The 56621-nt window shown below is 59.9% G+C and carries 57 protein-coding genes, 1 tRNA gene and 1 pseudogene (2 of these 59 only partly in view); 28 read left to right on the plus strand and 31 right to left on the minus strand.

Annotated elements, in window-relative coordinates:
* The 4 genes and pseudogenes from EN804_RS02990 to EN804_RS03010 form a co-directional block, all read right to left on the minus strand.
* Positions 1–458: the 5' portion of a hypothetical protein gene (locus tag EN804_RS02990; protein WP_135918669.1), read on the minus strand. 40 nt of this gene lie to the left of the window's left edge; the window shows 458 of its 498 coding nt (coding positions 1–458); its start codon is at positions 456–458; its stop codon lies off the left edge, out of view.
* 12 nt (positions 459–470) lie between these two features.
* Positions 471–733 (minus strand): annotated as a pseudogene (locus tag EN804_RS02995) (hypothetical protein).
* A gap of 291 nt (positions 734–1024) precedes the next feature.
* Positions 1025–1603 (minus strand): ATP-dependent Clp protease proteolytic subunit, encoded by a 579-nt coding sequence (locus EN804_RS03005; RefSeq protein WP_189524429.1) that lies wholly within the window; start codon positions 1601–1603, stop codon positions 1025–1027.
* Positions 1604–1677: 74 nt separating this feature from the next.
* The gene (locus tag EN804_RS03010) at positions 1678–2181 is read right to left on the minus strand and encodes a ferritin-like domain-containing protein (RefSeq protein WP_189524430.1); all 504 of its coding nucleotides are present in this window, start codon (positions 2179–2181) and stop codon (positions 1678–1680) included.
* Positions 2182–2367: 186 nt separating this feature from the next.
* Here EN804_RS03010 and EN804_RS03015 point away from each other — a divergent pair, with 186 nt between their 5' ends.
* Positions 2368–2679 (plus strand): hypothetical protein, encoded by a 312-nt coding sequence (locus EN804_RS03015; protein WP_127280082.1) that lies wholly within the window; start codon positions 2368–2370, stop codon positions 2677–2679.
* Between the two features lie 20 nt (positions 2680–2699).
* On the opposite strand, the gene EN804_RS03020 is transcribed toward EN804_RS03015, so the two are convergent.
* Together EN804_RS03020 and EN804_RS03025 are read right to left on the minus strand one after the other, a co-directional pair.
* Positions 2700–3035, minus strand: a complete 336-nt coding sequence (locus EN804_RS03020) for a low affinity iron permease family protein (protein ID WP_348630714.1) — start codon at positions 3033–3035, stop codon at positions 2700–2702.
* Positions 3036–3120: 85 nt separating this feature from the next.
* Positions 3121–3630 (minus strand): pyridoxamine 5'-phosphate oxidase family protein, encoded by a 510-nt coding sequence (locus EN804_RS03025; protein ID WP_127280084.1) that lies wholly within the window; start codon positions 3628–3630, stop codon positions 3121–3123.
* A 178-nt stretch (positions 3631–3808) separates the two neighbouring features.
* On the opposite strand from EN804_RS03025, the gene EN804_RS03030 reads away from it, so the two are divergent.
* The 4 genes from EN804_RS03030 (at position 3809) to EN804_RS03045 (ending at position 6600) form a co-directional block, all read left to right on the plus strand.
* Positions 3809–5152, plus strand: a complete 1344-nt coding sequence (locus tag EN804_RS03030; protein WP_246693349.1) for a phospholipase D-like domain-containing protein — start codon at positions 3809–3811, stop codon at positions 5150–5152.
* Between the two features lie 438 nt (positions 5153–5590).
* Positions 5591–6139 (plus strand): alpha/beta fold hydrolase, encoded by a 549-nt coding sequence (locus tag EN804_RS03035; RefSeq protein WP_348642024.1) that lies wholly within the window; start codon positions 5591–5593, stop codon positions 6137–6139.
* A complete protein-coding gene (locus tag EN804_RS03040; RefSeq protein ID WP_245464497.1) occupies positions 6136–6432 on the plus strand; it encodes a tyrosine-type recombinase/integrase in 297 nt (98 codons plus the stop codon). The genes EN804_RS03035 and EN804_RS03040 overlap by 4 nt, the downstream gene beginning before the upstream one ends.
* Positions 6433–6514: 82 nt before the next feature.
* A tRNA-Leu gene (locus EN804_RS03045) sits at positions 6515–6600 on the plus strand.
* A 63-nt stretch (positions 6601–6663) separates the two neighbouring features.
* Here EN804_RS03045 and EN804_RS03050 read toward each other — a convergent pair.
* The gene (locus EN804_RS03050; RefSeq protein WP_127869508.1) at positions 6664–6951 is read right to left on the minus strand and encodes a PilZ domain-containing protein; all 288 of its coding nucleotides are present in this window, start codon (positions 6949–6951) and stop codon (positions 6664–6666) included.
* A 211-nt stretch (positions 6952–7162) separates the two neighbouring features.
* On the opposite strand from EN804_RS03050, the gene EN804_RS03055 reads away from it, so the two are divergent.
* Positions 7163–7702, plus strand: a complete 540-nt coding sequence (locus EN804_RS03055) for a J domain-containing protein (RefSeq protein ID WP_127280345.1) — start codon at positions 7163–7165, stop codon at positions 7700–7702.
* Positions 7703–7724: 22 nt separating this feature from the next.
* Here the strand turns inward: EN804_RS03055 and EN804_RS03060 are convergent, their stop codons facing one another.
* On the minus strand, positions 7725–8303 hold the full coding sequence (locus tag EN804_RS03060; protein WP_135918671.1) for an NUDIX domain-containing protein: 579 nt from the start codon (positions 8301–8303) through the stop codon (positions 7725–7727).
* A gap of 158 nt (positions 8304–8461) precedes the next feature.
* Here EN804_RS03060 and EN804_RS03065 point away from each other — a divergent pair, with 158 nt between their 5' ends.
* From EN804_RS03065 to EN804_RS03075, 3 genes are all read left to right on the plus strand, one after another.
* On the plus strand, positions 8462–9565 hold the full coding sequence (locus tag EN804_RS03065; protein WP_135918672.1) for an NADH:flavin oxidoreductase/NADH oxidase: 1104 nt from the start codon (positions 8462–8464) through the stop codon (positions 9563–9565).
* Between the two features lie 349 nt (positions 9566–9914).
* Positions 9915–10193 (plus strand): DUF982 domain-containing protein, encoded by a 279-nt coding sequence (locus EN804_RS03070; RefSeq protein WP_127280167.1) that lies wholly within the window; start codon positions 9915–9917, stop codon positions 10191–10193.
* A 28-nt stretch (positions 10194–10221) separates the two neighbouring features.
* Positions 10222–10461, plus strand: a complete 240-nt coding sequence (locus EN804_RS03075) for a DUF2188 domain-containing protein (RefSeq protein ID WP_015318080.1) — start codon at positions 10222–10224, stop codon at positions 10459–10461.
* Between the two features lie 72 nt (positions 10462–10533).
* Here EN804_RS03075 and EN804_RS03080 read toward each other — a convergent pair whose 3' ends face one another.
* Complete coding sequence (locus EN804_RS03080; RefSeq protein ID WP_246693350.1) at positions 10534–10890, minus strand: hypothetical protein; 357 nt, start codon at positions 10888–10890, stop codon at positions 10534–10536.
* A complete protein-coding gene (locus EN804_RS03085) occupies positions 10874–11881 on the minus strand; it encodes an alpha/beta hydrolase (protein ID WP_246693351.1) in 1008 nt (335 codons plus the stop codon). Before EN804_RS03085 ends, EN804_RS03080 begins: the two co-directional genes overlap by 17 nt.
* Before the next feature lie 257 nt (positions 11882–12138).
* Between EN804_RS03085 and EN804_RS03090 the strand changes: the two genes are divergently transcribed.
* The 8 genes from EN804_RS03090 (at position 12139) to EN804_RS03125 (ending at position 21882) form a co-directional block, all read left to right on the plus strand.
* Positions 12139–12882, plus strand: a complete 744-nt coding sequence (locus tag EN804_RS03090) for a competence/damage-inducible protein A (protein WP_127869514.1) — start codon at positions 12139–12141, stop codon at positions 12880–12882.
* Positions 12883–12963: 81 nt separating this feature from the next.
* Complete coding sequence (locus EN804_RS03095) at positions 12964–13797, plus strand: universal stress protein (RefSeq protein WP_127280163.1); 834 nt, start codon at positions 12964–12966, stop codon at positions 13795–13797.
* A gap of 116 nt (positions 13798–13913) precedes the next feature.
* Complete coding sequence (gene gpt, locus EN804_RS03100; protein WP_127280162.1) at positions 13914–14414, plus strand: xanthine phosphoribosyltransferase; 501 nt, start codon at positions 13914–13916, stop codon at positions 14412–14414.
* A gap of 212 nt (positions 14415–14626) precedes the next feature.
* A complete protein-coding gene (locus tag EN804_RS03105; protein ID WP_127869515.1) occupies positions 14627–15115 on the plus strand; it encodes an NUDIX hydrolase in 489 nt (162 codons plus the stop codon).
* A 119-nt stretch (positions 15116–15234) separates the two neighbouring features.
* Positions 15235–15546, plus strand: coding sequence for a PilZ domain-containing protein (locus EN804_RS03110; protein WP_127276099.1), 312 nt, complete (start codon positions 15235–15237; stop codon positions 15544–15546).
* 673 nt (positions 15547–16219) lie between these two features.
* Complete coding sequence (locus tag EN804_RS03115) at positions 16220–19999, plus strand: vitamin B12-dependent ribonucleotide reductase (RefSeq protein ID WP_127869516.1); 3780 nt, start codon at positions 16220–16222, stop codon at positions 19997–19999.
* 297 nt (positions 20000–20296) lie between these two features.
* Positions 20297–21163 carry a hypothetical protein gene (locus EN804_RS03120; RefSeq protein ID WP_135900551.1) on the plus strand — a complete coding sequence of 289 codons (867 nt, stop codon included), beginning with the start codon at positions 20297–20299 and terminating at the stop codon, positions 21161–21163.
* Positions 21160–21882 (plus strand): hypothetical protein, encoded by a 723-nt coding sequence (locus tag EN804_RS03125; protein WP_135900552.1) that lies wholly within the window; start codon positions 21160–21162, stop codon positions 21880–21882. The genes EN804_RS03120 and EN804_RS03125 overlap by 4 nt, the downstream gene beginning before the upstream one ends.
* A 151-nt stretch (positions 21883–22033) precedes the next feature.
* Here the strand turns inward: EN804_RS03125 and EN804_RS03130 are convergent, their stop codons facing one another.
* Positions 22034–22510, minus strand: coding sequence for a hypothetical protein (locus EN804_RS03130; protein WP_135900553.1), 477 nt, complete (start codon positions 22508–22510; stop codon positions 22034–22036).
* Positions 22511–22714: 204 nt separating this feature from the next.
* On the opposite strand from EN804_RS03130, the gene EN804_RS03135 reads away from it, so the two are divergent.
* The gene (locus EN804_RS03135; protein WP_135900554.1) at positions 22715–23155 is read left to right on the plus strand and encodes a MucR family transcriptional regulator; all 441 of its coding nucleotides are present in this window, start codon (positions 22715–22717) and stop codon (positions 23153–23155) included.
* Between the two features lie 33 nt (positions 23156–23188).
* On the plus strand, positions 23189–23719 hold the full coding sequence (locus tag EN804_RS03140; RefSeq protein ID WP_135900555.1) for a hypothetical protein: 531 nt from the start codon (positions 23189–23191) through the stop codon (positions 23717–23719).
* Between the two features lie 117 nt (positions 23720–23836).
* On the opposite strand, the gene EN804_RS03145 is transcribed toward EN804_RS03140, so the two are convergent.
* The 4 genes from EN804_RS03145 to EN804_RS03160 are packed head-to-tail and all read right to left on the minus strand — an operon-like array spanning position 23837 to position 29236.
* Positions 23837–25756 (minus strand): hypothetical protein, encoded by a 1920-nt coding sequence (locus EN804_RS03145; RefSeq protein ID WP_135900556.1) that lies wholly within the window; start codon positions 25754–25756, stop codon positions 23837–23839.
* A gap of 12 nt (positions 25757–25768) precedes the next feature.
* The gene (locus EN804_RS03150; RefSeq protein ID WP_135900557.1) at positions 25769–27742 is read right to left on the minus strand and encodes a hypothetical protein; all 1974 of its coding nucleotides are present in this window, start codon (positions 27740–27742) and stop codon (positions 25769–25771) included.
* Positions 27739–28407, minus strand: coding sequence for a hypothetical protein (locus tag EN804_RS03155; RefSeq protein ID WP_135900558.1), 669 nt, complete (start codon positions 28405–28407; stop codon positions 27739–27741). Before EN804_RS03155 ends, EN804_RS03150 begins: the two co-directional genes overlap by 4 nt.
* Positions 28379–29236: a hypothetical protein gene (locus EN804_RS03160; RefSeq protein ID WP_246693352.1), complete on the minus strand. Its 858-nt coding sequence runs from the start codon at positions 29234–29236 to the stop codon at positions 28379–28381. Before EN804_RS03160 ends, EN804_RS03155 begins: the two co-directional genes overlap by 29 nt.
* 639 nt (positions 29237–29875) lie before the next feature.
* On the opposite strand from EN804_RS03160, the gene EN804_RS03165 reads away from it, so the two are divergent.
* From EN804_RS03165 to EN804_RS37075, 4 genes are all read left to right on the plus strand, one after another.
* Positions 29876–30733, plus strand: a complete 858-nt coding sequence (locus EN804_RS03165; protein WP_167508514.1) for a metallophosphoesterase — start codon at positions 29876–29878, stop codon at positions 30731–30733.
* A 67-nt stretch (positions 30734–30800) separates the two neighbouring features.
* Positions 30801–31091 (plus strand): hypothetical protein, encoded by a 291-nt coding sequence (locus EN804_RS03170; protein WP_135900561.1) that lies wholly within the window; start codon positions 30801–30803, stop codon positions 31089–31091.
* Between the two features lie 215 nt (positions 31092–31306).
* Positions 31307–31549 (plus strand): hypothetical protein, encoded by a 243-nt coding sequence (locus tag EN804_RS03175; RefSeq protein ID WP_135900562.1) that lies wholly within the window; start codon positions 31307–31309, stop codon positions 31547–31549.
* A gap of 860 nt (positions 31550–32409) precedes the next feature.
* Positions 32410–32847 carry an HNH endonuclease signature motif containing protein gene (locus tag EN804_RS37075; RefSeq protein ID WP_189524431.1) on the plus strand — a complete coding sequence of 146 codons (438 nt, stop codon included), beginning with the start codon at positions 32410–32412 and terminating at the stop codon, positions 32845–32847.
* 343 nt (positions 32848–33190) lie between these two features.
* Here the strand turns inward: EN804_RS37075 and EN804_RS03185 are convergent, their stop codons facing one another.
* The gene (locus EN804_RS03185; protein WP_135900564.1) at positions 33191–33382 is read right to left on the minus strand and encodes a hypothetical protein; all 192 of its coding nucleotides are present in this window, start codon (positions 33380–33382) and stop codon (positions 33191–33193) included.
* 797 nt (positions 33383–34179) lie between these two features.
* Between EN804_RS03185 and EN804_RS03190 the strand changes: the two genes are divergently transcribed.
* The 3 genes from EN804_RS03190 (at position 34180) to EN804_RS03200 (ending at position 38262) form a co-directional block, all read left to right on the plus strand.
* Positions 34180–35796, plus strand: a complete 1617-nt coding sequence (locus EN804_RS03190; RefSeq protein WP_135900565.1) for a hypothetical protein — start codon at positions 34180–34182, stop codon at positions 35794–35796.
* 385 nt (positions 35797–36181) lie between these two features.
* Entirely contained in the window at positions 36182–36403 is a 222-nt protein-coding gene (locus tag EN804_RS03195; RefSeq protein ID WP_135900566.1) for a hypothetical protein, read from the plus strand.
* A gap of 11 nt (positions 36404–36414) precedes the next feature.
* Complete coding sequence (locus EN804_RS03200; RefSeq protein WP_135900567.1) at positions 36415–38262, plus strand: hypothetical protein; 1848 nt, start codon at positions 36415–36417, stop codon at positions 38260–38262.
* A 160-nt stretch (positions 38263–38422) separates the two neighbouring features.
* Here EN804_RS03200 and EN804_RS03205 read toward each other — a convergent pair whose 3' ends face one another.
* The 6 genes from EN804_RS03205 to EN804_RS37080 form a co-directional block, all read right to left on the minus strand.
* The gene (locus EN804_RS03205) at positions 38423–39340 is read right to left on the minus strand and encodes a BRCT domain-containing protein (protein ID WP_167508665.1); all 918 of its coding nucleotides are present in this window, start codon (positions 39338–39340) and stop codon (positions 38423–38425) included.
* Positions 39341–39775: 435 nt separating this feature from the next.
* On the minus strand, positions 39776–40369 hold the full coding sequence (locus EN804_RS03210; protein ID WP_135900569.1) for a hypothetical protein: 594 nt from the start codon (positions 40367–40369) through the stop codon (positions 39776–39778).
* A 14-nt stretch (positions 40370–40383) separates the two neighbouring features.
* Positions 40384–41433: a radical SAM protein gene (locus EN804_RS03215; RefSeq protein WP_135900570.1), complete on the minus strand. Its 1050-nt coding sequence runs from the start codon at positions 41431–41433 to the stop codon at positions 40384–40386.
* Positions 41423–41713 carry a PqqD family protein gene (locus EN804_RS03220; protein WP_135900571.1) on the minus strand — a complete coding sequence of 97 codons (291 nt, stop codon included), beginning with the start codon at positions 41711–41713 and terminating at the stop codon, positions 41423–41425. Before EN804_RS03220 ends, EN804_RS03215 begins: the two co-directional genes overlap by 11 nt.
* Positions 41714–41723: 10 nt before the next feature.
* A complete protein-coding gene (locus EN804_RS03225; protein WP_135900572.1) occupies positions 41724–42794 on the minus strand; it encodes a radical SAM protein in 1071 nt (356 codons plus the stop codon).
* A gap of 513 nt (positions 42795–43307) precedes the next feature.
* The gene (locus tag EN804_RS37080; protein ID WP_167508664.1) at positions 43308–43472 is read right to left on the minus strand and encodes a hypothetical protein; all 165 of its coding nucleotides are present in this window, start codon (positions 43470–43472) and stop codon (positions 43308–43310) included.
* 146 nt (positions 43473–43618) lie between these two features.
* On the opposite strand from EN804_RS37080, the gene EN804_RS03230 reads away from it, so the two are divergent.
* The gene (locus EN804_RS03230; protein ID WP_135918675.1) at positions 43619–44071 is read left to right on the plus strand and encodes a MucR family transcriptional regulator; all 453 of its coding nucleotides are present in this window, start codon (positions 43619–43621) and stop codon (positions 44069–44071) included.
* Between the two features lie 401 nt (positions 44072–44472).
* Positions 44473–45033 carry a YitT family protein gene (locus EN804_RS03235; protein WP_246693353.1) on the plus strand — a complete coding sequence of 187 codons (561 nt, stop codon included), beginning with the start codon at positions 44473–44475 and terminating at the stop codon, positions 45031–45033.
* A gap of 170 nt (positions 45034–45203) precedes the next feature.
* Here the strand turns inward: EN804_RS03235 and EN804_RS03240 are convergent, their stop codons facing one another.
* The 9 genes in view from EN804_RS03240 to EN804_RS03280 are tightly spaced (at most 29 nt apart) and all read right to left on the minus strand, a layout consistent with a single transcriptional unit that may run on beyond the window.
* Complete coding sequence (locus EN804_RS03240; protein ID WP_135900575.1) at positions 45204–45773, minus strand: DUF2478 domain-containing protein; 570 nt, start codon at positions 45771–45773, stop codon at positions 45204–45206.
* 29 nt (positions 45774–45802) lie between these two features.
* Positions 45803–47053, minus strand: coding sequence for a gephyrin-like molybdotransferase Glp (gene glp / locus EN804_RS03245; RefSeq protein WP_135900576.1), 1251 nt, complete (start codon positions 47051–47053; stop codon positions 45803–45805).
* A gap of 2 nt (positions 47054–47055) precedes the next feature.
* Positions 47056–47340 carry a hypothetical protein gene (locus tag EN804_RS03250; RefSeq protein WP_135900577.1) on the minus strand — a complete coding sequence of 95 codons (285 nt, stop codon included), beginning with the start codon at positions 47338–47340 and terminating at the stop codon, positions 47056–47058.
* Positions 47341–47350: 10 nt separating this feature from the next.
* Positions 47351–48253, minus strand: coding sequence for a peptidylprolyl isomerase (locus EN804_RS03255; protein WP_135900578.1), 903 nt, complete (start codon positions 48251–48253; stop codon positions 47351–47353).
* 3 nt (positions 48254–48256) lie between these two features.
* A complete protein-coding gene (narI, locus tag EN804_RS03260) occupies positions 48257–49033 on the minus strand; it encodes a respiratory nitrate reductase subunit gamma (protein ID WP_135900579.1) in 777 nt (258 codons plus the stop codon).
* 14 nt (positions 49034–49047) lie between these two features.
* Positions 49048–49752 (minus strand): nitrate reductase molybdenum cofactor assembly chaperone, encoded by a 705-nt coding sequence (gene narJ, locus EN804_RS03265; RefSeq protein ID WP_135900580.1) that lies wholly within the window; start codon positions 49750–49752, stop codon positions 49048–49050.
* Positions 49752–51278: a nitrate reductase subunit beta gene (narH, locus tag EN804_RS03270; RefSeq protein WP_135900581.1), complete on the minus strand. Its 1527-nt coding sequence runs from the start codon at positions 51276–51278 to the stop codon at positions 49752–49754. The genes narJ and narH overlap by 1 nt, the downstream gene beginning before the upstream one ends.
* Complete coding sequence (locus EN804_RS03275; RefSeq protein ID WP_135900582.1) at positions 51275–55018, minus strand: nitrate reductase subunit alpha; 3744 nt, start codon at positions 55016–55018, stop codon at positions 51275–51277. Before EN804_RS03275 ends, narH begins: the two co-directional genes overlap by 4 nt.
* A 15-nt stretch (positions 55019–55033) precedes the next feature.
* Positions 55034–56621, minus strand: the 3' portion of a protein-coding gene (locus EN804_RS03280) for an MFS transporter (RefSeq protein WP_135918676.1). Its footprint extends 1151 nt past the window's final position; only the last 1588 of its 2739 coding nucleotides appear in the window; its start codon lies off the right edge, out of view; its stop codon occupies positions 55034–55036.

Here is a 56621-nt window from a genome sequence, read left to right on the forward strand (position 1 = left end):
CGTGGATCGACGGCGGCAGCCTCCCGCTGCAGGTCAGCGAAGTCGACCGTCGCCACCACCGTGCCATGTTCGTCGCGCGCACGCACGGCCCATCCGAGCGGCGCTTCGCCCCGTGACAGTGCGTCTTGCCACAGGTCCTCGGCGGAGCGTTTGCATTCCTCAGCAGTTGCCTGAACGCTTGGAAACGACAAGCCGGTTACCGCGCGGATCCGGCCCTTTTCCTGGTATTCGAGGGTGTACAGGGACGCCTCCCGGTTGTTGGGCTCGGAGGGTCCGTTTGGGGCGCCGTCCTCGAATTGGGCCGCATGGAGCAGCATGACCTTGGCCCTCGCAATCAACTCGCCGTCGGACAGGGTCGTCGGGGCGTCCAGGGTCACTGCGATCTGTTCGCCTCCCTCGCCCTGGAACTCCACCACCGGAGTGCCGGCATGGTCGACAGTGGTAGCCACGATTTGCATGCGATCCTCCTGCTACATCTGGTCGTTGTAAAGCGTCTTGGTCTTGCCTACCTGCCGGGCCAACTCGCCGAATGACGGGACTCCGGCTTCGATCGCGTCCCGTTGGCGGGTGACATATCTTCGTAAACGCGCTCATCGCTGGTCACGGAGGCTTCGGCCTTGCGCAAAGCCACATCGATGTCATCGACCGACAACATGCCGCGATGGACGAGCGCGTTGTTGATTGCCGCGACCGCCATCATTAGGCCTTCGAGTTGGAGGTTCGCCGCGTTCATGTCCGATCCTTGACGTAGGCGCCGGGCTGACGACCCGATTTCGGCGCCTTGGCGTCTTTCGAATGCTCTGAAATGGCCGGCCCAGCGCCGGAGACTTTCTCCGTTGCCGGAGACGGCGTGGGATGGCGGCTCTGCCTTACCGCCGAGCGAGACCCGGGGACCGGAGCGGCTGGGACCTTGTCTGAGGGCATCACGGGACTCCTTGAATTGGCCTATCGAAACTTCCTATGCGAACGGAGGTTCCACCGTCGAAGCGGCAGCATTCTGCGTGTCGGCCGTTACCAAGGCCCGCTAGCGTAGCACGCCGGCCACGATCCCCAACTCGAGAGCCTCCCTGGCGTGGATGTAACAGTTTTTGGTCGCCCGCCGATAAAGCTCATCGGGGCTGAGCGTGCTTCCGGCGACGAGTTCCGTGAAGCCCTCCTTCTCCAATTGCTCCGCTGTCTCGAGCAAAGCCAGCTGCTCGCGAATGATCTGGATGCAAGACTTCATCGGGCCGTTAAGGGTTATGTTCGTCTCCATGCGCCGTTCATGCACAAGCAGAACCGCGTCCTCGGTAAGGAAGCGGCACGGCTTCGGGAAAGCGGCAAACACAGTCACGCCAGCCGAGTAGACATTCGTCTTGCCGACGCAATAAGCATTGCGGCCGCTGTGGCGACGAAAGAGCCGGACCTCATGAGCTATGCGTCGCGCCGCGTCGGCATCGCCGCCATTGGTGTTCAGTTCCATCAGCATGTCCTGGCCACTATCGCGCACGTCTTGTAGGCGCCCAAGGAAGAAAGGCACCGTGCCCTCGTTGATCAGGCCGTTGATGGAAATGTTGGGCTCGAACAGCAGCTGCCGTTGGCTCGGGCCCTGGCCCGACGGCATTGCCTCCTCACGTGCGCCCCGCTCGGGTCGCGCGTCTTCATGGATAGTCATGTAGCGTTCCTCGATCGAGCCAATCAGGCCGCTTCTTGCAGGGCCCTTTGATTGACGCCCGCATCACCGAGCTTCGTCAGCGCTTTATCCGTCGCCTTCTCTTCCTTGAGCGTCTGCTCCAAAAGCGGAACCGCATCCTTCAGGCCAAGCAGGCCCGCCCAGGTCACCAAGGTCCCATAGCGGGCGATCTCGTAGTGTTCGACGGCCTGCGCTGCGGCTGTGAGCCCGGCATCGAGGGCCGGCGCATTCTCGAACTCCTCCAGGATCTCCTGCCCTTCCTCAAGAATGCCGTCGATCGCGGGGCAGACCTTGCCTTGGGCTCGCTTGCCGAAAATGTCGAAGACCTGCTGCAGGCGTTCAACCTGGGCCTCGGTTTCATCCCGATGCTTCTCGAAAGCGGCGGTCAGTTCGGCGGACTCCGCGCCCTTTGCCATCTTTTTGAGGGCGGCGAGTATCTTGCGCTCAGCGTAGTAAATGTCCTTCAGGCCGTCGTAAAACAGGTCTTCCAAGCCTTTTCTTTCTGCCATCTCTCTCTCCTGCTCCATTGGGCGTGCCAGGCACGCTGCAATCCAACCACCAGGCTGCCGGTTTGTTCCTCGTCGGCGCCCTCTTTCTCGGCACGTAGCCTTCCGCCTTAAGCTGAGGTGGCTGGCTCACAAGGGGCTATTGGAACCATGATGCCGGGGAGAAGTTCGGCGGCAGGAGGTATCATCATGTTCCCGACCAGAAGAACGCCATCCGAAGATCGAGGCGATGTCCAGGCAGGCAAAACGCATGACAAGACGCCCGGCTTCGACCCCGCGGCAGCGCCCTTAGAAACAGATGCGGAAGCCGCCGACACACCGGGTATCGCTGCTGCGGCTCCCTTGCGCGAGCCGGATTTCAACAACCAGGCTACCTTTGCCAATGCAATGCGACCGGTGGAAAGCGCGCCGCGCCCGCGCCGGAATTGGCCGTTACTTGTCATCGCCGCGGTCGTAGTTGTAGCAGCGGCGATTTTCGGCATCGCCGCATCGATGGGCTGAACGTTCCGCACCGATCAATGTCAGCGGTCATTCTGTCGCCGCTTTCGCTCGGCTTCGATCTCTTCGGGTTCCTTGTCGTCGATCTTGGCTGTCGTGCTGTCCGCCTTCGCAGAGGCGCGCAGCAGCTCGTCGAGCTTAGCATGCAAGGCTTGAGTGTCCCGATGCTCGGCGCGCTGTATGAACAGCGTCATCGCCCAGGTCGCCAGCGTCGCCACACCATGCCAGTCGAGACTGCTGCGTTCGAAAACCAGCCAAAGTCCGGTGTACGCAAAAAACACCAGAAAGGCGTACGGTCGCGACGTCACCGTACCGATCTTGGTAATGGCGCTCCTCACTTGATTGTTTGCCATTGTCATCGATCTCGAACGTCGCGCTACAAAGTCGACGACTCATCAGAGGCAAGGCCGCTTCCGACTTCCGCAACAAGCCTCACCGGAACTTTCAGAGTTGCACCTTGGCATTGTCGCCGACATCGGGCTTGGCCCCGGAAACTGCGGCGAAAACCATTTTCGCGGTGGCCATGACAAGCCCTGGGCTGTCCCACAATTCGCCTTCGTCCGGCGTGACCTTGATAAGCCTAATTTCAGGATCGCTGGCGCTTTCCCACCAGGCCTTGTCGGTCTTTTCCCAGAGCTCCGCGATTTTGCCTCTGTCGTTTGTCACTGCGGCCGACCCCGAGATCGTAACGTATTTGTAGTGGCTGCTGTCGCTCCAGGCCAACGTTACCTTGGGATATTTCGCCAACTGCTTGTTCTTGGCGCTGTCGTCATTGACGAGGAAATAGATGGCGCCCTCTTCCCTCCTGACGCGCGCCGAGAGAGGACGGGCGCGATTGTATTCCCCGTCCCACGTCACAAACATGCAGATGTCGATATCTCTGGCGAGCTCCCAAATCCGGTCCGTGGCCTGGACCGGGGTCAGGTCGCTATCTTGCTCTTGATCGTGGGTCATCAGTTGTCCTTCGGAACAGGGTGATTTGCTACAACTCCGGGAGGGTCTCGGCGTTCCACTTCAATCGCCGAGCGATACCACGCGGACCGGAGCCAACCCGGCCCATTCCATCCGGGAACCCTCATCCCAATCGAGAGTTCTTGTCGGGCGAATTCACCGTTTGAACATGGCAAGAGACGTGCGGCCGAGCATCTTTGGAACGCGATCTGCTATCAGAAAGGCGGTCGCCGCCCGGACAAAGCTTGGTCGCTGGCTCGATAAACTCAAATATCTTGCGGTTGCCATCACCGCGGGTCTGGTCACGCTGGCGGCGATTAACCTGATGCCGAATCCACGGGCGCTGCGCACCATCGTCCCACACGTTTTCGATGCCGAGGATCCCGCATTCGCAAGGAGCATGAGCAGCTATTCAAACGGACAGATGTTCGATGCAAACGCCGTACAGACCCTGGTCAATGGCGACGAGATCTTTCCCGCGATGCTGCGAGCGATCCATGCTGCTCATTCCAGCATCGATATGGAAACCTACATCTACTGGTCGGGAACAGTGGGCTACGACTTCGCCATGGCCTTGGCTGCGAAGGCGCGAGATGGCGTCGAGGTTCGCGTGCTTGTCGACTGGGTCGGCAGCCTGCCCTTCGACGAAGACTTGATCCACGTCATGACCAGCGCCGGAGTGCGGTTTCAGCGTTATCGACCCGTCCATTGGTATACGATGGATCGGGTGAACAATCGAACCCACCGCAAGCTGCTCATAGTCGACGGGAAGATCGCATTTACCGGAGGCGTCGGGATCGCCGACAACTGGCTGGGAGACGCACGCAACCCGAACGAGTGGCGAGACACCCACTATCAGGTAGAAGGACCCGCCGTATCCGCCTTCCAGGCGGCGTTCGCCGAGAACTGGCTCGAGGCGGCAGGCGAAACTTTGCAGGGAGAAAAATTCTACCCGCCTTCTGAACCCGCAGGATCACTCAGCGCTCAATTGATCCTGGCTTCCCAGCCGAATGGTTCGGAAGACATGGAGTTGATGATGTTGGCCGCCATGGCTGCCGCCAAGGATCACCTGCGGATCGGAATGGCCTATTTCGTTCCGGACGACATTGCGATCCTGCAAATCTTGGACGCCAGGAAAAGAGGGGTCGCGGTCGACGTCATCGTGCCCAACTCGCTGACGGATGTCCCTATCGTGCGAAAAGGCTCGCGCTATTTCTGGGGCGAGTTGCTCAAAGCCGGGGTGCGCATCCACGAGTTTCAACCGACAATGTATCACCCCAAGCTGTTAATCGTGGATGATGTGTGGGCCAGCTTCGGCTCGGCCAACCTGGACGAGCGGTCACTGCGTCTCAACGACGAGGCCAATCTGAACATTTACGGCAAGGATTTCGCACAGACTCAGATCGATCTGTTCAACCAGGACCTTGGGCGGTCGAGGCAGATCCGTCTTGAAGAGTGGCAAGCGCGGCCGTGGACTGAAAAGGTGACGGATTGGTTGTCGAGCAGACTGCGCTCGCAGCTGTAGCGTCTGTGCAGACAAGCCGCACTAGTATGCCTCTGATCGAACGGGTGAGGCAGTGAACCTATGGCGAAGCATCTCTTCACGCTCAATAGCGCCTCATCAATGGCGATCGCCGGCCTTTGCCGCGATGCCCGTGCCGCAGTTGTAAAGGCTCTGCCTGGCGGCAAGCGGGCGGTGGAAGCCGCAAGAGGAGGCAGCGGATGGGTACGCATCCATTGTTCGCCGAATGGCCACTAACCCCGGCAGCAACTCTCGGATCATAGGTGCGCTGGGGCGCCTTCGAGGATGAAGGATTGTTGCGCCGCCAGCCAAGCACTGGGTCGGCGCGTTCGGATGGCATCTGCCGCACTACAGGGAGTTCCACTGCGCGAGCGGTCTGAACCATTTTGGACGCGGCGAGTTCCCTAACTGGAAACCCGGCTGCCTTCCAAGGATATGCGGATGTTCGAGAACTTCGTGCTCGAAACGATCGGAACGAAGAGTGGGCCGATAAGGGTGAGGCATGGCGGATCTGGTCCGCCGCTGCTGCTCCTCCACGGCCATCCTCGCTCTCATATGACGTGGGGCCAAGTCGCGAATCTGCTGGTGGCCGATTTCAACGTCCTGTGCCCTGACCTTCCGGGCTTCGGGCGCTCTTACCAACCGAAGGATGACCCGGCGAGCCGATACTCGTCCAAACGAGCGAAGGCGAAGGCCTTGGTGGAGATGATGGAACGGTTAGGGTACCAGACCTTCGTCGTTGCCGGGCATGACCGTGGCAGTCTGGTCGCATTCAGGATGGCGATGGATCATCCCGACAGGGTGCGGAAGCTGATCACGGTAGACGGACTGCCGGTGCTGGAGCATCTGGAACGCGCCGATTGGACATTCGCCCGCGACTGGTACCACTGGTTCTTTTTCGCGCAGCCTGAAAAGCCCGAACGCGCCATCCTGGCGGGAAGCTCGGCAAGGATGCGCTGGTCTTCTGCACCCCGGATGGCGAAGCAATAGCGCCGTCTCGCGTTTCGGGAGCCTGGCGCGATACGATCGACCGCTTGAGGAAGCCAGCCGCGGAAGGCGCGCCAGCTACCATCGAGCTTCCCAAGGTGCGTTTCCATGACTTGAGACACACCCACGCCTCCGCCCTCATCGCTGGCGGGCTCGACGTGGTTGCAATTAGCCGCCGTCTGGGGCATGCGTCACCCGTCGTCACGCTGTCGGTCTACGCGCACTTGTTCAAGAGATCAGACGAAGGCGCGGCAGCGGCGATAGAAGCTGCGATGAGAACAGGCGCGGAACAGTAAACTGGCCGTCGGTGCCAATCCGGTGCCAAGTGAAAGTAAGTGGCTGGACCGGACCTCGCTTAAGTGCTTGTAATCGCAGCAGGCGGACGTGGCGGAATTGGTAGACGCAAGGGACTTAAAATCCCTCGATCTCTGATCGTACGGGTTCGATTCCCGTCGTCCGCACCACATTGAATATCGAACTGCGCTCCCTTGGCAGGCGCGCCCCTGAATATCAGGCCGGCTCCCCTATCATCTAACCTTCAGCGAGAAATTGCCGTGGATTTGGATGCCAAGTCGCTCGCCTTTTCTCCACCGCACTTCCGCTCGATAGGTCGCATCGTCCAACGGCACGCGCAGCCGGAAGGTATCTGGCACTTCAACCCCCGCGGCGACACGCAACTCGGCGCCGTGCTCATGCTGATTTCTGACGGCGCAGCCTATTTCGCCATCCTGCGTGATTATGAACGCATCCTTCAAAACCACTTCTCTCAAGTGACTTCGACGCTCAATTGGCGGTTCAGAAGGTTTGTCGGTCATGGTAAGCTGCCTCTAACGAGCGAAACGCTATCAGACTAAAGTCTGCGGTGCAGGACGCAAAGGTCTTACGTTTTTGCTGAAGTTCCGTTCTTGTCCTTTGTACGTTCTTTACATTAGCAAATCGTGAAATATTCGGCTCTATAATCGTCGCCAGGCTTGCCCGAAACTGTGGCGGGGAGAGCCGAACAGACACGGTACGGGAAGGCCTGGTATGTTCGTCGACTTCTACGAAATGCTGGAAATCAGTCCGAATGCCAATTCGGAAACAATAGAACGCATTTTTCGTCATTTTGCCATGCGCTACCATCCCGACAACCAGGTCACCGGTGATGAATCGCGCTTCAGCGATATTCTCGAGGCCCACAACACCCTCAAGGATCCGGTCAAGCGTGCGCAATACGATATTCAGTACAAGGCCCATTTGGACCTGCGGGCCGGACTGACCGACGAGGCGAGCAACACGAAGAACCTCGATCGAGATTCCGTCTTTCAAGCCAAAGTGCTCTCACTGCTTTATGTAAAACGCCGACAGGACGTCAATAATCCTGGCATTGGCGACGATGAGCTCGAACGAATGTCAGGCTGTCCGCGTGAGCACCTCGAGTTTCACCTCTGGTATCTAAAAGCGAAGGGCTGGATAGCCAGAACGGAAAACGGCACGTTCGCCATCACCGTGGAAGGCATCGATCGCGTCAATTCCGAACATCATCGTGAGGCGGCCACCACCCGATTGTTGGATCATGCAGGCTGAATTGGTATCCCCCGGTCTCTGATCAAGCCGAGATCGGGTTCAGTTTCAGATGCTGGATCAGGATGATGGTCTTGGCATCGACAATGCGGCCGTCGGCGATGCCGGCCAGCGCTTCGTCGAGCGGCATTTCCAGGACCTCGATGTCCTCGCCCTCCTCCGGGGCGCCGCCGCCGGCCGAAATGCGGTCGGCAGGCGAATAGCGGGCGACGAAGAACCAGAGCCGCTCGGTGACGCTGCCCGGGCTCATGTAGGGCGAAAACAGCCGCTCGATCTTGTTCAACCGGTAACCCAGTTCTTCCTCGGCCTCCTTGCGAATGGCCGTCTCCGGATCGTTTTCGTCCAGCAGCCCGGCACAGGCCTCGATCAGCGGCTCGCGGTGGCCGGTGACATAGGCAGGGTAACGGAACTGGCGCACCAGAAGCACGGTCGAACGCTGGGGGTCGTAGGGCAGGATCACCGCGCCGTCGCCGCGATCATAGGTCTGGCGGACCTGCGTCTCCCATTCCCCGTCACGCCGGCGATATTCGAGCACGGTCTTCTTCAGGACCGCCCAGTCGTCGGAGAGAACCTCTTCCGAGCGGATACGAATGCGGTCTTCCATCTGACACCTCAATGCTTGCTGGCGGACGCAGGCGTAGCCGCGAACCGGTATAGGCGCAATCGGGCTAGCGATTGGTCCAGCGCGCTTCACCGTCTCGTGTGTGGTATGGAACGATGCCATTGCCTAGATAGCGCATTCCCCTTCCCGGAGTTTTTTTCATGACGACCTCGCTTTTCCAGCCAATCACGCTCGATGGGCTCACCTTCCCCAATCGCATCGCCGTAGCGCCGATGTGCCAGTATTCCGCCGAGGACGGCTCGGCCAGCGACTGGCATCTCTACCACTGGATGAACCTGGCCATGTCGGGCGCCGGCATGGTCACGGTGGAGATGACCGATGTCGAGCGGCGCGGACGCATCAGCCATGGCTGCCTCGGTCTCTATTCCGAAGACAATGAAGCAGCCGCGCGCCGCGCATTGGACGCGGCCCGGCGCGTGGCCGCACCCGGCACCAAGTTCGGCACGCAGCTGGCGCATGCCGGCCGCAAGGCCTCGAACCGCAAGCCTTGGGAAGGTGGCGGCCCATTGCAGCCAAACGAGGATCCCTGGCAGACCGTCTCGGCCTCGGCCATCGCCTACGACAACGGCTGGAACGTGCCGCACGCGCTGGAGGACGAGGAAATCCTGCAGCTCATCGAGCGGTTCGCGGAAGCCGCCAGGCGGGCCGAACGTGCCGGCTTCGACTTCATCGAACTGCATGCGGCGCATGGCTATCTGATCTTCCAGTTCCTGTCGCCGCTGTCCAACCAGCGCACTGATCGCTGGGGCGGCTCGCTGGAAAACCGGATGCGTCTTGTCGTCGAGATCGCCAGGGCGGTGAAGAAAGCGGTGCCAAAGCTGATGCTCGGCGCACGGCTGTCGGTTAAGGACTGGGTCGATGGCGGCTTTGACGTCGAGGACGCGATCGAAGTGGCGAAAGCGCTGAAGGCCGAAGGCATCGCCTATCTCTGCTGCTCGAGCGGCGGCAATTCGCCGTTGCAGAAATTGCCCACCGGGCCGGGCTATCAGGTGCACCTGGCGGAAGCCGTGCGCAAGGGCGCTGGCATTCCGACCCGTGCGGTCGGGCTGATCGATGACCCGAAACAGGCAGAGGCTGTCATAGCCGAAGGCCGAGCCGATATGGTGGCGCTGGCACGCGCCTTCCTCGCGGATCCGCGCTGGGGATGGCGTGCGGCCGCCACCTTCAGCGAAAAAATCCATCCGGCGCCGCAGCTCGCCCGCTCGGTGACGACGATGGAACATTGGATGAAGGCGGCGGGCTGATCGGCCATTCTCCCGGTACAGGCGTGCTCGCGCTTGTGATCCCGAACGGTTCGCCAACGGCCTGCTTCAATTCTGGCTGCAAAATGTTGCGCTGGGTCAGGCTGCGGCGGGCGCGGCCGCGGCGGGACCGGCCGGGCGAATGCGCGCTGGCTGCGCAACGACTGCGGCTACTGAGACGCCAATACATGGCACCCAGAGGCATGCCCCGGGGCTGATCCGAGGGCGGATCCGGTCCGGGGCAACGCTTGCGCCACGCCGAGATGCAAAGCGCGTCACGGACTCGACGCGACCTTTGGGCGCAGGCCGAAGGCCATTTTTGCAACCAAATTGGCTGCTTTGCGTTGCGGCCATGATGGACAACAAGCCTTTTGAGACGCCCGTCGTGGTCGAGCTTGGCCATGTCGGCAAATATCGCCATATCCGCTCGACCCAGGAGGCGGCGGAGTGCCTGATGACTGTGTGGCCGCTCAATCGCGGACCTCGTCATCGAGATGCCCTCGACACTTGCCTCAAAGTGCTGGAAGGATATCGTTCGACGGCGGAAGCGCGCCGGGCACTGATCGAGGCCGCCAAGGAATCGGAAGTGCTGGTGCCCGACGACCGGCTGCCAGACGACCGGTTGCATTGAGCAGGCGGACCTTTAACTGGAGGTTTTGATGGCGAAGCTGACTTACAAGATCGTCGAGCATGACGGTGGCTGGGCCTACAAGGTCGGCGCGACCTTCTCGGAGACATTTCCCACCCATCAGGATGCGTTGCGTGCCGCCGAGATCGCTTCGGCCGAACAACAAGTGGCGGGTTCCACCGATGGCATCCAGTATGAGGACGCCGAGGGCAAATGGCATGAGGAACTTGCCGACGGCCGCGACCGGCCTCAGACCGAAATCTCGGATTGATATCCAGCCAGGCGCCAGCCGCCGACGCCAGGAAAGATGGCGTCCGGCGGCGGGCGACAAGCCCGCGGCTGGCTATTTGCCGCAGTACTGATCGTTGATGTTGCGCTGAGCATTGGCATCGGGGCCTGGAGTGTTTGAGGCACAAGGTCCGGCCGGGCCAGGATTGCCAAGGGTATTCAATCCGGAACCATCGCCGTTGATGCTGCCGGTGGTGCTCTTGTCGACGGCAGAGGAATCCTCATTGCTGAACAGCCACCAATTGTGATGGTTGGAATAGGTAGCGTCCGACGACTGGGCCATCGCCGATGTGGCGAGACCGATCGTCAGGACGGATGCTGCGAAAAGTTTTCTGTACATTGAATTACTCCGTATCTTGGCCGCCTTGGGATGCGACACGGGGTAAACCCGGCGATCAGCCGGATGGTTCATTGAAATTGTCGTGAACCCTTGGTGATGCCGCATCTGAAAAAGCACGTCGCGCGATGCGTTTGATGAAGGCAACAACCCGTTCCGGCTCGACGAATTGCGGCATGTGGCCGAGACCGTCGACGGGTTCGAAATCTAGTCCTTCGACCTTTTCCCGCATCGGCTCGCCATGGACAGCCATGCCGATGACGCGATCGGCGCCGCCGAAGAGAATGCCGGCCGGCATGGCGATCTCGCCATAGCGGCGCTCGATGTGGCCGAGATCCTCCTCGACAGCCACGACATCGGTCGATGTCGCATGGTAGTGGCCGGGCCTCAAGCCAAGCCATCCGCCTCCCCCGCTCATATAGTCGCCAGGGACGGCTTGCGGCGCGAAGATGAAGTCCATCGTCGGCCGGGCATATCTGAGGCTTGCCGGTATCGCCACGGTATAGGCCATGAACCGCCGCAACAGGCGTGAAGGAATGTACAGCAGGTCAAATCCTTGGCGCGTCCTTGTCTCCAGATGCGTCAAGGGCGCCAGCAGTGCGATGCCTGAAATCGCATTGGGATGTTCGACGGCCAGGGTCAACGCGATGGCGCCGCCCAGGGAATGGCCCACCACCAACGGCCTTTCCAGTCCCAGGCTTTCGATGAAGCGCCTGATGATCTCGGCCTGCTCGGGCAAGCGGCCCGTCGCTCCGCTTGCCCGCGTCGAATAGCCCGAGCCCGGACGGTCGAGCGCGATCAGCCGGTAGCCAGGACCGAAACGGCCAAACACGGTGTGCCGGAAATGATGCAGCTGGGCGCCAAGCCCATGCACGAAGACGATCGGCCGTCCCTGCCCGACATCGACATAGTGGATGCGGTTGCCGTCGATCTCGACGAATTTTCCGACCGGCGGCACCAATCTTTCCGCTTTCGCCGCGATCCACAGCGTGGCCAGCAGCAGAGAGGCAAGCACGAGGATCGCCGCCAGAAACGCCGCGCCAAACAGCCAGAGCAGAATCGACATCAGCATTCGTCACCCGGATCCGAGCCGCGCACCTTACCCGCCCGCGATGGCGCCGCAAGGATGGACAAAACAGACCGACTTGGCGAGGCGGTCGTTCACAGCCCGGGTCCGAGAACAATCAGGCTTGTTCCCGTCCAGGCCAGCCAACCACTGCAATCCAGGTGATATCCGTGTATGCCGGGTCGTCCGCCATTTGGGCGGCATTGCCGCCGCTCGTCCGCCGCGCTATTCAGACTGCGCGTCTGCCGGAGCCTTCCATGCCTGAAATCGTTACTGCCGCCATGCTGGTCATCGGCGATGAGATTCTGTCCGGTCGCACCAAGGACAAGAACATCGGCCACCTCGCCGATATCATGACGGCGATCGGCATCGACCTGAAAGAGGTGCGCATCGTGCCCGACGAGGAGGACGAGATCGTCGCGGCGGTGAACGCCGTGCGCGCGCGCTATACCTATGTGTTCACCACCGGCGGCATCGGTCCGACGCATGACGACATCACGGCCGATTCGATCGCCAAGGCGTTCGGCGTGCCTTGCGAATACGATGCCAAGGCCTACGCCCTGCTGGAGGCGAGCTATGCCGCGCGCGGCATCGAATATACGCAGGCCCGCAAGCGCATGGCGCGAATGCCGCGCGGCGCCGACCTTATCGACAACCCGGTGTCCGTGGCGCCCGGCTTCCGCATCGGCAACGTCCATGTCATGGCCGGCGTGCCGTCGATCTTCCAGGCCATGCTCGACAATGTCGTCCCGACCCTGAGAGCCGGCACCAAAATGCTGTCGGCCACGGTGCACTGCCCGTTCGGCGAGGGCCTTGTCGGCGGGCCATTGGGCGAGATCCAGAAAGCGCATCCGGATACGATCATCGGCTCCTACCCCAAATATGGCGACGGCAAGTTCTGGACTGAACTTGTGGTGCGTGCCCGCAGCGCGGATGCGCTTGAGGCCGCGCGCGCCGACGTCGAGGCCATGGTGGCTGGCTTCGCCGACAAGGCGAACTGATCCGGCCGGGCCGGAACCAAGATCGGGGCTGTAACGTTTCCCTGCCGCGAGGCCGGTCGCTCGCAAGATTGAGGGATCATCATGCGTTTCAAGACCATCGTTGCCATTCTGCAGAATGAACAGGACGCCGAGCGGGTGCTCGACTGCGCCATTCCGCTTGCCAGCCGCTTCGAGAGCCATCTGATCGGCATCCATGCCGAGGCGCTCCCAGTGCCCTACACGTCGGCGACGGGCTTTCCCGATACGGAGTTCCTGCAGGTTTCCGCCGACATGAATCGGGAGCGGGCAGACAAGCTCCAGGCTGTCTTCCTCGGGCGGGTCGAGGATTCCGGCCTCTCCTTCGAATGGCGCAGCCTGGAGAGCTTCTCCGGCGACAGCGCGCTGACCGGCATTTCAAGCGTGCGCGCCGCCGATCTCATCATCGCCGCCCAACGCGAGACCGGCGGCGATCCGAGCGCGGACGTCGATACGCTGGTCTACGATGCCGGCCGGCCGGTCCTGGTCGTGCCGCATGCCGGTCCTCTCGTCACCACCTTCAAACGCGTGCTGCTCGCCTGGAACGGCAGCAAGGAGGCCGCCCGCGCCGCCTTCGATGCCTTGCCCTTCATCATCGAGGCCGAGAAAACCGACATACTGGTCATAGATCCGCCCGATACGCTCGACGAAAGCCCGGAGGCCGCGGGCGCCGAAATCGCGTCGGCCCTGTCGCGCCACGGCGCCACCGTCAGTGTCTCGGTGCAGAAATCGGGCGGGAGTTCGGTCGACGACATGATCCAGAACAGGATCGCGGAGACCGGTGCCGATCTCCTGGTGCTTGGCGCCTACAGCCACTCCTGGCTGCGCCAGCTTCTGTTCGGCGGGGTGACACGCACGGTGCTGCGCACGGCGCAGGTAGCGACTTTCCTGTCGAGATAAGTCCACAGCGATCGCGACCGCTCTCCCTTGCCAAACCCAAGGGTTTCCAGTTAATTCCGCGCGCATTCCCCTGTTTTCTCGCACGCGGCCGCCGCGTGCCGTGGAGTGCGCGAAAAATGTCCCTTCCCGAAAAAGCCTTCCCGGTCTCCTGGGACCAGTTCCATCGCGACGCCCGCGCGCTTGCCTGGCGGCTTGCCGGCACCAGCAAAGGCCAGTGGAAGGCTATCGTCTGCATTACGCGCGGTGGCCTGGTCCCGGCGGCGATCATCTCGCGCGAACTCGGCATCCGCATCATCGAGACAGTCTGTGTCGCCTCCTATCACGACTACACCAGCCAGGGACAATTGCAGGTGCTGAAGGAGATAACGCCGGCCTTGCTGGCCGACGATGGCGCCGGCGTGCTGATCATCGACGACCTGACCGACACCGGCAAGACCGCCGGCATCGTGCGGGCAATGATGCCCAAGGCCCATTTCGCGACCGTCTACGCCAAGCCCAAGGGCCGGCCGCTGGTCGATACTTTCGTCACCGAGGTCAGCCAGGACACCTGGATCTATTTTCCCTGGGACATGGGTTTCACCTATCAAAAGCCGATCGCCGACGATCACGCCGGTTGATTCGCGGCAAGCCGTTTTTTCCCCAATCAGGCCGTCGCCGGCGATAATATTTGCTTGCGCAGACTGATCCGCCGACAAGATATCCTGTGAAATCGACCTCTGTTGACGGGATTCAGCCAGCTTGACCAAAGTTTTTACTTTTATTGGTCACAATTAGCCGTAAGATTCGTGAGACGGCAAACGATTCTGGAGGCTTGGGGCTAGCTTCTCCGATGTTGACACGGCCAACCACACACAACCACCTGGCTGAGAGGGTCCGGCGACTCTTTGGTACGGCGCCGTGTCGTCTGCAGGTTGCCGCCCTGCCCTGGCGCGATGCCGGGAACGGCGTCGAGGTCATGCTGATCACCAGCCGCGATACCGGCCGCTGGGTGCTTCCAAAGGGCTGGCCGGAAGCCCGGGAGCCGCTCTGCGAAGCGGCAGCGCGCGAGGCCGCCGAGGAAGCGGGACTGCGCGGAAACATTTCCCACCTCGAAGCCGGCCGCTATTTCTACGCCAAGGTGCTGGCTTCGGGCGAAGAAGTGCCTTGCGAGGTGCTGGTGTATCCGCTGCACGTCGACAAGGTCGCCGACCGCTGGAAGGAAAAGCACTCCCGCATCCGCAAATGGGTCAATTCCAGCGAAGCGGTGCGCATGGTCAATGAACCGGACCTGTGTCAGATCATCGCCTATTTCTGCGCCGACCCACGCAGGTTCTCCTAGGGCGCAGGCCATCCACCCCGTGCGTGGATCGTAATCATTTCACAACCATGTGATGTATCGCGTGAATGGTTTGCTAATTTTTCTTCGGTAGAAATTGGCCAATCTGGCGCGTTTCATCGATGGCGAACCCTGTAAACCCACTTCAGCAAGAGTCCACCGAGCCCCAGCGCGAGCATCGTCCGCGCGTGCTCAAGGGTGGAACGATCATCACCGGTATCCAGAATTCCGAAGTGAGTTGCATGGTGCGCAACCAGCATGCGGGCGGCGCCGAACTGAAAATACCGCTCGAGGCCCGGGTTCCCGATCATTTCCTTCTCTATGTGCCGCTCGATGGCGTCGCCTATCGCTGCGAGGTCCGCTGGCGCCGCAGCGACCGACTCGGCGTCCAGTTCACCGGCACTGAACCCAAGCCGAAGCTGCATTACGGCTGATCCCTGGCGCACCGGCGTGCCGGGCTTTTTGAGTTCGCGGCACAGTATTTCCGCAGTCCGCGTACACGCACCGGGATCGCGCATACCTGCCGGCGGAAAAATGGCCGCCACAGCGGTCAATTCTATCCCCGTTATCCACATGTGTGACACACAAGATGTTGGGGTCACAAAAGCTACGCAAACGAATCCTTGACGGCTCGAAACGAGTCGCCTTTTATAGGCCATGTGCTCCTGTTGAGAGCGCGACCGGAAAGTTCTGAGCCCGGTCTTTTTCCCGGATTATGTGCGTTTTGCCCGCATTTCCGCCTGTTTACGAGGCCGGCGGAAGCGTTGGGATCGTGGGGTGATGGGGCGACGAAAGGGAGAATTGTCGGACTGGAATAAATTGTCTGTTAATACTATATTTAGTGTTTGCAGCTAGGTTCGACGCTAGATAGTGTGAATTTCCCTCGGGTGAGGGAATCGAAAAATTCAGTCTTGAGGGACCCGCGGGGTCGATTGGCAGCTTCGGCAAACGCCCGGCAAGGCGATTTGTCGTGTGCGTGGCCGCGCCCGCGAAGTGGAGATGCCGGCATTGTTCGCAATGCCGGCATCGGCGGACTGCGCGTTTCGTCTTTTGGGGGCAGAAATCCCCTGGTGAACGCGCTATATATAGACAAAAGGGACCGGACCAATGCGCATCGAGCGTCGTTTCACCAAGCCAGGCCAATCTGCTTATGCGGAGATCGAATTCCGCAAGGCGCTTTCCGAGATCAAGAATCCGGATGGCTCGGTGGTGTTCCGACTGGACAATATCGATGTGCCGGCGCAGTTCTCCCAGGTCGCCGCCGACATCCTGGCCCAAAAATACTTCCGCAAGGCCGGCGTCCCCGCGCGCCTGAAGAAGGTCGAGGAGAACGACGTCCCCTCTTTCCTGTGGCGCTCCGTCGCCGATGAAGCCGAACTCGCCAAGCTGCCGGAAGCCGAGCGCTATGGTTCCGAGATCGACGCCCGCCAGGTCTTCGACCGGCTGGCCGGCACCTGGACCTATTGGGGCTGGAAGGGCGGCTACTTCAAGGCGTCGGAGGAAGACGCGCGCGCCTTCCGCGACGAGCTTGCCTATATGCTGGCGACGCAGCGCGTCGCGCCGAACTCGCCGCAATGGTTCAACACCGGCCTGCACTGGGCCTATGGCATCGACGGTCCGAGCCAGGGTCACTTCTATGTCGACCCCTTCACCGGCAAGCTGACCAAGTCGAAGTCGTCCTACGAGCATCCGCAGCCGCATGCCTGCTTCATCCAGGGCGTGCAGGATGACCTCGTCAACGAGGGCGGTATCATGGATCTGTGGGTGCGTGAGGCGCGCCTGTTCAAATATGGCTCCGGGACCGGCTCGAACTTCTCGTTGCTGCGCGGCGAAGGCGAAAAGCTGTCCGGCGGCGGCCGCTCGTCCGGCCTGATGAGCTTCCTCAAGATCGGCGACCGCGCCGCTGGCGCCATCAAGTCGGGCGGTACGACGCGCCGTGCGGCGAAAATGGTCATCGTCGACGCCGACCATCCCGATATCGAGGAATTCATCGACTGGAAGGTCAATGAAGAACAGAAGGTCGCCTCGCTGGTGACCGGTTCCAAGATCGTCAAGAAGCATCTCGAAGCGATCATGAAGGCCTGCGTCAATTGCGAAGGCCATGACGACGACTGCTTCGATCCGGCCATCAACACGGCGCTGAAGCGCGAGATCAAGTTGGCCAAGAAGTCGGCGGTGCCGGAAAACTACATCTACCGCGTCATCCAGTTCGCCAAGCAGGGCTACACCTCGATGTCGTTCAAGACCTACGACACCGACTGGGATTCTGACGCCTACCTCACCGTTTCGGGCCAGAACTCCAACAATTCGGTGTCGCTGAAGGACAATTTCCTGCGCGCCGTCGAGACCGACGCCGACTGGCACCTGACCGCCCGCAAGGACGGCAAGGTCTTGAAGACGCTGAAGGCTCGCGACCTCTGGGAAAAGATCGGCTACGCCGCCTGGGCTTCCGCTGATCCCGGCCTGCATTTCAACACGACGATGAACGACTGGCACACCTGCGCCTCCGCCGGTGCGATCCGGGCCTCCAACCCGTGCTCGGAATACATGTTCCTCGACGACACGGCCTGCAACCTCGCCTCGATCAATCTTCTCCCCTACCGCAATGCCGACGGCACGATCGATATCGCTGCCTACGAGCACACCGTGCGGCTGTGGACCATGGTTCTCGAAATCTCGGTCATGATGGCGCAGTTCCCATCGAAGGAGATCGCCAAGCTCTCCTACGACTACCGCACGCTCGGCCTCGGCTACGCCAATATTGGCGGCCTGCTGATGACCTCGGGCATTCCCTACGATTCCGACGAGGGCCGCGCGATCTGTGCAGCACTGACCGCGATCATGACCGGCGTCGCCTACTCCACCTCGGCGGAAATGGCTTCCGAGCTCGGCGCCTTCCCCGACTATGACCGCAATGCCCAGAACATGCTGCGCGTCATGCGCAACCACCGCCGCGCCGCCTATGGCGACAAGGACGGGTACGAGAAACTCGCCGTCAATCCGGTGCCTCTCGTGGCGTCGGACCTGAAGCAGCAGGATTTGGCCACCCACGCCAAGGCCGCCTGGGATCGCGCCATCGAACTCGGCGAGGAGCATGGCTACCGCAACGCGCAGGCAACCGTGATCGCGCCGACCGGCACGATCGGTCTGGTCATGGATTGCGACACCACCGGCATCGAGCCCGACTTTGCCCTGGTGAAGTTCAAGAAGCTCGCCGGCGGCGGCTATTTCAAGATCATCAACCGCGCGGTGCCGGAAGCGCTGCGCACGTTGGGCTATTCCGAGAGCCAGATAGCCGAGATCGAGGCCTATGCGGTCGGTCACGGCAATCTCAACCAGGCGCCCGCGATCAACCCCGGCTCGCTCAAGGCCAAGGGTTTTGGCGACGACAAGATCGCGGCGCTCAATGCCGCACTTAAGTCGGCCTTCGACATCAAGTTCGTCTTCAACCAGTGGACGCTCGGCGCCGACTGGGTGAAGGAGACTTTTGGCTTCACCGACGAGCAGCTCAACGACTTCTCGTTCGAAATGCTGCCGGCGCTGGGCTTCTCCCGGAAGGACATCGAGGCCGCCAACATCCATGTCTGCGGTGCTATGACGCTGGAAGGCGCGCCCTTCCTCAAGGCCGAGCACCTCGCCGTGTTCGACTGCGCCAGCCCCTGCGGCAAGATCGGCAAGCGCTCGCTTTCGATCAACAGCCACATCCAGATGATGGCGGCGGCACAGCCGTTCATTTCCGGCGCCATCTCCAAAACCATCAACATGCCGAACGACGCGACGGTGGAGGACGCCAAGAGCGCTTACATGCTGTCGTGGAAACTGGCGCTGAAGGCCAACGCGCTCTACCGCGACGGCTCGAAGCTGTCGCAGCCGCTCAATGCCTCGCTGCTCGCCGATGGCGAGGAGGACGAGGACGATGCGGTCGAGCAGCTGATCCAGGCACCGGCGGCGGCGCGCGCGGCGCAGATCACCGAACGCATCGTCGAACGCATCATCGAGCGTGTGTCGCGCGAGCAGGAAAAGCTGCCCGGCCGCCGCAAGGGTTATACGCAGAAGGCCAAGATCGGCGGCAACACCATATTCCTGCGCACCGGCGAATATGACGATGGCCGTCTCGGCGAGATCTTCATCGACATGAACAAGGAGGGTGCCACGCTGCGTGGCCTTCTCAATAACTTCGCCATCGCGATCTCGCTCGGCCTGCAATATGGCGTGCCGCTCGACGAATATGTGCACGCCTTCACCTTCACCAAGTTCGAGCCGGCCGGCATGGTCATCGGCAACGACGCCATCAAGAGCGCGACGTCGATCCTCGACTACGTGTTCCGTGAACTGGCCATCTCCTATCTCGGCCGCAACGATCTCGCCCATGTCGACCAGTCGGACTTCTCCAACACCGCGCTTGGCCGCGGCATCAGCGAGGGCAAGACCGACGCCGTCTCCAAGGGCCTGACCCGCGGTTCGCCGGTGAAGCTGGTGTCGAGGGCAAGCGGCAGCGAGCCGAAGGGCTTTGCCGGCTCCGGCACCCCTACCCGCTCGGCGCCGACGGCCTTCTCCGGCTCCAACGTGCTGGCGTTGAAGCCGGCGAGCGACGAGGCGATCGCCTACAAGCGCGACTATGAGGAGCGGGCCAAGGAACTGGCCGAGGACATCGCCTTCGAGGAAGCGGCCTCCGATGCCTCGACCGACACCACCGCGGCGCTGTTCACCGACACGGCGGCCCAGGAAGCAGCCGAGGCGAAGAAACTCGCCGCCGACCGCCGCGCCAAGTCGCTGCTGCAAGGCTACACCGGCAATTCCTGCTCCGAGTGCCAGAATTTTACCATGGTAAGGAATGGGACTTGCGAGAAGTGCGACACGTGCGGCGCCACGAGCGGGTGCAGCTGAGAAGAATTTGAGGCATGGTGCCACACTCAAAGTTGTGTGCCTGAAAGCCAATGTTGTGTACCTGGATGGTGCAACACCCAAAGTATGGAAGCCAATGTTGTGTATTTGGAGCGGCCAAACGGCCGCTTCTCACAAGCGTAAGGCCAAGACGTAGCCGACCGCGCAGGAAACGTGCCCCCTCTGGCCCGTGCTCCGGCGATGAAGGCCCAGGCACGTCGGCTGGGCCTTTTTCTCTGAACCCCGCGATTTGGGAACCGAATCCGCTAGCCCGCCCACGCGGCTAGACTTGGTCAGAAATTGCTCATCGAGATGTTGACCCCCGATCAGATTGAGACTTTGCTCGGCGCCGAGGCTCGGAAGAGAGTCGAAAGGAAGCGGCGCGGCGGAGACAGTGCCGACAAGGGGGCTGCCTACGAGCGCGAATACGCCCTGATGCGTATCGTTCAGCTAGCTGGGGAATGTCTGATGTCGAACGACGACGGGACAGGAATTCGCCTGCAAGCACAAGCGCTTTGCTTCATCGATGATTTTCTCGTCCATCGTCCGGACCGCTCGATCTTCTCGCAGCTGAAAGATAAGCTGAGCCAAGGTTGGGTTGGTCTGGACGAAGATTGCCGCTCACAGCGTTCGTGCAACGAAGCAGCCGGTATCACTGGGTCCATCGAGATCGTTGTTTCCAGAGCTAACGTGGCCGCTGGACTAGACGAAAGCCGCCCAGATGACCTAGGCGACGTGGGCGTGATTCATTTCGAGCCCCCTTTTCCGGGCTACTATGAAGCGGTACGCGTTATGCTGGAACCATTTGACACCCCCAACGCAAGGAGGGACAGTCGCGGCCACATCCTGGCAGCCTGGGAAGACCTTGGTCGCGATGCGACGCTTGCCCAGATACTGCAGCGCGCAAGCAATTTCTCATCAGGGACCCTTCGGACACTTGAGCCGGAATTTCCGCTTGCCGAGGACATTCGCAATGTTCTCGATCAGATACCCGACTTTGACTACCGGATCCGCTCGAGAACGTTCATCTATGACTTTTCCGCTGGGCGAGGCCATGTTCCCTATGAATGCGGCACTAAACGGTGGAAATATTTCGAGAACCGATTGAAGCTTTCTCCGCCATCAGATTTCCTTGAGTTCTTCGCACTGATGAGGGACACGCAATGACGAGTCGTAGGCGATATCTCGGCGTAGCTACGAACGACGTCATCGAGCCGCTTGCAGCGCTGATGGAGGCGAGCACACCGCCCGCTGCCTACCGAGACGCGTTGCAGCACCTAGGCGACTGCCTCGCGAACCGGATGTCACAATCTGTCGACCTCAAGGGCAAAGTCGTTTTGGTCGTCGCTGGGGTGGAGGACGTCGACTCATTGGGAAGCGGATTTATCGAGGTCATGGCTAAGGCGGGCGCGGATGTCCGACTAACTTGCTTGTGGATGGACCGTAAGACGTTAAAGGTCCCGTATCGCGAGGAAGTCGCTAATATCATTCAGGAGTACATGGACCCCATCCCCCCACACGTCGACCACTTCGTAGTTCTGAAGAGCATCGTTTCTAGTTCGTGCACCATCCGGACAAGCCTTCTGAGAATGCTTGACGAGACAGATCCGGGGCGTATCCACGTCGCATCGCCAGTGATGCTCAAGGGCGCGCGGAAGCGGCTCGAGGCTGAGTTTCCTGCTTCGGTTGGAGACAAGTTTGAGTACTGGATTCTAGCCGTAGATGCGCAAGCGGATGAGAATGGTAACGTCATCCCAGGTATCGGCGGCAGTGTCTATCAGCGGATGGGGTTTGACAGCCAGGATGACAAAAACTTTTATATGCCTGCGCTGGTCGCGGACCGGATTGTCAGCCGTCGAAAGCCTAGCGATCAGCCTTCGTTGTAGAATCTGAAGCACATACAAATCGTATCCCATGTCGAAAACGGTTTGTCGGCGCGGGAAGTCTCTCGGCTCCATTTCGGTCACTGCCAGCCATGCAGGCCATCAGGTAAGACGAACTGCGGGCGGGAAAACATTTCCCGAACCCGCTGAATTCCTATGAGAGCGATTCAAGTGCAGCGTGAACCCGGTCGGCAAGGCTTTCAGCTCCGGATGCGGCAATCCAGCTTTGCCAGGCCACGTGCGTTGCTCTGCCTTCCGCCAGGCGACCGGCGAACAAACCTTGAGCCACGGCCCTTGGCAAGGCTACAGCATCGTAGAACTCAAAATCCCTGGTCCAGCGTACGGCCGCAATCCAGTCGGCTTTCTCGAGATTGTGTGGCTTGAGCGATATTCGGGGAAAAGGTCCATCCGTGCCAAGCATGCGCGACTTTACCTCGATCTTTCCGTATAACGGCGAGATGACATCGCTTCCGCGATTGTTGCCTCCAACCACTTCTCCGTCGGTAGCAATGGCCACAACTAGCTCCGCAAGGAGCTGATGACTAATGCTGTCGTAGCGCTTGATGCAGTTCGCCGTTCTCAAGATGCTGTACATCTCCGCGGCGTCCTGGTGGGCATACTTCGCTTTCACTGGCTGCTCCGTGTAACCTCTTGGGCAGTCGAGCTACTAGTCGAGGATTGCGCCAAGCTATCCGCATCCCTGCCGTTACCTCCCGTGTCGCGTCCGAAGTGCCCGAAACGCGCTCGAGCAAATGAGTATTAACGTACGCTTCTATCGTTGATTGCACCACATCGGGAAGTTAGGAAGACGGATGCTTGAAAAGGAGAATTTGCTTTGGCCGACGAGACTTTCAATCTGATCGAACTGACCGCCGACATCGTTTCCGCCTACGTCAGTAAGAACGCGGTACCGGTGGCTTCTATGCCGGAACTGATTTCCATCGTGAATTCGTCACTCTCGAAAATTGGCCAGCCGATAGAACCCGAGAAGCCGGCCCAAGATCCAGCAGTCAATCCGAAGAGGTCAGTGTTTCCTGACTACATTATTTGCCTCGAGGACGGAAAGAAATTCAAATCCCTGAAGCGTCATCTCGGCGTCCACTACGGACTGACTCCGGATGAATACCGCGAGAAGTGGGGATTACGGGCGGACTACCCTATGGTAGCGCCGAACTATTCGGCTTCGCGGTCGGAATTAGCCAAGTCTATGGGTCTTGGTCGGAAGGCCCCTGCCAAGGCTGCAAAAAAGTCGGCACGGCAGAAGGCTCGCCAATAGCTTGAGATTTGAGGCGACTGAGAGAGGACATCGATGGAAAGGGCTTCACGCTTATTTGCCGCAGCTTTCCGCAGTTTTGCGCTAGCCGCCCTCCTTCCCGTGACGGTGGCTCGCGCCGATTGGCAATTCACCAGATGGGGGCAGTCGCCAGACGAGGTTTTGAAATCGAGCAAGATCGCATTGAGCCAATCGACGCCGGAGGACCAAGCTGGGCATGCTATCCCGCTAATCCGCGGCGCCGCGCTTCTGAATGGCATCTACGCCGCTCCGGAATTCAGGGCCCCGGTCTGGCTATACTTTGCCGACAACAAGTTAAGCGGTGTCTACCTTGAGATTGCCGATGGCGAAACCGCTTCGCTCATCGGAGGCCGACTTTCGAATCAATACGGAGCGCCAGCCGAGAAGAACGATGGCTCCCAAGGTGACTGCAAGTATTCAGCCAAGACATGGAACGACGCGGACCGAGGAAACCGGGTGCATTTCTCGTGGGACGTTTGCGACAGCGGCTTCCATAATTTCGTACTGATCTACACCCCGATCGAACAACCAGACAGCGGACTCTAGAACAACGATCAAGCCGAAGCAGCCGCCGGCATCGCCATCTACGGCCGCTTCCAGGGCTTCAGCTGCCTGATGTCGCTGATGCACGATGCGTCAAGCAGCATAGCTTTACGTCAAACCTCAAAGAGAAGATGGCGACTGTTTCCTCCCTTGGACTCGGAACACGGCAACTGAGTAATCGGCCTGCCCTGACGGCGGCCGTTTACGGATGACGTCGACCAAGTTCTCGATGTGATCGCTGCCTCCACCTCGATCAACCAGATCAAGGACCATCAGAGCGCAGAACCTCACGCTTGTCCGCTGATAGGAAACCGTCTGAAGGCCAAACTCGTCGACCAATTGTGCGAGGGTCAGATGCGTGTGGGTCTTCTTCAGCTCGGCGACGGTTTTCACTCCTGCCTGCTGGAAGTGAACATCCGCCCGCCCGTGCGCTATGCCCGGAACTTCGCGCTGTGCGCATTCCTTCAGTGGCGTGCCCTGCAGGAATCCGAAATAGTCGCGGTGGAGGTCGCTTTCGACGGGAGGCTCCTTGCGGCTGAGGTTGAAGAGGTAATCGACGCCGGACACCGCTGCGGGTGTCTGGTTTTCCCGAGACGACACGAAAAGCAGCGTGTAGTACAGGATAAGCAGGAAGAACCGGGCTGCGGCTCCCTGATAGTCTGGATTTCCGAACAGCTTCGAATGCAGGACCTCAAGGATTCTGATCGTGACCGGATCGGTATAAAGGAGAAAGTCCGCCGACATGGAAGCCGCTAGAACCTTGGCCGCCTGCCCTCTCAGTGCGAGTGGAACGTGATCTTCCGACAGGATTTCGGCGGCGGTCGCTGCGGCGGCCACCGCCTCAATAGGGTTTCGCCGGAGACTTGCCTCCATTGCATGTTGGATTTGTGTCCTCATCCCCGCAATCGCGGCAGCAGAGCCCTCTTGGGGATTATCCTCGAGCCACTGGTCAAGACAAGCGAGGCGCGAGCGCTCTTCCCGCATCGCTGCGACGATCCGCGGCCGGACCACTGCTTCCACGCCACCGTCAGCAGACCTCTTCAGGATCAGCTTGCTCGCGCAGAACACGCGCGCAAGCTCGTCTTCGATGACCCGAGCGGCATCAAGCCAGGCTTTTTTCAGCAGGCTCAAGTCTAGCGCGGCGAGCCGCGCGCCTAGCTCTGACCAAAAAATGCCTTCCATGATGGACGAGCCCAACCAGCTAGTCCGATCGATCCGACGGTTCGACGGCATCAGGATCGCCATGTACTCGAAAGCGGACGTCCTAATCGACGCGAGCCGATCCTGAAGTCCCTGGCTGTGGTTCCCCTGTTGGAAATCCAGGAGCACGTCGAGGCAGGATGAGTAAAGCGCGGCATCGTATCTCACTTCTGCCGCAGCCATCGCCTGCTTCATTCGCTGGCTCGCCTTTGACAGGGACGAGATCGCTGTTTCGCGGTTGCCGTCACCGAGTGCGTCTGCGATATGAAGCAGTCCCAGCGCAACCAACGCCTCGTCCTCGGCTTCCGGCACATCGAGAAGCAATTCCAGCTGCCTGTAGAGATCGGCATCGGATACATGGGCGAGGACTACGCCCTGGATCCGCGCGACATGGCGCAAGTAATCGCCCTCGTCATCTGCGGTCACATCAAGCAAGTGAGACTGCAGGGCGCGAAGCAGCGCCGGGCGGCCTTGAGCGACAAACATCGCGCCAAGCAGGGCGTGAGATCTCGTGCCAGAATAACGGGATCTATCGGCAGACTGGGCGATGAAAGCCCTCAGAAGGGACCGCGCGAATCTGTCACTAAGCGGGACTGTCGGTAGCAGCCTTACCGTTTCGGCCATGACTCCGGGATCGGCCGTATGAGCGACCAGGTCTGTGGCAGCTGACGCGCCGTCACCCGTTCCTGCTCTTCCAAGCGCCTGGAAGAACTCTACCGCTTCCGGCATGTCTACTATGTCCGCAGCGGCACGTGAAAGCGCATCGGCCGACAGGCTGCGTAGGTCTAGCGGCTCGCCGCGGCGGCAGGCATCCACGAAGCGACGGGCAAGTTCATCCATGTCCATTCTATCCTAGAAAAGCTCGGCACTCCCGATAGCTTCCCTACGGTGACTGAAATCCACCACGGCGTCGAGTTCGGGTCGTTTGACCGCGCCCACGATGACCTGGACTCCCGGCATTTCCGCCACCACTTCGCCTACGGCGCGGACGAGCTGGGAGAAGTCCTTGGCGCTCATTTCTGGCGCGGCGGGGGAATCCAGCACCAGCATTCCTGGATGACGGCCGAACCCGCGGGCCTGAGCGACCTTCAGTGTGGCCAGGGAAGCGGCCAGCCGCATGCGAAGATTCTCACCCACGTTCAGGCCGCCAAACGTATTGTCCGTGCCTCCCTGGCGGATATCCATGCGGTGGGGTTTGAAGGAAAGCGTCTCGAGGTTAGCCACTCCGAATTTTTCGGCGAGCTTGAAGGTTTCGCCTTCGACGTCTTTCATGATTGCAGCCTGCATGTCCTCCATCATTCGTTTGGTAAGGTCGGTCGCGGCCTCTAGGATCCGTTGGGTAGCTAAATCGGCATCGCTGATCGTTTCCTGGTCATCGCCCTCCCGCTGAAGTTCCTCCAGACGGCCCTCGATGACCGCGATATCGAGTGCCAACTGGCTCGAAACGTCCTCCTTCGACAGCTGACGTTCCGTCTCCTTTAGAAGACGCAATGCCTTTTCCCGAATTGCCTCTGCGTCTGTAAGTGACTTCTCCCCCTTCGCCATCGCTGCTGAGGCAGATTTCCACGCTGCGTCGGCATCCTTCGCCGCTGTCTCCATCGCGGTCAGATTTGCCGCATCGTCATCGTCACCATGCACCTCGCTGCTCCCGCAGAGGCCACAGGCTTCGGCTTCGACTGCCTCGAACCTACCGGGCTGGAAGCCGCTCTCGCACGCGGGGCAGCAGACAGGCCTAAGCTTTCTGAACACATAGCCAGCCGCCGCCTCGTCCTTGGCCTGCTGCAGCAATCTTCTCGTCTCGGTATGGACAGCTGCGGCATTCATCGCGCGAGTGCGCAGCTGTTCGAGACTGTTTCTCGTCCCTGTGACGGCTGCCTGGGCGGTGGCGACTTCGCCATCGAGGCGGTCGAGGTCGAGCCTCAACCCGGACCTGTCCGGCAGCTTCGCCGCCTCGCCTTTCTTCTTCGCCAGCAGATCAGTTAGTTCTTTGAGGCGCGCGGCGATTCGGGATTTCTCGGCCGTCGATGCTCGCCGCTTCCTGTCGGATACGTCCTTGGTCCGTTTGAGCGCGCTCGCCAAGGCCGTGTAGGTCGAGACCCAGGGAAGTCCAATGAACATCTGGATGAGTCTCAGAGGAAGGCCGTCCTCCATGTTCTCGCCGAAAATCGCCTTGCTGGGACCCGTGATGAAAAGGGCCGCTGACATGGCTGGCCATCCATGCTCTACGACTGACCCGCTCGCGGACTTGTACGCATGGAACCGTTCGAATCCGAGTTCTTCCATGAAGAGGTCCGCCACAGCACCAGTGAGCCCCTCACCTGCGGAACCCGAGTAGAGTGCAACCTCGGCAGTCCCGTCCCTACGCATAAGCAACGCCTTGCCCTGCTTTTCATCCGTCTCGCCTACTTCCTTGAGGATGCGAACCTCGTACTGCACGTCGTCGATGCTGAATCCGACGCTGGCGGAATCGATCCAACTCCAGATGTCTTTCTTTATTCGGCCTGGGAATCTGCCTTGGAGCGCGGCACGGACCAACAGCAGGATGCTCGACTTGCCTTTCGAGTTCCCCTCTGAAAGCAACGCCCATAGGCCCGGGCCCAATCCGGACCACTCGAACAGGAATCTGTCCTCCGATCGAAGTGTCTTCTTCTGGCCTTCGATCCTTATCGATGTAGCGGTGACCGTACGCGCCCGCGGCAGGATAGGCTGCGCCCGAACACCGAACTCCTCAAGCACGTTGGAGACGGCCTCAGCAGTCGCGCCCGCGTCTTCCGCGATCCTTCCAAGCCATTGGGCCGTTCCGGTCGGCAGGTTGTCCTCGCTCATGCTTTCGCTCCCGTAGTGCCAGCGATTCTGCGCAGCACGCGTTCCTTAATGGAGGGGATCGCCTCACCGAACGGCGTGCCGGCATACTCCTCCTCGGCGTAGTGGATGTCCTTCAGCGCGGTTCCGCTCTTGTTCTGGGCGACCTTGAGTGCCCGAGTGGTTTGGCGCTCATACCAGGCCAGGCCAGGCTGCTCCGACAGCGCCTCTGCGAGGAAGTTCCGGGCCAGTGGACCTGTAAGATATTCGTACATGTAGCCGCCGTTCGGCAGCTTGCGCCTCATCGACTTCGCGAGGCCGCGGAAACCCAGTATTGCAAGCGACGTCTGTAGGTCGTCGTAGGCGCCGCGACGCCAACGAACCATCTTCACCAAACGGAGGTCTGGCTCTTCCTCCCGCAAAATTTCGGCAGCTGCGTCGAACAGCGTACCGTCTCCGGTGGACTTGTGCAGGTCCAGTAACTGCTCGGCTAGGTAGTCCGGGTAGCGCAGCCAGAAGTCGATCGCGAGTGCGCGCTTCTCGCCGAGAAAAACTCGGTCCCAGCCGTCCTGTGGCGTCTCCATTGGAATGCTGCCGCGCACGAGAATGAACAGCAGCCGCAACGCGTCTCTGAACGCGTGGCCGACTTCTTCGCGAGGATCAGTCGGACCGGCCTGTTCTTCCTGCATGCTCCCCCCTCGACGAAACGAGCCGCCGCAATTCTGCTGCGAATGTCGCCAATCGACCTTCGGCGCTGATCTGAACCAGTTCGTTCAGGCCGCTGCGGCTCGAAAAGTGGCCTTCGTCATAAGCGCAGATCGGAATCTGCCTGTTATCCCTGAAGCGCCTGTCCGGTCCCCCATTCCGGTTGGGGTGTAGCCACGTATGCCCCACCACCCTCGCATCGGATGGAACCCGTCCGTCTTCAACGAACCTTGTGCTCTGGACATCCAATTGAAGCTCACCGTATTCGACCGCGCCAACCTTTGCATTGTCCACGACCAGAATCCGATCAGGGAAGAAGTGAAGCACCTGCTTTCCTACAGGGATAGATGGAACGTCGATGTTCGACTTCACGACGCCCGGGCTGGAGAGAGCCAGCCGGATGTTGCTGCGATTTTGGATCCGCGTCGCGCCGCCGTTGCGCTTCCAATTGCGATCGTTTCCCTCGGCTGCGACGTGCCATATAGAATCTGTTCCGATCAGGCGTTCAAACGACGCAACAAACCCTTGATATCGCTCCAAAACGTCGGGTTCAAAGTCGTATAGAAGGACAACCGAACGCCGGATTTTGTCCAAGTAGGAGCCGACAATCATGGCAAACACGGTGAGAACAACACCACCCGCAGCAATGGATTTGAGACTTGCCAGGAGCAAAACCGCGACAACCAACGCTCCGACTATGAAGGCAACCATACTTAGACGGATTCTGGAATGTTTGCCGTTAATTTCGGCTAGGAGGGACGCCGCTGACTCCGGAACCATATCGAGTACGGAACCGCTCTCGATCTCATGCATCGCGACTTCATCGTGGTGATGGCGTGGAGTCGGCCCCGGTAGGCTGCTCATGGAAACCGGCACTGACTTTCGAACAGGCCGAACCGAAGGCAAAGTGGCTCGGTAGTAGAAGCCATTTCTTCCAGCATGGATGTAGTTGCCGCGAGGTCCGCTTCCGACCCTGAGTCCCGGTATGCCTACTGACGCTCCGATTCCGGATTTCGACAAATTAAAACGGAACGGTCCGACTGAAACCGATTTTCGAATATAGAATCTCACGATACGCCCCCCCGGCACTCGTTCCTAATAGCATTGACTTCTAACTGTTTAGCCAAAGATCCTTCAACTGATATTCCGGATCGACTATATGGCTCGCATTCGATTTTTGTTGTTCTCCAATTTTTCTCCCCAGTCCACCCAGGGGTGCTGTGGGCTAGCAAGGAGTTTTCTCCAGACCTCGCCTGACTCAGCTGCATTCGCACCCTTGGGAATGTCGACAAGAAAAGGCATAGATCATTCTGCGGCAGGGCACTCCAGCACGACTGGAACACGGCTTTGCACTGCGTGACCGCAGAAAAGCGCGATCTAGATCGCTTATCAAAGCCGATTTAAGAGAAAACCAATGACCTGCCAGTAGGCGTGTCCCGAAAGGAACAACGCTTGGCCCATGTCACCTACGCTATCGGGGATGTTCACGGCCGTGCCGATCTTCTCGAATCCTTGCTAGCCGCGATCGCAGAAGATGCAGATGCGTCCGGTGCCGAACCTCGAGTGCTGTTCCTCGGCGATATCGTCGACCGCGGTCCCTGCAGCCGTGAAGCGATGGATCTCGTTTGCGACACCCTCGCCCGGTGGCCGCGGTCACGGCTGATCCGGGGCAACCACGACGCCTACTTCCTAGACTTCATGACCGCCGACCAGGTTGACGAGGATAGGTTCGGGAGATGGCTGCGGCGGATCGGCGGCTACCAGACTATGGAGTCCTATGGCCTCCTGTCTGCTGGCAGCATCCGGGACGCAGCCGACAGGTTTCGAGCAGACCACGCTAGCCACCTGCAGGCGCTGAAAGATGCCTCACCGATCGTCGTCGACGATCGCTTCGCTTATGTTCACGCAGGAATCGATCCGTCCCGTCCCGTCGGCGACCAGGACCCAAAGGACCTGATGATGATCCGGGACAGGTTCCTCGATCATGAGGGGCAGCTGTCGCACATCATCGTGCACGGCCACACCCCGACGTCGGACAGCATGCCGGACTCGAGGCCATACCGGATCGCCATAGACACGGGTGCCTATGCCTCCGGCAGACTGACCTGCCTAGCGATATCCGCCGATGAACGGAACCTTCACTTCCTGTTTGCTACGGCTTCGGGCGGAAGCATCAAGGTCACGCGGGACAGGCAGACGAATGACCGATTTTATCCAGCTGAAAGCGAAATATCCGGACCTCATTCCGACGACGATGACATTCCAATGCGGTGTCGGGTGGGAACGGGTTCTGGATCAATATTTCGGTGAGATAGCCCAGGCGTTACCTGCGGGCACTCGACTGAACCTCGATCGGGTTTACGAGAAATACGGGAGTTTGAGGATCGACGCTACGGCAGCGGGCACCGTTACTCCCGAGATCCGCCTGGCATTGGACAAGTCGGAGATTCTCGCGGATTCGCGCTCCTGCCGATTTTGCGAGGCTTGCGGCAAGCCGGGAAGTCTTCGCAACAAGCGAATGTTATACGTCGCATGTGCAGACCATGCTGACGGAGCGGCGGCCCTGCCGCCAGATGAGGGCGGGATCAGACTGGACGGAATTGCCTACGAATACGATGAAGAGGCCGACGATCTGGTCGTTGTCGAAGTGGATGGGGAAGTCGACTAGAGCCATTCGGACTGTTGGCATCGCCTCGAGAGGCATCCGACCTTTCGGCCCGTCTGCAACGCGACCGACAAATCGGCTCTTCCACCGATCGCAACCGCAACCGTTCGCTGAATCCTATCTGTGGCTGAAAACCGATTGACGTCTCGGGCGCTACCGGTGACCGTTCTAATAGTCGTCAGTGTCGAATGCTCACGAGGATTCGTTACGACCTCGTCGTGGCACGACGTTTTTTGAACTTTAGGCGGGAATTTGGAGTTCCCCGTGCCTATGGCATCATCGCCACCACTCGCATCACCGATGATCGGATGCTTAAGCTGTTCGCAGAAGCGACCGACCGCGAGATGAGGCTTGGCGACCTGTCTGCGCGCGCTAAGGTCCAGACGGTTGAGGCGTTCATCAGCTATCTGACCAAGCAAGCTCGAGCTATCGCAAAGGGGCGGGCCGTGCTTTTGACCTGACTGACCAGCATTCTGGCACAGCTTACGTACTCAGAACCATGACCAGGGCAGTATCTCGCTTCAACACGGGTCCGCTGCTGACAAGGTCCATGTGATCGATCCGCTTGATTAAATCCCGGAAGCTTGGCAGGTATGGACGACTTTCCTGCTGCTTGGGATCAGATCACGTCCTTCGAACATGCGCACCATCGGCGGCAGTAATGGCACCGCTTGCAGCTCTGACCGAACTCGATGTGCTCGGCCTACGGGTCCGGAACGGTTAGTAGCTCCTGGCCCCCGGGGCGGGACCCTGGGTTTAGCATTGCTGCTTCCTGATGAACCGCATGTGAGGTATTTACTCGACCTGCGGAAGTTCGCCAATCCCCATCTTCCAGTAGGCACTCGTGACCACATTCCTGCTTAAACTGAATTGTGAACTTCATCTTGGCGGCGCGGTTCCTCGACCAGTCGAGGCAGCGCAGTGGGAGGGAGTACGAGTGATAATGCCGCATCCGTCGCGCATTTCTGGTGGCCCGGGAAGCCACGTGTCGAATGGAGATACATTAGTCGTGTGGGCACACGAAGACCCCAATTTTGGCAGCGGGTTGGGTCTGACGGCAGAAGGGGTGGCTCATGACGTCGGACGGGGAGCAGATGGCACGACAGCAACTTTAACAGGTGTTCGCCTATTGAAACCACACTTTCAGCTTCGGGGTCGCGCGGAGATAGACACTGGCAGTCGGGTGATAGACCATTTGCGGCGCCTCCGTCACCTGCGAACATACGAACTAGAAAGCGAAGAGCTTGCCGAATTCAGGCGCGTCGTGAACGACTTCATTGGACGACAGGAGGCGCTACTTTCCTCAATTAAGACGCAATACATGACCGATGAAGAAAAGGCATTGGAGCTGGATCGGGCGACGATACTCGATGGTTTTCAGCGGCGTTTCACGAAGCAAGAGGCGCGGCCAGAGCAGTACAAATTTCGCGCTGATCTCCTTAGGCTCTATGGCAAGTGCCTCTTGACAAACTGCCGCGTGGAGGCAGTCTTGCAAGCCGCTCACATCATCCCCTTCTCAGAGAGCGTGAGCTATCGCAATGATACGAGCAACGGTCTCATTCTCCGCGCCGACATCCATGCGCTGTTTGACAAATTCCTTATAGCCATTCACCCGCTGCGGAACGAAGTGGTCGTAGCGCCAGTACTTTGCGGGACGACATACGAAAAGCTTGCAGGACGCGCGGTCAAACACCGAGCGGCTGTCGACTTCGTTAGATACCACTACACGTTCTTCCGGGCGGCATTCCAACAGGGCTGAACTTCGAGGCAATTAGGCCCGTCCTTGCCCGGCGGCTCGACTCGCAAATCCATTCCACGGATTACAACTGCCTGCAAGCTGCCGCATATTCGTCACTTGCCAATTCCCATTTCGGCCATATCCGAGGAGCCAGAGAGCGTCCGCTACTCTGTTGCCACAAGCTGCCGATCTGCAACCGACCCCACAATGGTGGGGGGCAGGCCCGCAAAGCCTGAATAGCAATCAGGCTGCCCCGCGGCACACCGTCTCTTCCTTGAGCGATCGGACAGGCAGAGGCCGAAGGAGTCGCCTTCGGGCTTGGTTAGATCGATCCACTCTGGCCAATCCTGCGGCTTCGGGACCACTATCTGGCGATCTTCAGACGGCCCGATGCCGGATCCCGTGCCGTCGTCAGCATGGTGAAGTCGGGCGGCTCACTGTCCGTACCGTCCCACCGGATTCCGGCGATGCATATGAGGGTTGTCGACCAGCAGCGTCTCAGATGCCGCCCGGGCTGGCGGAAGCGGATCGTGTTCACCGCTCTGGTGCTGTTCATCGAACGCCTTCAACAGGGCCAAGGACTCCGCAAATGCCATGGGCCCGTTAACTACCGGACTCTCGTTTATAGCGATTGCCACCCTTCGGTGACGTTCTTCCAGATAGGCTTCTTCGCGTAACTTCATTCGCGCGCGAACTTCCGCCATTAGCTGCCGCGCATTGCTCATCTGCTGCCCTGTCCCATATCGTGATCGTCAAGTATATTGAGCATGGAAAGATGAATACCCGGTTGCCGGGGGCCGCTGCTGAGTCAGCTCGCATGGACTGTTCGTGAAACGGATTTAAGAGAAAACCAATGACCGGCGGGTAGGCGTGTCCCGAATGGAACGACGCTTGCCCCATATTACCTACGCCATCGGTGCCGTTCACGGCCGTGCCGATCTCCTGGAATCCTTGCTAGCCTCGATCGCAGGAGATGCAGATGCGTCCGGAGCCGAACCTCGAGCACTGTTCCTTGGCGATATCAGCTGCGGTTGGGTCGGTGCCTCAGGAACGTCGCCCATGCGGCCAATTGCGGTCAGCGACGGCAATCCCTGAAGGCAACAAATGATAGGAACAGAACGCCTTCTTTCGTGTCCTCCCAGCGCAGTTGATCTTCCTGCTCAGGCAGCAGCTTTCTCTCTAACATCACGGTTCATCGGTGGTCTGCAGGATGACACACTCGTGGTCCATGAAATTAGTTCGTGCTTGCGAGCCGACCTGCATTGCGCTTGCCGGATGTCCGGCATGGTGCGACGATCGCGGCGTTCGCCTATATAGGGGGCAACCTTTCAATCAGACGCCGAGCAAACTCACGTGGACAACTTGCAGATTATCGACCTTGGTGAATGGGCCGAGGATGATTTCTCTGGACGGTGCGCACGTGCGGGCATGACCCGCAACAAGTCGCGACAGGACCGGACCGGATGGGACTATATCGTCGAATTTCGCGCGCGCGCGATTAAAGGCATTCCCGCCGACTTGCAGCCGGTCGACATGTCGGCGCGCGCTCAAGTGAAGTCGAAGGAAAAGGGTAAGCCGTTCGTCGATCTGAAGCTCAGCAATGTACTACGCTTTGCCAAGGATCCTATGCCGTGTTTCCTGGTCCTGTACCAGGCCACTGATGGCGGGGAGCCGGTGCGGATTTTCGCGCGACACTTCTGGACCGACGAAATCGCGCTGGCGCTTCGCCGAGCGCGCAAGGCCCATGGCGAGGGTCGCGAGGATCTGCACAAGCTCACCGTGCGTTACAGTTTCTCGGACACCGACGAGCATACGGGCGACCTGATCACCTGGATGGACTCGATCGTGTCCGGCAGATCCCGTTACGCCGAGGAAAAGCAGGCGCTTGTGCGCTCGCTCGGGTTCGAGGATGGTGGTATCCACGGCAGCCTGAGCTTCGCGGCCGAGGATCTCCAAGCGCTGATCGACCATCAGATCGGCCTCCGCGAAGAAGCACCTCCGGTCACCGTCACGATCAAGCAGCGGCGCTTCGGGATCGACGCGAAGACGCCGCTCTTCTCCGGCATGCCCGACATCGCGCATCTTCGGTCGCATCCGGTGCCGGCGCGCGTCCGAGTCAGACACCCCGAGGGCGCCGATATCTGGCTCGACGGCAAACTGTTCCTCCCGGCAGTGCCTGCGCCTCAGGAATTGATGAAACTGCGGGTGGTAGCGGACTTTCTTGAGATCGTCGTTACCGGTAGCAACAAGGGCAAGCTGACCTTCGATCTCGATCCCGACCGCAAGCGCGGCCTTACCTCGCATCGTGCCCTGATTGAAATCATGCGACTCGCCGCAGAGGGGCCACTCAAGCTAATGGTGGCGAGCGAGGGCTATCCGAACATTCTGACCCAGGTCGAGTTGCCTGGGATCGAGGTGGATGATGCGCTTCAACAATTCTCGAATGTGATCGCCTGCTTTGAGAAGGCCAGCGCCGGCGTCCTCCCACCCGACCTCGCCGTGTCAAAACGGGATATCGACATCGCCTGGAATGCCATCGTCGACTTCAATGGCATGGTCGCCGGCACCGACTTCAGCGGCGCCTTCGAGTTGACGGAAGCGCTAAAAGACAAAGTGTCAGTGCCTACTGCCACCTTCTTCTTCGACTATGTCGAGGTCGGGGACTTTGTGTTCGGCGCGGTGGTCCGGCGCGCGGTCGAAGAATTCGAGCTCAAGGGAACAACCGGGCGAATTTCACTCGGCTCAGCCAAAGTCGTCGAGGCGCTGGTGCGTCGTGCCAGCGGCCAGAAGATCTTTGCCGAGCTCTACGAGCTCTACCGCCAAGCGTTCGAGCCCGAGAAGAAGATGGCGTTCGAGATGTTTGGCGGCAGCTACCGAGGTTTGCTGAACATGAGCGGCAAGAGCGCGGTAGCGAACGCTCCTGCCAAGTCCGATGGTGTCGACTTGCACCGCCAATCGGCCGCAGAATAGCGTGCATAGAGGTCGGTGCCGATCGTTTTCACGAACACGCGCTCGGTACTGAACCGTTCCGGTTCAAAAGACGAAGCGCGACGCCATGAACCTGGCCACTATTCTCGCTCTCAGCCATCTCGTGGCGGAACGGGGGGAAAGGCAGTCGGCGAACTCGCCGAGCGTGTGGAATTGCCGCGCTGCGGGGGACAGTGAAATACCATGCAGGGCGATGGTGAAAATCCGACCCGCACCGCGCCCTTGCCGTTCTGTGGCTCGAAGGGGCGACTGTTTCGCGCAATGTGAGTTGAAATGCGCAATGAACTTCATCGAGATATTCTCTTGAATATTGACATCCTCAGCACGCCGTTGGATCACTTGCTCTTCCGAGCGCCGGAGTGCACGCATGTCCGAAAAGAGGGAGAAATTCGTGAAGCTTGCCGAGGGTAGGACCCAGGCGGCTTTGGAGGCTGTCCGGAAAATCGGGAATCTTTCGAACCGGAGAGCCTACGAATTTGATGAGAGTGATGTGAAGAAAATTGTCAGGGCGCTTCGCGATGCAGCGTCAGATCTCGAACGGAAGTTCGGATCCACGTCGGCAGCCGAGAAGGATGTCTTCAAGCTATAGGGGTCTGTGCGATGAGCTTCGAACGCCTGACAATCCAGGACGATAAGTTTCTGATCAACCGCCTGATCGGTCAAGCGCCGCGAAATACGCTTGTCCGAGAGTTCTTCATGAACGCGCAGGAAAGTGCGGCACTGGCGCCCGAAGGTCATCGAACTGTGCATATCTACCCGTCGTTGGTCGGAGGTGTTCGGAAGTTGACGTTCTGGAACACCGGACCGGGAATGGATTCCGGGCAACTTCGGACGGCTACCAACATCTCTGCCTCGATCAACAAACAGATGTCGCTGAGTGAAAATTTCGGCATAGGCGCCAAGGTGTCCGGCCTGACAGTCTCGCCCGCAGGAATCCGCTATCGCTCCTGCAAGGCAGGCGTGGTTCACGAGGTTACAATAGGATTCGACGATGAAGCGGATACGTTTGTTCGATTTGCCTTCGAGGTCGAGGGGCGGCAGGAGACCGTCTTCGATGTCACCGAGGCGGTGCGGAAGACAGCCGATCTCTCACACGACTGGACGGAAGTCGTGCTCATGGGCGAGGACGACCTGCATGACACGGTGTCGGAGCCGATCGGCAGAGGAATCCGTGTCGATCGCAGCTATGTCGCAACACAGATCTTTCGGCGGTTCGCGGAGTTTCGTCCGGGGGTCAAAGTGACTTTGGACGTCGCCATGACAAAAGGAGGCGGCCGGGATGAAACAGGAAGGACTCGCACCCTTAAAACGCTGCAAGACGTGATCCCGCAACTTCCGAACGCTGAAACTGTCACCTGTCCTGAGACAGGTGTAAAAATTCAGTATGTGCACGACCCGAAGCACGCCAATTACAGCCACTCTATCAGCGCACTCAACAACCCAGCGACTTCATCGACGTCGTTCTGCTCACTTGTACATAAGGGTGAGCGATACGATTTCCGCACCGGACCGAAATGGTCGGCTATTGCCCCAAATTATGGGATACCTTTCGGCTCCACCGTCCTTACGGTCGAGATATACTTACCGGAGAATGCTGCTCTTCCAAACCAATATCGTGACGCCGTCACCTCCGTCGAGGCGAGAAATCCGATTGCGACCGACGACTATGCCGTGATGGTCCGCGAGCTGATGCCCGAATGGGTGAAAGACGTGATCAGAAAGGCGCACCCTCCGAGGGACGAGAACCTCGACGATCTGCAGAAAGACCTTCAGAAGCTACTTGACGAGTTCCGCTTACCGACCTCGACCTACGTGAAGTCGCTCAACACTCCCCAGCGCACCGAGGATAGTGATGTCGGTCTCGACGAGGCTCGCGCGGCTGACATCGATTCGATCGACGACGAGGAGGATCGCTTCCTTCGCGGCGAACGGAGGTCCGGCCAGAGGGCGACGGAGAAGAAGATCCGGAAGGCCCCAGAGGGCGCGAAGCTTTCCAAGGAGGCGCAGGCACTTGAGCGTGTCCCTACGATCGAGATACTGGACGATGCTGCGGAGATCGACGGGAAGCAGATGAAGGGTCGTGCCGGCCGCTTTTATAAGGATGCGCAGACGCTTTTCATCAACGGCCTTTATTCCGCGGTCGACAGGATGACTTCGGAGCTAGAAGTACACTTCGCAGGGCAAGCAGAAGGCGAGGCGCTTCGCAGCATCATCCTCAGGGCGGCACAGCGATCTATGGCATTTCGCGTGGGCAAAGCTACCTGCTACGCGATTAGCAAACGGTTGGTTGATGGATGGTCACTCGAAGATCTCGAAAGGGCGACCTCCCCCGAGTCACTATCTCTAGCGGCGGATGACTATCGTCAGAGTATCACTGCGGCACGGAAGTGGATCAGCGCCGAGCTCAAGGCGCATGGATTTGCCGCGGCGGAGCCAGAGCCGGCGTAGGGGACCCTATTTCGACCATTGCCGACCTTAAGCTAGTGGTCAAAAGCGGCCTTCGCAGAGGCTGACCGGCTTTTCCAAGCACATTGAGGCGCATGTTCGTGACGAGCAAGGCCGCTCCAAACGGTCGTTTGGAACTGCGTCGTCCGTTGAAAGAGCCGTTCTAAAGGCCCAGCGCCTTTCTGAAAGTGAGCTCTTCCACGAAATGTATGTGGCCGCCATTCTCGCGAAGCTTCCGGGCTTCAATGATCTTGGTGCCCTGATGGCTGTGGAGCCAATCGCGCGAAGCGATGGCAGCTATGATCAGATAGTCGGTGCTGCGAGACACGCTCCTGGAGACCAGCCCTCCCCGTTCCACGATCCATCCCTCGATAACCTTTCTAGGCCCGAGACTGAAGGCACCCGTCACTACGAATCCTGCGTTCTCGAACACCAACATGCTCGCGTCTCTCAGGACGCCGTCTATGGATGGCGTGTTCCCGTACGTTGGCAACCCGGTGTCTGCGCAGCTGTCGCCAACCAATCGAACTATCCATCCGCCGATGTCTTCCTCTTCCTCCATCGACAGATGCCCGTCCGATATCGCCCTGACAGCTACTGCCTTCAAAGCCGCAATCCTGGAGTCATCGAAGAGGTGAACATTCCGGTCGACGCGGTCGATCAGCTTCTCGACCTCCTTGATTTTCAGGCGATTGTCGCAGGCGATCCCGGCACAGAAGCCGAAGAACCTGTTGCAGCAATCATTTGGGCTGCTCTCGGAAAATGGTCTCAGGCGATAGTCCACGATTCCGGAGATAATCCCGAAAATCTCCCCGTGGTAATCACTGTATGTGGTGTCCAAGTCCTGGATAAGATCGGCGGCGTCGGCGTCTCCAAAAAGCTGGAGGAACTGCTCAGCTTCTGCGCGGATCGAAGCGACCTCCAAGCTCTCAATGGATTCGCTGGCAAGAACCCCTTCAAGAAAACCCAGCCAGTATGCCTCGACCTTCCGACGGTTGCTCTTGGCTTTTATTCGCCCGAGCTCAGATCCGCCGTACTTCAACTCTACCATCATCCCCTCCCTGAACAGCAGTTGAAACATATTGGCGACTGGTCCTCGGCGCAATGACATCAGTTCATAAGACCTGACTTGTCTCCGGATAGACATCGGGAAAGGCGACAGCATTCAGCCCGACCTGAACTCGCGCGAGCCAAGTCGTACCCTTTGCCATCGACGATGCGCAAAGGAACGACAATTGTGCAAGACACCTGCGGCCGGCTATGGCGTGCTCAGGAACCGGAACAGGTAGTTCGCGGCTCGATCGCAGACAAGGTCGATGATGGTCTTCATCGATCTGGACCCGGTCCCCACCTGATGGCCACGAAAATGAACTGACAGCGTACGCGGCCTGGCCGTGGGGGCTTCGACGAACGCACAGCAAGCGAATGGCTCAGCGGTCCGAAGCCGACGGAATCGGACCTGACAAACATGCCGGATATACGACCCGCAGCGAGAACTGAACGCCCGATCGGCCGCCTAAACCACAGCCCATGCAGCAAGGGACAGACGCCCAATGTCTGCCACGGCGAGCCCCTGAAGCGAAAGCCCGGGCGTATCTTCCGCCTTAGGTGATACTGTCACCTTGAGTGAGCTGATCTTCCCGTCCATGAACGTGAAGGCGTGGTTGCCTGTAACCTCGAACCCGCGTTTGTCCCCGGTTCCAATCACCGTCGTCCAACCCACGGCTACGCGTTGACCACGGCTGTCCATCTTGCTCTTCGTCGTTGGCCGCCCTGTCGCAAGTGTCCGCATGCGATTGACCTTCGTATCCACGACGCCGAGCGCGATCTCAGCAGCGAGAGCCGATGCCGGCTTCGAAGAGCCATCACCGACTAACGTTAGCGGCATCCCGCAGGCGGAAACTCGATTTTTGTAGAGGACGTGGATCGCATTCTTGCCCTTGTAGGTGCCGCTTACGGGCGGTGCGCCCGCAAACTCGAATACCCCCTCGTCATCCCAGAGGTCGACCAGCTTCTCGACAGCATCTTGTTGTCCGTTGCGCAGTTCCCGGATGTACTCAAAGTAGCGTGTGACCACGTCGTGTGGGTCGAATGTCATTTCCTGTACCATATTCCTCTCCTTCCTCAGTGTTGAAGGCAGCCGACGGCCTGGCGATCGGGTAGCCAGCAGCGTGGGTCGGCGGCGAAAAGCCGGCCGGTCTTGGCGAACGCGACAGCTCGGCAACCACCGCAGCGGGACCGCACCACGCAGGAATTGCAGCGGCCCTCAAGATTGTCTCGGTCCTGGAGCGAACGAATGATCGGGGACGTGCTCCAGATCGAGGAAAACGAGGCCTGCCGGACGTTTCCGACCGCAACTGGGAGTAAGACGCAGGGAAGCACAGTGCCATTCGCGGTAATACACCCCTGCCCACGACCAGCTTGGCAGCCAATGAAGCCCGGCATTTCGGCGACCTCGTCGTCAACAAGAATTTGCTGAGCAAGATGGCTGACGATTTCGAGCCGGCCTTTATAGTGGGCCTTCAGCCGGCTAGTCGTTTCGATCACAAAGCGCCACTCGTCATCGGTAAGATCCAGCGAGTCTGTCCCGCGACCGGTAGGCACGTAGCGCGAGAAGTTCAGACGCTGAACGTCGAAGCCAGCGAGACGCTCGACGAACGCTTCGAGGTGATCCACGTTAAGCCGGTTGATCGTGCAGCAGACATGCACGCGCAAGCCGACTTGGCTGGCCGTTGCGATGCTGATCAGCACCCGATCGAAAAGTCCGGGCCAGAGGCGTAAAGCATCGTGGGCGTGCGGGAGACCGTCGAGGCTCACCTGAAGCCGATTCAGGCCGAGATCGGCAAGCTTGCGGGCGACGCACTCGGGCAGCTTCGCCCCGTTGCTGGCCACGCCAACCGACATCCCGCTTAATTTCGCATGCGCGATGATCTCGAATAGGTCGCGACGTATAAGAGGCTCGCCGCCGGAGATACCGAAGTCGACCACACCGGCCGCCGCAAGCTGATCAATCAGGTCGATGACCTCCGGAGTTGCGAGTTCGTCCGATTTTCGCTTCGCCGAATTGGACGAGCAATGTAGGCAGCGGGCGGTGCATGCGTCAGTGGCGAGCCACACCATATGGAAAGGCATGTCAGGTCGGAATCCGCCGCCTGTCGTCAGGTCACTGCGCATGGACCGGCTCCACAATGCCGCGGGTCACGAGCTTGTCGAGGAACTCAGTCAATGCGCCGTGAACAGCGACGCGATCGCTATCAAGCGCGCCGGCCAACTCGTCTTCGATCTCGTTAACACTGCGCAACCCATCACAGAGGTGGAAAACGAGCACGCCAGTTGGCGGCACCAGGTGCATCTCGTCGGTTCGAGAGTTGTAAAAGAGATGACCATCCTTCCGCGGCCGCGCCACGCACCATTCAGTGGGCTGCAGGACAGTGTCGGGTTCGACCTTTTTCATAGCGGCCTCCTTAAATCGGCAAGCCTTCGCCGGCGGCTATGCCGGCGGCCTCGTCAATTTGCATGGTGTTGACCCAGCAGTGCGGGTCGCCGGCGAGCGGGTCGCCGTCGCTATATGCATAAGCGACGGCTCGGCAGCCACCACATGTCTTTAAGTGGCTGCACGTTCCGCAATTGCCGCTGACGTGGCCCTGTCGATCACGAAACTGGGCCAGCAGGAGCGAGCGATCCCAGAGGTTTCGGAAGCCGTCCCGCGGGATGTTGCCGATCGTAGTTGGAAGAAATACACAGGGCGTGACCGTTCCATCGGGCATAATGCGCGCGATCAATCGTCCGGCGCCGCATCCGACGTATTTCCGCTGCTCTTCCTCCGTGACCAGGAGGCCAACGCGGCAGTCATGCCACATGATGTCAAGGCGGCCCTTGTACTTTTCCCGAGCATCGACCCATTCGCGCAGAACGGAGTGAAGCTGATCGGGCGCGAGCGCGAGGGCGCGCGTCCCGCGGCCTGCCGGCACATACTCGGAGAGATTGACCGCATCCGCTCCGAGCTTCTCCGCCAACGCGATAACGTCGTGACCATGCTTCCAGTTGATCTGGGTTGGCGTGAAGCCGACGACGACCCGTACATCGCGAGCGATGAGCCGCTCGATGGCGCCCACTGCCTTGTCGAAACAGCCGGGAAGTTGCCGAAAATAATCGTGTGTCGCGGGATCGTGGCTGTCGAGGCTGATGGTGACGCTCTTGACACCAAGTTCCTTTAGGAGGTCCGCGTTCCGATCGTTGATGCACGAGCCGTTGCTGCCGACGTTGACATTGAGCCCGCGTCTAACCGCGTGCCCGACAAGCTCGTGCCAATGCCGGTGCATGAGGGGCTCTCCACCGGAAAAAGCCAGCACTAGCACCCCGGCATCCGCCAACTGGTCGATGAGGTCGAGGGCATCCGGCAGCGGCAATTCACGCGACGGGACCTCGGGTCCGGACGCCGAATAGCAATGGAGACAGCGAGCATTGCAGTGGTGGGTTATTTCCCACGCGACATAGAGCGGAGCCGCGAATTCGGTCACCGCAGGCTGATTCATTCCCACCTGGGCCCTCCTGTCTAGATCAGGTTTGTCAAATCCTCATAGGTTTCGATTTCCACGCCCTCAACGAGAAGTGTCCGCCACTCTCGAAGCAGATTCTGCATCTGCGGGTCGTCTCGAACGCGGGCTTCGTCACTCCGGAACGCCTCGATTGTTTCATATTCGATTACTTCAATGAAACAGCGAGGATCATCGATGTTTCGGAGCAGTCTCACCCGAACACCCGACAGTGACTCATAGAAGGGGATCGCTTGCTTTAGAAAAGCGGCGAGTTCGCTGTCGTCCCCAGTTCGAGTCCTTATCCTGAGATGCAGTGTGCGCTTCGTGATAGCCTCCCATTCTGAGCGCGCTTCATGAAACCATCGTCCGCCTGTGAGGAACTTGATCTAGATCAACCTGATCTGGTCTGTTTGTGACGGCTCATCACACGCTGATGTGGGTCCGCTCTCAGATTCCGCTCGGACGTTGTTTTCGCGACAAAGCGGGAGCCAGCGCGACTTCGTACATATCTCACTTCTCGAAGGTGGGCAGCGGGAGAGCCAGTGGCTTGAATAACATCACATCATTCGCCACGGACGAAAGCAGAGGTGAACCGTTGAGCGGCACCTTTCCCAGCCGCGAATCCAAGGGGTCGTCGCCTGCTTTGTGCGGCTCCGGCGCCGACAGGATAGCCATAAATTGAAACCAAGAACGGCCAGGAGACTTGGAACAGCACAGGCAGGACTCTCAGTGAGAAGAGATAGCTCGTTCCGCGGGCCAACTTCTTGCGCCATCCGTCTTTCCCCAATACGAATGCGGAACAGAAACTGGAGTTTCATACATTGAGCGAACAAGCTGATCGCCGGAACGTGGACCTGATAGGACTGACCGCCGATATTGTTTCAGCGTTTGTCCAAAACAACGCTGTGCCAGTGGCTGGTCTGCCGGATCTAATATCGTCTGTGAACGCCACTCTTAGAAATCTCGGTCGGCCGGACATCGTTGAACAGCCGCCACTAACACCAGCGGTCAATCCGAAAAGATCGGTGTTTCCCGATTACATCGTCTGCCTAGAGGATGGAAAAAAGTTCAAGTCGCTGAAGCGGCACCTCAGGACGGACTTTGGGCTCACCGCTGACGAATACCGCGCGAAATGGGGGCTCCCGCGTGATTATCCAATGGTGGCTCCGAGCTATTCCGCAACCCGCTCTGTGCTCGCAAAATCATCGGGCCTGGGCCGCAAACCATCGGCACGTGTCAAGAAATCGACGCCGAAGCGAAAGGCGAAAGCTTAACTACTTCGCCAGTTCTGCGGTTGTTACAGTCCTCCTCTAGTGCCGCGACAAGCTTTCTGTCTGGAAGTTCGGTCTGTTGCCGGGTTGAACTGCCGAGTCCACGCACAGGCTCGCCGGATGTCTCCAAACTGTTGCCGTCGTGTGCCCTTGTGTGGCTGCATGTTCCGGTGATGCAAGTTCCTGCGCATGTCAGGGCTCCGCGTGATCTGGTTTGCGCCGGCGCAAAGATCGCGCGGCATTTGTCGGCTACAGATGGCCGTGATCGTTTCGACATGGGCTCAGGAACAGTAGGTCCAATTCTTCAGCACAGATTTGGAAAACCGCTCCTGCCCGCAAACGGGGGCTCGCAAATGGAACACCGAGAGCACGATAGGCACGGCCTCCATGAGGATGCCTTTGCAATGTTTTTGGGGACGCTCTTCGTCGCACTCGGCACGGTGATCTACGCCAAAGCGACGCTTCTGGTCGGCGGAATGGCCGGAATGGCCCTTCTACTGCAATACGCCACCGGCATGCAGTTCTGGGTAGCATTTTCTCTTATCAACCTGCCCTTTTACTATCTCGCGATCAGGCGAATGGGCTGGCGTTTCACAGTCAGGACGTTTCTCGCCGTCAGCCTCGTTTCCCTGTTGTCACGATTATCGGCACGCTGGGTCGAATTTTCCCTACTAGATCCCACCTACGCAGCCGTGGTGGGCGGTGGCCTGTGCGGGACGGGGCTTTTGATTCTATTTCGCCACCGTACTGGTCTTGGCGGCATCAATATCCTGGCCATCTTTCTCCAGGAGACCTTGGGGATTAGGGCTGGCTACTTCCAGCTTGCCGTTGATCTCGGAATCCTCGGCGCCGCCTTGTTCGTCCTGACACCCGATCATCTGGTGCTGTCGATCCTTGGTGCGGCAATCGTCAACATGATCATTGCCATCAATCACAAGCCTGATCGCTATCTTGGCGTCACCTAAGGTTCGGAGGGGCAGATCGCTGGCGAACGACACGGCCAAACGACGTCATTAAGCACGTGTTGGGCGTAAGCCAGCGTGAGGCGCCCTCACTTCGCATCAAGTCCCGACCGAAGCACCGCATTGCCGTCGGACGGAAGCGGCGGTAGGCATTGGGGACTCTGACGCGCAATTCATGCAACCTCTGTCTTCGTTTCGCTCATCGGCGACCAACGCGACAGCAGTCGTTCCGCTGCCGTAAGCGGATTGGATACGATCTCGGACAGGTCCATTTCTCGTGCAAGCCCCGCAGAGAATTCGCGGAACGGCAATAAGTTGATGAGGGGAATACCTATCAGGACGGGAACGGATAGCTCAAGCGCCCTGGCGATCAGCGATCTAAAACCGCCGCCTTCGACCTCGGTCTTTCCGAATTTGCAGAGGACCAGCAAGGCGGTCTGGCTTGACAACTGCGCTTCGGCAACCGTGCAGGCGCGGAGCAGCCGATCGGTGTTCAAAACGCAGCCTCGTGCTTGAGGACCTCGATCATCTGATATCGCATGAAGCTCACCTGTGGCGAGGTCCCGAAGATACATGTCGCATTTCAGGCGACCTGGGTTCGGCTCACTATGCTGGATGAGGCCGGCCAGTCGCATACCTTGCTCGGCCGCGGCAGCGGTGAATTCCTGCAAAAAAGCTTCGAACTTGGGACCGTCTGAATAAACGATCGCGGTGACTGGGTAACCAAGGCGGTCGATCTGCATGCGAGAGTTTCCTTCCGTAAGAATTTGCGTCAGTTAACATCGAACCGCGGCTGGTCGAACGGAAGCACTTCGAGGGGCGTACCAACTTCGACGGGCGTTGATGCGCCGGGCACAACGGCAACCGCATCCGCGAATGCCAACGGCATCATTCTGTGCGATCCGTCCGGCCCGCTGCGATGTGCGGTCAATCGACCCTGGTCGACTTTCAAGCGGACCGGCAGCAGTTCCGTGCGATCCGGCTTGCGGGGATGTGTGAAGTTTATCTCGGCCGTGATGCGGTTCGCTGGAGCTTGACCGAGAAGGGCTTTCATCATCGGGCGCACGAAGGCGAGCGCGCCAAACGCTGCAGCTTGTGGGTTGCCGGGTAGTCCTATGAAATACGCGCCTGCAAGCGTGCCGAAAGCCAGCGGCTTTCCGGGCTTCATCGCCACCTTGACGATGTCGAGGCCACCCCCGGCACGTACGACGGCATTGCGCACATGATCTTCTTCGCCGACCGACATACCAGCGGTGACGATGACGAGGTCGGCCGCTCCCGCGATGCTTTCGAGCGCTTGCGCGATGGCAGTCAGGTCATCACGAACGGTTAGGGAGGTGACATGCGCGCTCGGCGCCGCCAGCAGCGCGCCAAGCATGGGCCCGTTGCTGTCGTAAACGGCGCCAAGCGGAAGCGGTTCGCCTGCATTGCGAAGCTCGCTTCCGGTCGCGAGAACCGCGACCTGCAAGGGACGGGCAACCGAAACCGTCGCAATACCAAGCGCGCTTAGCAGCGCAACTTCTGTCCAGCCGATGACGCGGCCTGGCCGAAGGATAGCCGTGCCCTTTGCTACGTCCTCGCCAACCCGTCGAATGTGGCAACCAGCTTCGACGTCAAGCCCGAACTGCACGTGATCGCCCCTGCAGGTTGCGTGCTCCTGCATGACGACGGTATCCGCTCCGTCTGGCAATGGGGCACCAGTCATGACGCGATGGGCTGTCCCCGGCGTCAACAGGTCCGGTTTGTCGCCTGCGCGCGTGCGACCGGACAAAGGGAGGACCAGCGGCACGCCCGTCTCGCCCGAAAGACGGACGGCATATCCATCCATCGCCGCCTGATTGAACGCAGGAAGGGGGCGCGGAGCTTCGATCGTCGCGGCCAGGACGCGTCCTACTGCACGAGCCAACGGCACGTCTTCCTGTCTGTTGAGCGGTTCAGCAAGTGCGACGGCAACGGCTCGAGCGGTCTCAAACGACATTATCTGCGCGTCTGAGCGGAAGCAGTCGTTGCGCAGGGCACCCATCGTCAGGAAGCCTTCACCGCCGGCAGGGACTTTTCGAGAATTGCGCGCATGGCCGCGAGGCCGGGATCTTCCGCTCGGTTCATGAGACCGATGAGCTGCGTCCAATGATCGTCCGATGCGGTGTCCAGGAAATTGCGAACGGCCGAGCCGACGATCTCGGCTGGCAAGCGACCGGACGCATCAGCAGCCGCAGCCAAACGGGTCAACAAGGCGGGCTCGTCGAACGCCGAGACAAGACCCATCGCAACTCTAGGATCTTCCAGGGAGGCTATGAGGTTTCCGAGCATTGCGCCGTCCTCACTGCACTAACGGCGAAGATGAACCGTCGATATCGATTCCCCTGATATCCGCCTGACCGACAAGCAGAGAGACGTATTGAGCCGTCGCTTGCCGATTGACGTGCTCGGTCAAGTAGGCGGCGATGCGCTCCCGAACGACGTCAAACGGGAGTTGGCGGCCGTCGATCCTTCGCGACAGGCGAATGAGGTGGACGCCGTAGCGTGTCTCCACCGGAGGAGAGATGTCACCGGGGGCGAGTTGAATCAGGGCGGCTTCGAATTCCGGCGTCGTGTCCCCCGGCCCGATCTGGCCGAGGCTGCCGCCAAGCGCTCCCGATGGGCAATCCGAACAGTCCTGCGCCAGCGCTGCGAAACGCTCCGGTGCGCTTGCCAGCGCCGATCTGAGCGACAGCGCCTTTTCTCGCGCCGCGGCGAAAGCTTCGTCTTCATCGCGACGGGCGCCGATGAGGATGTGATCGGCTTCGTAGAGCGATGGCGTCACGAAGCGGCGAAGGTTGTTCTCGTAGAAGCGACGCAGCATCTCCTCGTCCGCTTCCGGCACACGGACTTCGCGTTCGATGAGGCCGCGCACTAGCGCATCCTCATCGGTCTCCCGGCGTCCGTCCTGGTCGGTCCTTTGCTCCGTGGCGATATCGAGACGCCGTGCTTCCTGTAGGAGCAATTCGCGAATGATCAGCGCGCGCGTCGCCGCTTTCCAGCCCTCACCTGGATTGCGAGCGGGAAAGTTCTGCACTTCGGCGGCGATCGCCTTACGCGAGATCGTCACACCATTGACCGTTACTGGGGGCATCGCCACGCGCTCGCGCGATGGAGTCGTGTCGGGCGTCGCCGGTCGGTGCTCGTGCGGATGTTCGCAGGACGGTGCGCGGCTGGCCGCGTGATCGATGATAAGAGCGGTCATGACTTACTCCGCAGGCTGGGGTGCAGGAATTGCAATAGGCCGCACCGGCGCAGGCGACGGGACAGTTGACACAGGCGCAGGCGATCGGCGGGTCGCCAGGCGAGTGCGCACCACCTGGTAGCCGGGGCGACCGAGATACCAGACCGGAGCACTCCAGACGTGGACCAGCCTCGTGAACGGGAAGACGAGGAAGATGGTCATACCCAACAGGAGATGCGCCTTGAAGATCGGGTTGACGTCGGCGACATAGGCTGCGGCCGCCGGCTGCAAGGTGAGAATTCCCTGAGCCCAGTTCATGAATTTCACCATCTCGTGGCCATCCATATGACCGAGCGAGACGAAGATGGTGGAAAGGCCAAGAGTGAGTTGCAGCCAGAGCAGCAACAGAATGGCGATGTCGCCGGGAGCGGACGTATTGCGAATGCGGGCATCGAACAGCCGACGATGGGCGAGAAGCGCGATGCCAACGAAGCAGGCAACGCCGGCGATGCCGCCGACGGTGATGGCGAGGCCCTGCTTGAAACTGTGAGAGATGCCGAGCGCGTCAAACACCCAGATCGGCGTCAACAGGCCGACGAAATGCCCGCCGAAGATCGCCAGGATACCCACATGGAAGAGATTGGAACCCCAGCGGAGCTGCCGCCGTCGCAGAAGCTGGGAGGAACCTGTCTTCCAGGTATACTGCTCGCGGTCGAAACGGATCAGGCTCCCAAGCAGGAAGACGGTCAGGCAGAAATAGGGATACCAGCCAAAGAGCACGTCGTTGATTGCGTTGGACATAGCTAGCCTCCCGGTCAGGCCACGTTGTGCCGCGCGTCGCGGTTCGCCGCGCGCATCTGGATTCTCAGCCGATCGACGGAGCAGCCGTCGGTCGCATTTCCTGGACCGAAAGTGACGGCGGCTTCTTCCCAGGCGGCATCGATGGAAGCCAGGTCGTCGGGCTCGTCATTGATCTCGACCGTGCCGGCGACCACAGCGGTTTCGTTTATGATCGAGAGCGCGGCCGTGAACACAGCGGCATAACCTCCGGTCCGCTGGGCCAGCCTTTCCTCAAGCAGCGAGAAAATATGGGCGGTTTCCTTGAGCAGGCCACGCGCCTCCTCGAGCGGGCGAGCGGACAGAAACTCAAGGAAAAGCGGGATGAAATCGGGCAACTCGTTTGCCGCGATAAGAAGTCCGCCGCGTTGATAGTGCTCGAGCAGATCGACCATCGCCTGTCCACGGTCACGGCTTTCGCCGTGGATGTGCTCGAAGAGATGCAGCGAGTGGCGACGGGTCTTGTCGAACAACTCCACATAGCGCTCCTGGAGATCGTACAGATCCAATGTGCCCAGATCGGCAAGCAGAGGGCGCAGTTGCTCCCTTGCTTCGACCGATATCAGCCCCTCGGCCTCGATCGCCGCGGTAATTTCCGGGATTGCCGAGGAAAGGTCCTCCGTCGGATAGGCTAGGAGCGCCGAGAGCGCTCTGAACGTCCTGTTCGAGATCGGGTCGCTCATCACGCGATCTCCATCGGGTTGGTTGGTCGCTTGGTCTGCTTGGTGCCAAAGAGGTTCGTCTCCGTGGAGCCGCTCGAGCAGCCGTTTCCGAAGGAGAAGCCGCAGGAGCCGCGCATGTCCTGAGCGTCTTCACTCCATTCGCGGTGTGCCGTCGGGATGACGAACCGGTCCTCGTAGTTCGCGATCGCCATCACCTTGTACATTTCATCAATAGCCGTGCCCGTCAGGCCGACCCGCGCCGCGATCGACTCGTCGAGGCGACCGTCGATCGTCTTTGCCCGCATGTAGCTGCGCATCGCGAGCATGCGTTCGAGTGCAAGAGCGACAGGCTCCTCCTTGCCCGCGGTGAGCAGATTGGCGAGATACTGGAGCGGGATGCGCAGGCTGCGCACATCGGGCATGTCGCCGTCGACGCCCATCTTGCCTGCCGCGGCCGCTGATTGGATGGGCGACAGCGGCGGCACGTACCAGACCATCGGCAGGGTGCGGTATTCCGGGTGCAGCGGAAAGGCGATTTTCCACTCCATCGCCATCTTCCAGACGGGCGACAATTTGGCTGCTTCCAGCCAGTTGTCGGGAATCCCATCAGCCCGGGCCTGGGCGAGAACGGCCGGGTCGTTCGGATTGAGGAAAACGTCGAGCTGCGCCTGATAGAGGTCCTTTTCATCGGGAGTGCTGGCGGCCGCCTCGATACGGTCCGCATCGTAGAGGATCACCCCGAGATAGCGGATGCGCCCGACGCAGGTTTCCGAACAGACCGTCGGCTGCCCCGCCTCGATGCGGGGGTAGCAGAAGATGCACTTCTCCGATTTGCCGGACGACCAGTTGTAGTAGATCTTCTTGTAGGGGCAGCCGGAGACGCACATGCGCCAGCCACGGCATTTGTCCTGGTCGATCAGGACGATCCCGTCCTCCTCTCGTTTATAGATCGCTCCCGATGGGCATACCGCCGCGCAGGTCGGGTTGAGGCAATGCTCGCACAATCGCGGCAGATACATCATGAACGTGTTTTCGAACTGACCATAGATGTCCTTCTGGACACCCTCGAAATTTACGTCCTTCGAACGCTTCTCGAACTCGCCGCCGAGGATCTCCTCCCAGTTCGGCCCCCACTCGATCTTTTCCATCCGCTCGCCGGTGATCGCCGAACGCGGGCGGGCCGTGGGGAAAGCTTTCGATTCCTTCGCCGTATGCAGGTGCTGGTAGTCGAAGGTGAACGGCTCGTAGTAGTCGTCAATCTCCGGCAGGTCGGGGTTGGCGAAGATGTTGGCAAGGATGCGCCATTTGGCGCCCATCTTAGGCTCGATGCGGCCATTCTTCTTGCGCCGCCATCCCCCGTTCCATTTCTTCTGGTTCTCCCATTCCTTGGGATAGCCGACGCCAGGCTTGGTCTCGACATTGTTGAACCAGGCGTATTCGACGCCTTCCCTGTTGGTCCAGACGTTCTTGCAGGTGACGGAGCAGGTGTGGCACCCGATGCATTTATCGAGGTTCAGCACCATCGCGATCTGAGCGCGGATTTTCATTCTGCAGCCTCCTTCGGCGCTTCGGATGCGAGCGGCCCTTCGAGCCAATCGACATTGGCCATCTTGCGGACGACAATGAATTCGTCGCGGTTTGAGCCCACGGTGCCGTAATAGTTGAAGCCGTAGGACTGCTGGGCGTAGCCGCCGATCATGTGGGTAGGTTTCAGCACCGTTCGGGTGACCGAGTTGTGGATGCCGCCGCGGTGGCCGGTCATCTCCGATCCCGGCGTGTTCACGATCTTTTCCTGGGCGTGATACATCATCATCATGCCGGGCTTGACCCGCTGGGAGACGACGGCACGTGCGGTGAGCGCGCCGTTGATGTTGAAGACCTCGACCCAGTCATTGTCGACCAGGCCGGCCGTCTTGGCGTCGGTCTCCGAGATCCACACCACCGGGCCGCCGCGGTTGAGCGTCAGCATCAGAAGATTGTCCGAATAGGTGGAATGGATGCCCCACTTCTGATGGGGCGTGATGAAGTTGAGGACGATTTCCTTGTGCCCGTTGGGACGGACGTCCTTGATACCCGGGATCGTCTTGAGATCGACTGGCGGCTTCCAGGTGACGAGCCCCTCGCCGAAGGCCCTCATCCACAGGTGATCCTGGTAGAGCTGCTGGCGGCCGGTCAACGTCCGCCACGGGATCAATTCGTGGACGTTGGTGTAGCCGGCGTTGTAACAGACCTTCTCGCTTTCGATGCCGGACCATGTCGGCGAAGAGATGATCTTGCGCGGCTGGGCCTGGATATCGCGGAAGCGGATCTTCTCGTCTTCCTTCGGCAAGGCAAGGTGTGCATGCTCGCGGCCGGTGATCTCCGACAAGGCTTCCCAGGCCTTGATCGCGACCTCGCCATTCGTCTCCGGCGCAAGCATGAGAATGACCTCGGCGGCGTCGATGTCGGTCTCGATCTTCGGCAAGCCCTTGGCCGCGCCTTCGATATGGACGCCGTTAAGCGCTCCGAGCGCCTCGACTTCGTGCTTGGTGTTCCATGCGATGCCTTTGCCCCCGTTGCCGACTTTCGCCATCAGCGGCCCCAGCGCAGTGAACTGGGCGTAGAGATTGGGGTAATCGCGGGTGACAACTGTCACCGACGGCATTGTCTTGCCCGGAAGTGGCTCGACTTCGCCGAGCTTCCAGTCCTTCACGTCGAGGGCCTGGGCCATCTCGGCCGGGCTGTCATGCTGGATCGGAGTGAGAACCACATCCTGCTCAACGCCTAACACCTCCTGGGATACTTCCGAGAAGGCTTTGGCGAGGCTCTTGTAAATCTCCCAGTCGGAGCGCGACTCCCAGGCAGGATCCACCGCCGCCGACAGCGGATGGATGAACGGATGCATGTCGGACGTGTTGAGGTCGTTCTTCTCGTACCAGGTGGCCGTTGGCAGCACGATATCGGAGTAGACACAGGTGGTCGACATGCGGAAATCGAGCGTGACCAGGAGGTCGAGCTTCCCCTGCGGCGCCGTCTCGTGCCAGACGACTTCGGTGTTGCGGACCGCCCCTTCCGGGCCGAGGTCCTTGCCCATCACGCCGTGGGTAGTGCCGAGCAAATGCTTGAGGAAGTATTCGTGACCCTTGCCTGATGAGCCGAGGAGATTCGAGCGCCAGACGAACATGTTGCGCGGCCAGTTGGCGGGATCGTCGGGATCATGGCAGGAAAGTTCCAGTTCACCGGATTTCAGCGCGTTGACGACATAGTCCTTCGGCTCAAGGCCGGCGGCTTTGGCCTTGGCGGCGATCGTCAGCGGATTCTGCTTCAGCTGAGGCGCCGAGGGCAACCAACCCATACGTTCAGCGCGCACATTGTAATCGATGAAACTCTTGTTCCAATCGCCTTCGGGCGCGGTCGGAGACAGTATTTCAGCAGCCGTCAGGGTCTCATAGCGCCACTGGTCGGTCTGCGCATAGAAGAAGGACGTCGAGTTCATGTGCCGGGGTGGCCGGCTCCAGTCGAGCCCGAACGCAAGCGGTGTCCAGCCTGTCTGCGGGCGGAGTTTTTCCTGTCCCACATAATGTGACCAGCCCCCGCCCGATTGGCCGATGGCGCCGCAGAAAACCAGGAGATTGATGATCCCCCGGTAGGTCATGTCCATGTGGTACCAGTGGTTCACACCAGCGCCGAGGATCACCATCGAACGGCCGTTGGTTTTCTCCGCGTTGGTGGCAAATTCACGGGCAACCGTGATGATCGCATCGCGCTTTACCCCGGTAATGCGCTCCGCCCAGGCGGGCGTGAACGGCACGTCCTCGTCATAGCTCTTGGCCGCGTGATCGCCGCCAAAGCCACGATCGAGACCATAATTGGCCATCATCAGGTCGTGCACGGTGGCAACTGCCACCTTGGAGCCATCGCTCAGCTTGATCCGCCGGATCGGAAGATTGCGCGTGAGGATCTCACCGTGATCGGTCGAGACAAAATGCTCGGTCGCGCGACCGCCGAAGTAGGGGAAATCGACAGCTGCAATCTCGGCTTTCTTGCCAGCAAGCGTCAGCCTGAGCCGAATGTCTTGGCCACTGCCGTCCTTTTCCTCAAGATTCCATTTGGCGCCCTCGCCCCAGCGATAGCCTATCGAACCGCGCGGCGAGACGAGTGCATCGGTGGCCTCGTCGATCGCGACCGTTTTCCATTCCGGATTGTTGCTCTCGCCCAAACCGCCAGCGATCTCCGAGGTCCGCAGGAGCCGTTCGGGAACGAGCCGGCCGTCGCGTTCTGTCAGGCGAACCAGGAACGGCAGGTCGGTGTATTTGCGGGCGTAGTCGTCGAAATACGGAACCGTGCGATCGAGGTAATATTCGCGAAGAATGACGTGGCCCATGGCCAATGCCAGCGCGGCGTCGGTCCCCTGCTTCGGGTTGAGCCAGATATCGGCGAACTTGGTCGCCTCGGCGTAGTCCGGGCTGACGACCGCGCTCTTGGTGCCCTTGTAGCGAACTTCGGTATAAAAATGTGCATCGGGCGTGCGCGTCTGCGGCACGTTGGAACCCCAGACGATGATGAAGCCGGCATTGTACCAGTCGGCGCTTTCAGGAACGTCGGTCTGCTCGCCCCAGGTCTGGGGGCTTGCGGGCGGCAGATCGCAATACCAGTCGTAGAATGACATGCACACGCCGCCCATCAACGACAGGTAGCGCGAGCCCGCCGCGTACGAGACCATCGACATGGCCGGGATCGGCGAGAAGCCGATGACACGGTCGGGACCATGTGCCTTTACCGTATAGGCATTGGCCGCCGCGATGAGTTCGTTCACCTCGTCCCAGGTGGCGCGCACGAAGCCACCGTGGCCGCGGATGGAGATGTAGGATTGCCGCTTGTCAGCATCCTTGACGATCGAGGCCCATGCGGCAACGGGCGGCATCGTGGAACGAGCGGCCCGCCACAGCTTCAATAGCCGACCGCGGATCATCGGGTATTTCACCCGCGCGCCGGAATAGAGGTACCAGCTATAGGAGGCACCACGCGCGCAGCCGCGCGGTTCATGGTTAGGGAGATCGGGCCGCGTGCGTGGATAGTCGGTCTGCTGTGTCTCCCAGGTGACGATGCCGCCTTTGACGTAAATCTTCCACGAGCAGGAGCCGGTGCAGTTCACGCCATGGGTGGAGCGCACGATCTTGTCGTGCTGCCAGCGCTTGCGGTAGCCGTCCTCCCAAGAGCGATCCTCAATGGTGACGATGCCGTGGCCGTCGGAGAAACTGTCGACGGTCTTGCGGAAGAAGGTTAGCCGGTCGAGAAAATGCGACATTGCTCTTGCCTCTGATTATTCGGCTGCGGCCGGTTGGACGGACGCGCCGCGCTTGGCACGCTCGATGTCGTGGAGAAGGCCGCCCTTGCGGGTGTAGACGGCCCAAGTGATGACGAGGCAGCTGACGTAGAACATCAAGAACCCCCAGAGCGCGGCGCTCGGCCCGCCCGTCAAGGCGATCGAGCTGCCATAGCTCTTCGGGATGAAGAAGGCGCCGAAGGCTGCGATCGCTGACGTAAAGCCGGTGATGGCGGCGGACTCCTTCTCCGCCTGCCGACGGCGCGTCTCTGCATCTGCCGTGGGCATCAAGCGGCCCATCTCCTTGGCCATGATCACCGGGATCATCTGGAAGGTGGAGGCATTGCCGACACCGGTGGCGAAGAACAGCAGCAGGAAGGCGGCGAAGAAGCCAAGGAATGCACCAGGTTGATCCTTGATGCCGATGAACCACAAAACCCCTGCTGCACCCGCGATCATTAGGACGAAGACCCAGAAGGTGACGCGCGCGCCGCCATATTTGTCTGCCAGCCACCCGGTACCCGAGCGCGACAGGGCGCCGACAAGCGGGCCGAGAAAGGCGAACTGAAGTGCGTTGACGTCTGGGAACAACATTTTCGTGAGCAGCGGGAATCCGGCCGAATAGCCAATGAAAGACCCAAAAGTTCCAGTGTAGAGCCAGCACATGATCCAATTGTGCCGGCGCTGGAAGATCACAGCCTGCTCGGTGAAGGATGCCTTGGCCGAAGCGATGTCGTTCATGCCGAACCAGGCCGCAAAAGCCGAGATCGCGATAAACGGCACGAATACGAAGCCGGCATTCTGCAGCCACAAGGGCGCCTCGCCCGTCGGCCCCTTGACCATGGCCGGATCGCCACCGAACCAGCCGAATATCCCGGCGGTGATTGCGAGCGGCACGACGAACTGGACGACGCTGACGCCGAGATTGCCAAGGCCAGCGTTAAGCGCAAGCGCATTTCCTTTTTCCGCCTTCGGGAAGAAGAAGGAGATGTTGGCCATGGAAGAGGCAAAGTTGCCGCCGCCTAAGCCGCAAAGCAACGCAAGCATCAACAGCACGACATAGGGCGTGTCAGGATTCTGCACTGCATAGCCGATCCCAACCGCCGGGATGAGGAGCGACCATGTCGTTAGGGTCGTCCAGAGCCTGCCGCCAAAGATTGGCACCATGAAGGAATAGAAGATGCGCAGCGTCGCGCCCGAGATTCCCGGCAGAGCTGCAAGCCAGAAGAGCTGGTCGGTGGTGAAGGTGAAGCCGACGAGCGGCAGCTTGGCGACGACGACGGACCATACCTGCCAGATGGCAAAAGAAAGGAGAAGTGCCGGGATCGAAAGCCATAGGTTACGCCTGGCGATCTGGCGGCCGCTTTCAGCCCAGAATACCTTGTCCTCCGGACGCCAGTCGGTGAGAGCACCGCCTGATCGGGCCCCTATTGCGGGTTTGGGCATGCCCTGCATCTCGGGGAATGGCGGGAGCTTGGCGAGGGCTTCGCCAGCGACCCCGCGTTCCATCTGGCGGATGGCGACGTGCATCCACAGGAGCGCACCAGTGACCAGCACAAAGAGCGCCATGAAGCAGCTTGTCCAC

Source organism: Mesorhizobium sp. M8A.F.Ca.ET.161.01.1.1 (assembly GCF_004792105.1).
Lineage (GTDB): Bacteria > Pseudomonadota > Alphaproteobacteria > Rhizobiales > Rhizobiaceae > Mesorhizobium.

Coding starts and splice junctions, on each gene's coding strand:
- EN804_RS03005 (WP_189524429.1), bottom strand. CDS start 1,603: ATGCCGTCGGGCCAGGGCCCGAGCCAACGGCAGCTGCTGTTCGAGCCC.
- EN804_RS03010 (WP_189524430.1), bottom strand. CDS start 2,181: ATGGCAGAAAGAAAAGGCTTGGAAGACCTGTTTTACGACGGCCTGAAG.
- EN804_RS03015 (WP_127280082.1), top strand. CDS start 2,368: ATGTTCCCGACCAGAAGAACGCCATCCGAAGATCGAGGCGATGTCCAG.
- EN804_RS03020 (WP_348630714.1), bottom strand. CDS start 3,035: ATGACAATGGCAAACAATCAAGTGAGGAGCGCCATTACCAAGATCGGT.
- EN804_RS03025 (WP_127280084.1), bottom strand. CDS start 3,630: ATGACCCACGATCAAGAGCAAGATAGCGACCTGACCCCGGTCCAGGCC.
- EN804_RS03035 (WP_348642024.1), top strand. CDS start 5,591: ATGTTCGAGAACTTCGTGCTCGAAACGATCGGAACGAAGAGTGGGCCG.
- EN804_RS03050 (WP_127869508.1), bottom strand. CDS start 6,951: ATGACCGACAAACCTTCTGAACCGCCAATTGAGCGTCGAAGTCACTTG.
- EN804_RS03055 (WP_127280345.1), top strand. CDS start 7,163: ATGTTCGTCGACTTCTACGAAATGCTGGAAATCAGTCCGAATGCCAAT.
- EN804_RS03060 (WP_135918671.1), bottom strand. CDS start 8,303: ATGGAAGACCGCATTCGTATCCGCTCGGAAGAGGTTCTCTCCGACGAC.
- EN804_RS03065 (WP_135918672.1), top strand. CDS start 8,462: ATGACGACCTCGCTTTTCCAGCCAATCACGCTCGATGGGCTCACCTTC.
- EN804_RS03070 (WP_127280167.1), top strand. CDS start 9,915: ATGATGGACAACAAGCCTTTTGAGACGCCCGTCGTGGTCGAGCTTGGC.
- EN804_RS03075 (WP_015318080.1), top strand. CDS start 10,222: ATGGCGAAGCTGACTTACAAGATCGTCGAGCATGACGGTGGCTGGGCC.
- EN804_RS03080 (WP_246693350.1), bottom strand. CDS start 10,890: ATGAACCATCCGGCTGATCGCCGGGTTTACCCCGTGTCGCATCCCAAG.
- EN804_RS03085 (WP_246693351.1), bottom strand. CDS start 11,881: ATGTCGATTCTGCTCTGGCTGTTTGGCGCGGCGTTTCTGGCGGCGATC.
- EN804_RS03090 (WP_127869514.1), top strand. CDS start 12,139: ATGCCTGAAATCGTTACTGCCGCCATGCTGGTCATCGGCGATGAGATT.
- EN804_RS03095 (WP_127280163.1), top strand. CDS start 12,964: ATGCGTTTCAAGACCATCGTTGCCATTCTGCAGAATGAACAGGACGCC.
- gpt (WP_127280162.1), top strand. CDS start 13,914: ATGTCCCTTCCCGAAAAAGCCTTCCCGGTCTCCTGGGACCAGTTCCAT.
- EN804_RS03105 (WP_127869515.1), top strand. CDS start 14,627: ATGTTGACACGGCCAACCACACACAACCACCTGGCTGAGAGGGTCCGG.
- EN804_RS03110 (WP_127276099.1), top strand. CDS start 15,235: ATGGCGAACCCTGTAAACCCACTTCAGCAAGAGTCCACCGAGCCCCAG.
- EN804_RS03115 (WP_127869516.1), top strand. CDS start 16,220: ATGCGCATCGAGCGTCGTTTCACCAAGCCAGGCCAATCTGCTTATGCG.
- EN804_RS03125 (WP_135900552.1), top strand. CDS start 21,160: ATGACGAGTCGTAGGCGATATCTCGGCGTAGCTACGAACGACGTCATC.
- EN804_RS03140 (WP_135900555.1), top strand. CDS start 23,189: ATGGAAAGGGCTTCACGCTTATTTGCCGCAGCTTTCCGCAGTTTTGCG.
- EN804_RS03145 (WP_135900556.1), bottom strand. CDS start 25,756: ATGGATGAACTTGCCCGTCGCTTCGTGGATGCCTGCCGCCGCGGCGAG.
- EN804_RS03150 (WP_135900557.1), bottom strand. CDS start 27,742: ATGAGCGAGGACAACCTGCCGACCGGAACGGCCCAATGGCTTGGAAGG.
- EN804_RS03155 (WP_135900558.1), bottom strand. CDS start 28,407: ATGCAGGAAGAACAGGCCGGTCCGACTGATCCTCGCGAAGAAGTCGGC.
- EN804_RS03160 (WP_246693352.1), bottom strand. CDS start 29,236: ATGCATGAGATCGAGAGCGGTTCCGTACTCGATATGGTTCCGGAGTCA.
- EN804_RS37075 (WP_189524431.1), top strand. CDS start 32,410: ATGACCGATGAAGAAAAGGCATTGGAGCTGGATCGGGCGACGATACTC.
- EN804_RS03185 (WP_135900564.1), bottom strand. CDS start 33,382: ATGAACAGCACCAGAGCGGTGAACACGATCCGCTTCCGCCAGCCCGGG.
- EN804_RS03195 (WP_135900566.1), top strand. CDS start 36,182: ATGTCCGAAAAGAGGGAGAAATTCGTGAAGCTTGCCGAGGGTAGGACC.
- EN804_RS03200 (WP_135900567.1), top strand. CDS start 36,415: ATGAGCTTCGAACGCCTGACAATCCAGGACGATAAGTTTCTGATCAAC.
- EN804_RS03205 (WP_167508665.1), bottom strand. CDS start 39,340: ATGTTTCAACTGCTGTTCAGGGAGGGGATGATGGTAGAGTTGAAGTAC.
- EN804_RS03210 (WP_135900569.1), bottom strand. CDS start 40,369: ATGGTACAGGAAATGACATTCGACCCACACGACGTGGTCACACGCTAC.
- EN804_RS03215 (WP_135900570.1), bottom strand. CDS start 41,433: ATGCGCAGTGACCTGACGACAGGCGGCGGATTCCGACCTGACATGCCT.
- EN804_RS03220 (WP_135900571.1), bottom strand. CDS start 41,713: ATGAAAAAGGTCGAACCCGACACTGTCCTGCAGCCCACTGAATGGTGC.
- EN804_RS03225 (WP_135900572.1), bottom strand. CDS start 42,794: ATGAATCAGCCTGCGGTGACCGAATTCGCGGCTCCGCTCTATGTCGCG.
- EN804_RS37080 (WP_167508664.1), bottom strand. CDS start 43,472: ATGGCTATCCTGTCGGCGCCGGAGCCGCACAAAGCAGGCGACGACCCC.
- EN804_RS03235 (WP_246693353.1), top strand. CDS start 44,473: ATGTTTTTGGGGACGCTCTTCGTCGCACTCGGCACGGTGATCTACGCC.
- EN804_RS03240 (WP_135900575.1), bottom strand. CDS start 45,773: ATGCAGATCGACCGCCTTGGTTACCCAGTCACCGCGATCGTTTATTCA.
- glp (WP_135900576.1), bottom strand. CDS start 47,053: ATGGGTGCCCTGCGCAACGACTGCTTCCGCTCAGACGCGCAGATAATG.
- EN804_RS03250 (WP_135900577.1), bottom strand. CDS start 47,340: ATGCTCGGAAACCTCATAGCCTCCCTGGAAGATCCTAGAGTTGCGATG.
- EN804_RS03255 (WP_135900578.1), bottom strand. CDS start 48,253: ATGACCGCTCTTATCATCGATCACGCGGCCAGCCGCGCACCGTCCTGC.
- narI (WP_135900579.1), bottom strand. CDS start 49,033: ATGTCCAACGCAATCAACGACGTGCTCTTTGGCTGGTATCCCTATTTC.
- narJ (WP_135900580.1), bottom strand. CDS start 49,752: ATGAGCGACCCGATCTCGAACAGGACGTTCAGAGCGCTCTCGGCGCTC.
- narH (WP_135900581.1), bottom strand. CDS start 51,278: ATGAAAATCCGCGCTCAGATCGCGATGGTGCTGAACCTCGATAAATGC.
- EN804_RS03275 (WP_135900582.1), bottom strand. CDS start 55,018: ATGTCGCATTTTCTCGACCGGCTAACCTTCTTCCGCAAGACCGTCGAC.